Below are 54,954 nucleotides of genomic sequence, written 5' to 3'. Positions count from 1 at the left end.
CCCCCCGGCCCGCCCGCCACCGGTGAAGCCGATCACGGTGTCGACCGCTTCGTCCTTGCGGATGATGTCGACCACCTGCCGCAACTTGGCCGCCATCGCTTGCGACGAGATGCTCTGGTCGGCACGCAGGCCGCCGTTGAGTTGCCCGCTGTCCTGCTGCGGAAAGAACCCCTTGGGTGCCGCACTGAACAGGTAGACGTTGAGGCCGATGACCGCCAGCAGGATGAGCATGACCAGCGCCTTGCTGTCGAGCGCCCAGTCGAGGCTGGCTTCATAGCGGCGCAGCACCCAGTCGTAGCTGCCGGCAGCCATGCGGCCGACGCGTCCCGGCGGCTTGTCGTTCGCATGCTCGCCACCGGGCTTGAGCAGCCACGCGCACATCATCGGCGTGGTGGTCAGCGAGATGACCAGCGAGATCATCACGGCGGCCGACAACGTGACCGCGAACTCGCGAAACAGGCGCCCGGTTTGCCCGCCCATAAACAGCAACGGAATGAACACCGCCACCAGCGACACGCTGATCGACAACACCGTGAACCCGACCTCTTTGGCGCCGAGCAGCGCCGCCTTCATGCGCGACATGCCGGCATCGATGTGTCGGCTGGTGTTCTCCAGCACCACGATGGCATCGTCGACCACGAACCCGGTCGCCACTGTCAGCGCCATCAGGCTGAAATTGTTGAGGCTGAAGCCCAGCAGGTACATCACGCCGAATGTCCCCAACAGCGCCACCACGGTCGCTACTGCGGGCACGATGGTCGCGCGCACGCTGCGCAAGAACAAGCTGACGACCAGCACCACCAGCAACACCGAGATGATCAGCGTCACCTCGACTTCATGCAGCGAGCTGCGGATCGAATTGGTGCTGTCGGATGCCACCTGCAACTGCACGTCGGGCGGCAATTGCGCCTGCAGTTCCGGCAGCAGTGCTCGCACGCTGTCGACGGTCGCGATGATGTTGGCCGAAGGCTGGCGCGTGATGAGCACGATGATCGCCGGTTCGCCGTTGAAGAGGCCGAGCGTGCGGGTGTCTTCCACGCCGTCATTGACTTCGGCGACGTCTTGCAGCCGTACCGCTGCGCCGTTGCGCCAGGCCACGACCATCGGTGCGTAGTCGCTGGCTTTAAGGGCCGGTGTCTGCGTGTAGATCTGCAGCTTGCGGCCGTCGCCCTGCACTGCCCCCTTGGGCCGATTGGCGTTGGCAGCCTGAATGGCAGCGCGAACGTCTTCGGTACTCACGCCATAGCGGTTCAGCGCGAAGGGCAGCAACTCGATGCGCACTGCCGGCAACGAGCCGCCGCCGATTTCGACATCGCCCACACCATCGACTTGCGACAACCGCTGGCTCACGATGTTCGACACCGCGTCGTAGATCTGGCCCGGCGTCTTGGTCTTGGAGGTGAGCGCCAGGATGATGACCGGAGATGCCGCCGGGTTGGCCTTGCGGTACGTCGGATTGCTGCGCAGCGTGGCCGGCAAGTCGACGCGGCTGGCGTTGATGGCGGCCTGCACCTCGCGCGCGGCGCCGTCGATGTTGCGGCTCAGGTCGAACTGCAGCGTGACCCGCGCCGAGCCGACCGAACTGGTCGACGTCATTTCGTTGACGCCGGCAATGGTGCCCAGGTGCCGTTCGAGCGGCGTCGCGACGCTGGTCGCCATGGTCTCCGGGCTGGCGCCGGGGATGGAAGCGCGCACCGAGATCACCGGATAGTCGACCTGCGGCAGCGGCGACACCGGCAGCACGAAGAAGGCCGCGATGCCGGCCAGCGCGACACCGACGGTCAGCAACACCGTGCCGATAGGTCGACGAACGAACGGCCGCGACAGGTTCACGCGGGCGCTCCGTCTTCATCGAGATCGGCTTCGGGCTTGCGGCGACGGCTTTCACCACCGAGCCGATCGAACGCCAGATAGATGACCGGCGTGGTGAAGAGCGTGAGCAGCTGGCTGACGATCAGTCCGCCGAAGATGGCGAGGCCGAGCGGCCGGCGCAACTCCGCGCCCTCGCCGAAGCTCAGCATCAGCGGCACGGCAGCGAACAAGGCCGCCAGCGTCGTCATCAGGATCGGTCGAAAGCGCAACAGCGCCGCCTGGTGAATCGCCTCTTGCGCCGACTTACCCTGCGTGCGCTCGGCATCGATCGCGAAGTCGATCATCATGATCGCGTTCTTCTTCACGATGCCGATCAGCAGGATGATGCCGATGATGCCGATCACGCCCAGGTCGTTGCCGGTGATCATCAACGCCAGCAGCGCGCCGACACCGGCCGATGGCAGCGTCGACAAGATCGTGAGCGGATGCACGTAGCTTTCGTACAGCACGCCCAGCACGATGTAGACGCACACCACCGCCGCCAGGATGAGCCAGAGCTGATTCGACAGCGAGCGTTCGTAAGCGCCCGACGCGCCGAGGAAGGTCATGGTCACGCTGGCCGGCAGGCCAATCTCCTTGGCTGCGGCGCGAATCGCATCGACCGAGGCGCCGAGCGACACACCCGGCGCGGTGTCGAAGTTGAGCGTGCTGGCCGGGTACTGCGCCACGTGCGTGATCTGCAGCGGCGCCTGCTGCTCGGTGATGCTGGCGATCGCCGACAAAGGTGTCGCTACGCCCGAGCCGGCGATGAGGTTCAGGTCGCCGAGCTTTTGCGGCGTGTTCACCAGGCCGGGCTGCGATTCAAGGATCACGCGGTACTGGTTGGTCTCGGTGAAGATGGTCGAGACGATGCGCTGGCCGAAGGCGCTGTAGAGCGCATCGTCGACCGAACTTGCGGTAATGGACAGCCGCGCGGCGGTGTCGCGGTTCACGTTGACGAAAGCGGCCAGGCCCTGCGCGCCGGCATCGCTGCTGACGTTGCGTACCTGCTTGACCGTCTGCAGCCGGTCCACCAGCCGGGTCATCCACTGCGTGATGATGGCGCTGTCGACACCTTCGAGCGACGCGCGAAATTCGGTCGGCCCGGTCTCGGCATCGATGGTCAGGTCCTGCGTCGGCTGCAGGTACAGCGTGACGCCGGCGACGGCCTGCGCCCGGTCGCGCAACCGGTCCATCAGCGCCTGCTGTTTGCCATGGCTGGCGCGCAGGTTGATGAGCATGCTGCCGTTATTGAGCATCGTGTTGTTGGCCGCATCGACACCGACGAACGAACTCAGGCTTTCGACATCCGGATCTTCGAGAATCGCCTTGGCAGCGGCTTGCTGCAGTTGCGACATGCGATCGAACGACACGTCTTGCGACGCCTGGATGCGGCCCTGCAACTGCCCCGTGTCCTGCGTCGGAAAGAGGCCTTTGGGAATGCTCAGGTACAGCGCCACCGTGATGACCATCGTGAGCAGCGCGACCACGAGCGTCAGCGCCTGGTGCGCGAACACCCAGTGCAGCGAACGGTCGTAGCGGACCATCACGCCGGAGAAGAAGTTTTGAAGGCGCGCAGCGAACCCCGTCTTGCTCGGGGTGTTCGGGTTGCTCGGTTCCGCCTTGTGCGGCTTGAGCCAGCGCGCCGACATCATCGGCACCAGCGTGAGCGATACCACGGCGGAGATCAGGATCGTGATCGCCAGCGTGACTGCGAACTCGCGGAAAAGCCGCCCCACCACATCACCCATGAAGAGCAGCGGAATCAGCACGGCGATGAGCGACACCGTCAGCGAAATGATCGTGAAGCCGATCTGCGCTGCGCCCTTGAAGGCCGCTTGCAACGGCCGCTCGCCCTCTTCGATGTAGCGCGAGATGTTCTCGATCATCACGATGGCGTCGTCGACCACGAAGCCGGTCGCGATGGTCAACGCCATCAGGCTCAGGTTGTTCAGGCTGTAGCCAAGCAGGTACATCAGCCCGAAGGTGCCGATGAGCGAGATAGGCACCGCGATGCTGGCGATGACGGTGGCGCGCAGGCTGCCGAGGAACGCGAAGATGACCAGCACCACCAGCACGACGGCCAGGACGAGTTCCATCTCGACGTGCTGGACCGATCCGCGAATGCCCGAGGTGCGATCGCTCAGCACTTCGATCTTCAGGCCGCTCGGCAAGCCAGCCTGCAGATCGGGCAACTGCTTCTTGATGGCGTCGACCGTGGCGATGACGTTGGCACCCGGCTGACGCTGCACATTCAGGATGATGGCTGGGTGCAATTTCCCGTTGGTGCCGGCCCAAGCGCTGAGCTGCGTGTTCTCGGCGCCGCTGACCACTTGGGCCACGTCGATCATGCGAATCGGCGCGCCGTTCTTGTACGTGACGATCAGGTTCTTGTAGTCGTCGACGGTCAGCAACTGGTCGTTCGAATTGATCGTGTAGGCGCGCTTGGGCCCGTCGAAGCTGCCCTTGGCACCGTTCGAATTGGCCGCGCTGATGGCGGTGCGCAGCGTATCGAGCCCGATGCCGTTGGCCGCCAGCGCCTGCGTGTTGGCCTGGATGCGAACGGCAGGACGTTGTCCGCCGCTGAGCGACACCAGACCGACGCCCGAAACCTGACTGATCTTCTGCGCGAGTCGCGTGTTGACGAGGTTCTGCACCTCGGTCAGCGGCAACGTTTCCGATGTGATGGCGAGCGTCAGCACGGGCGCATCGGCGGGATTCACCTTGGCGTACACCGGCGGTGCCGGCAGGTCGGCCGGCAGCAGCGAGCCGCCGGCGTTGATGGCGGCTTGCACCTCTTGCTCCGCCACATCGAGCGTTTGCCCGAGCGAAAATTGCAGCGTGATGATCGACACGCCCGCGGCGCTGGTCGAACTCATGCGGTCGAGCCCCGCCATCTGGCCGAACTGCCGTTCGAGCGGCGCGGTGACCGTGTTGCTCATCACCTCCGGGCTGCCGCCGGGGTACAGCGTCTGCACCTGGATGGTCGGGTAGTCGACCTGCGGCAACGCCGACAACGGCAGGAAGCGGAACGACACCAACCCGGCCAGCACGATGGCCACCATCAGCAGCGAGGTCGCTACCGGCCGCAGGATGAACGGGCGCGACGGACTCATTGCGCCGGCCGGCGTTCCGACAGGCGCTGCCAGCGTTCGAGCGCGGCCGGCTCGCCGCGGTCGATGGCTTCGAGCAGGCGCTTGCGACGCTCGAGCTGTTCGGGGTTGTCCTTGACCGCATCGAGCAGGCGCTGGCGTTCCTCGGCGGTGGGCGGCTTGATGGCAGTGGTGGCGGTCGTGCCGCCGGAGGCCATCGGAGTGGCCGTCGAACCGGCGGGTGGTGCAACAGGAGCGGCCGAAGTGCCTTGCCGCCGGCCACTGGCGGCCCCCGATGCCGCACCCGCCGGCCGATCGACCGTGGTCTGTACGCGCGCGCCGTCCTTCAACCGGTCGCCGCCTTCGGTCACGACCTCTTCGCCGGACTTCAGGCCCGACATGATCGCCACGTTGTCGACGCTCGATTCGCCGCGCGTCACCGGACGCTGGCTCACCGTCTTGTCTTCGTTGATGACGTAGACGTAGTCGCCATTCGGCCCATGCCGCAGCGCCGTCACCGGCACGACGACGGCGGCGCTGATGGTGCGCATCAGCAGCCGCACGTTGACGAACTGGTTAGGGAACAAGGCCGAGTCGGCATTGGCAAAGCGCGCCTTCGACTTGACCGTGCCGGTGTTCGTATCGACCGAGTTGTCGAGCGTCGAGAACATGCCTGTCGCGAGTTGCTTGATGCGGGTGCGGTCGAGCGCAGTGGCCGGCAATTGCGCGCCAGCCGCGAGCCGTTGCTGGATCTCTGGCACGCAGTCCTGCGGCACCGAAAACGCCACGTCGATGGGCGACAGTTGCGTAATGACCGCGACCCCGGCCGTGCTGCCGGTCGATACGTAATTACCGGCATCCACCGGTCGCAAACCGACCCGGCCGCTCACCGGCGCGACGATGCGCGCGTAGTTCAGGTTGAGCTTGGCGGTGCTTTCGTTGGCGCGGTCGATGGTGACGGTGCCTTCGAGCTGCTTGACCAATGCGGCCTGCGTGTCGACGTCTTGCCGTGCGATCGAGTCCTGCCCGAGCAGCGTGCGGTATCGCTCCAACGTGACTTTTGCTGCCGACAACTGGGCTTCATCGCGCTGCCTGGCGCCAGCCGCCTGCGACAGCGCGATCTGGAACGGCGCCGGATCGATGGTGGCGAGCACGTCGCCCTTCTTGACCATCTGGCCCTCCTTGAAGAGCACCGCGGTCAGCACGCCCGCGACCTGCGGCTGCACCGTGACGTTGGCCAGCGGCTGCACGGTGCCGAGCGCGTCGAGCTGGATCGGAATGTCAGCCTGGCGCGCAACCGCGAAACCGACCGTGTTTTGCGCCCCTGCGCCGCCTGGGCCGCCCGGACCTCTCGCGCCGGCACCGCCCGGTCCACCGGGGCCACCTGGACCGCGCCCGCCCGCACCCGGCGCACCGGCTGCCGGCTCCTTCGAGCGCTGGACCAGGTACCAGGCGCCACCGCCCAAAGCCACCAGCAAAAGAATCGCGAGCACGGCACCCACCCAGCGACGGCGACGGACCGGCGGATGGGTGGGCGACACGGAGGCGGGAAGAGGCTCGGGGGGAGTGTGTGGATCCATCGGGATTCGGTCAGCGTGAATGGGCTCAGAGGAGGCACCCGGAGTACAGCGCAGGATGGTATCGCCCCGCCTTGACTTGCCGTAAAGGTTCGGTAAAGCCCATGCGGCGTGTCAGCCACTTCGTTCCATCCGCGCGCTTTGCGCCGCTCTTTTGCATCCGGCGCCGCTCTTTTGCGTTCTGTCGCATACCGCTCGCCGTGGGGGCGACGAATGACGAGAGTCACCCCATCGTTTTTTCTGGAGAAAACCATGCTGCTGCAAATCGTCACTCACACCCCACGTTGGGTTTTCGGCCTCTTCGTGCTGCTGGTCTGGCTCGGCTGCAAGCAGCTGATGTCGGGCCGCGTGAGCCTCGTCAAGGTCACGGTCATGCCGGTCGCCATGACGGGCCTCGCGGTCTACGGCGTGGCGTCGGCCTTCGGCGCATCGAACACAGCTGGCCCGGCTGCGCTGCTCGCCTGGGCCGCCGCAGCAGCAGTGCTGCTCGCCGTATCGATCCGCCAGCCGCTGCACGCCAACACCCGCTACAACGCCGAGGCCCGTGCGTTCGACGTGGCCGGCAGCGCCGTTCCGCTGATGCTCATGATGGGCATCTTCTTCACCAAGTACGTCGTCGGCGTCAGCCTGTCGATGCACCCGGAGCTGGCCCATCAGACGCCTGTGGCGGTCGGTATCAGCGCGGTGTATGGCACCTTCACCGGCATCTTCGTCGGCCGCGCCGCCCGCTTGTGGAAGCTGGCGATCCGCACCGACCGCGGAGTGGCCAGCGCCGCCTGATCTGTCGAATCCAGCCCACTGCCCCTTCACCCATTCAGCCATCCACCCACTCAGATCGAGGAGACACACCATGTCTGCTGCCGCCCACTTCAACGACGCCACCCGAGCCACCGCGGCCGGCCGCATCGACCAGCTCGCACGACGCCGCGCCAAGGCCAAGATGGGCTGGTTCGCCCACGCGACGATCTTCACCATCGTCAACCTCGGGCTCATCACGCTGTCGCTCCTCACCGGTCGTTTTTGGGCGCTCTATCCGCTGCTCGGGTGGGGTGTGGGACTGGCCATGCATGGCGTCTCGGTCTGGGCCTTGCCGCACGGCGGCGCCTTGATGGAACGCATGGTCGATAAAGAACGCGCCCGGCTGTCGGGCACGCCGCGCGGCGACCTGTGGTGAGTCTGGGCCTTCTTCGTCCAGAATCTGCCGCCATGAACATTCAATGGCGCGACCTCCTGCGCCACTATCTCCAGGTGGTGGCGTTTTGCAGCGTCATCGCCGTGCTGACCACCGCGATCTGGCCGCGCAAGAGCTATCTGGTTCAGCTCGGATACTCGCTTGCGGTCGGCACCGTCACCTGGGCGGTCATCGATTTCGGGCGCTATGTTTTCGACGAGCGCAATTGCCATCGCGACAGCGCAGGAGGGCACGGCTGGCCCAAAGGCTGGCGCGGCGCGCTGCTGGCGGCGGTCGGCGTTGCCTGCGGCTTCTTTATTGGAGAGCCGCTGGGCAACCTGTTGCTTGGCGACGGCGTCGTGCCGTCTGCACAAGACAGCCGCATCAGCCTCGTCATCACGCTGGTCGCGGGTGCCGTCGGCACCTTCTACTTCTTCACGCGCGGCAAGGCGGCAGCGTTGATCGCAGAGAGAAACGCTGCAGAGCGCGATGCGAGCGAGGCCAAGCTAAAGCTGCTCGAAACGCAGCTCGAGCCGCACATGCTCTTCAACACGCTGGCCAATTTGCGCGTGCTCATCACGCTCGACCCGCCGCGTGCGGTGCAGATGCTCGACCACCTCAACGGCTATCTGCGGGTGACCTTGAGCGGCTCGCGTTCGGTGGCCCATCCGCTGTCGGCCGAGTTCGACCGGCTGCGCGATTATCTGGAGCTGATGTCGATTCGCATGGGCCCGCGCCTTCGCTACACGCTGGAGCTGCCCGACGATTTACGCGACGTGCCGGTGCCGCCGCTGTTGCTGCAGCCGCTGGTCGAAAACAGCATCCGGCATGGGCTGGAGCCGCAGGTAGAGGGCGGCGAGATCGTCGTGCGCGCACGTCGCGAAAGCAAGGCCAGCGCCGGCAAGCTGCAGATCGCCATCGAGGTGCGCGACACCGGTGTTGGGCTGGGCGCGGCGCCGCCATCGGAAGGCGGCGGCTTCGGGCTCGCGCAAGTGCGCGAGCGGCTCGCGACGGTGTACGGCGCGCGGGGCCGACTCGAGATGGCTGCGGCTGCAGACGGTGGTACGCGTGCGGTGGTGACGTTTCCGATTTAGCGGCGACAGGTTGCGAAGCTGCGTTTTTTATTACCGCGGTAATGTGATAGTCTGCCCAGCATGATTCATGCCCATACCAAACTCACCTCGCAAGGCCAGGTTTCCGTCCCGGCCGCGGTCAGGCGCGCCTTGGGCCTGACGCCCGGCACCGTGCTCGAATGGGTCGAAGAGAAGGGCCGCATCGTCGTGAAGCGCGCTACTCGCCACGATTCCCAGGCGGTTCACGACGCGTTGTTTCCTGAAGGTGCCACACCCGTCCAGGCGAAGTCGCTGGAAGATTTGAAGCAAGGCATCCGCCAGCGCATGAAACGCCGCCATGCGGGCGGTTGATACCAATGTGCTCGTGCGGCTCCTTGTGCGAGACGACGCTCGGCAGGTGAAGCTTGCGGAGGTGTTTGTCGACGGCAACGCATGGATATCGCAGCTAGTGCTGGCTGAGACGATGTGGGTGCTGGAATCGGTTTACGACCGAACCCCTGTGCAACTCGCGGCGGCTCTTGAAATTTTGCTGGAACACAAAACGTTGACCCTGCAAGATGCCGATACGGTCGCCGCAGCTTTGCAGAATTTCAAGCGCAAACCAGCTTTGGGCTTCTCCGATTGCCTGGTGCTGGAGATTGCCAGAAAGGCGGGGCACACGCCGCTGGGCACTTTCGACAAAGGGCTTGCCAAGCTCGCGGGCGCGCAACAACTTTGAAGGTTTGACATGACTGCGTCAGGACGTTGAAGCCATGCAGAATCCCACAGCCCTCATCGCCGAAGACGAACCCCTGCTGGCCCAGGCACTGCGCGCTGAGCTAACCGCCGCATGGCCCGAGCTCGACGTGGTCGCCATCGTCGGCGACGGCCGCAGCGCCGTGAAAGAAGCGCTTCGCTTGCTGCCAAAAATCCTGTTCTTCGACATCCGCATGCCCGGCCTCGACGGCCTCGGCGCCGCGGCTGAACTGGCGGACACGTGGCCGACCGACGAAGTACCGATGCCGCAGCTCGTGTTCGTCACGGCCTACGACGAGTACGCGACACGCGCGTTCGAGGCGCAGGCCATCGACTACGTGTTGAAGCCGGTTCAGGGCGATCGGCTGCGCAAGACGGTAGCGCGACTGAAGCAGGCGGTGGCGATGTCGACGGCAACGCATAGCCCGGCCGAATCCGTCGCGCCGCAGCAAACTGCCGCACTCGAACAGACCTTGGCGCAATGGCGTCAGTTGCTCGCTGCCGCAGGCGCCAGCGCTGCCGGGCCGGCGGGGTTGCTCTCACCCAGTACGCTGCCGGGCACGTTACAGGGCGCGTTCGCAGGATCGACTGCCCCATCGGCCGTCGCCCCGCTCAAATTCATCGCCGCGAGCGACGCGGGTGGCGCCACCGTTCGCATGGTGCCGATGGACGAAGTGCTGTACTTCGAGGCGGCCGACAAATACGTTCGCGTGCTCACTGCGGCGCACGAATATCTGATCCGCACGCCGCTGAAGCAGTTGATGCCGCAACTCGATGCCAACATGTTCTGGCAGGTGCATCGGGCGGTCGTCGTGCGCAGCGATGCCGTCGACTCGGTGCACCGCGACGAAGCCGGCAAGCTGCATCTGCTGTTGCGCGGTCGGCCGGAGAACATCGCGGTCAGCCGCCTCTACGCCCACCTGTTTCGCGCGATGTAAGCCCGTGCGGGGCCGACCGTTCGGCCTGCTCGGCTCCATTCGAGCAACAAAAAAGCCGACCCTCTTTCGAAAGTCGGCTTTGGTGTGAATCAGCCTTGGATCAATAACCGCGGTAGTAACCGTGGCCGTGACCATGGCCATGACCGCGGTAGTAGCCCGGCGCCGGGCCGTAGTACACCGGGGGCGCGTTGTAATAAACCGGTGCCGGACGGTAATAGACCGGCGCTGGCTCGTAATACCGCGGCGGCGCGTTGTAGTAGACCGGCGCGGGGGCTGCATACATCGGTGCCGGCGCGTAGTACCCGGGAGCAACGCCAATCGCCAGACCCGGCAGGTTGATGCCAACCGAAACGCCAGCATTTGCCGCGGAGCCTGCGAACAGTGCGCCCGCTGCGACAGCCGCAGCAGCAGCGAACTTGAAGAAGGTAGAACGGTTGAGGTTCATGGTGGACTCCTGTTGATGGACACATTCAAGATGAACGGCCGAGAAGTGTATTCAACGCGCCTCGTGCAAAGCCGGTGTACTCGATCATGTGAAGAATGTTGCCAAGTGTTTCTTGCGCATACCCCCCTTTAAAATGCCGAGATGACTCCTCCGACCCCTGAAGACGGTGGCAAAAAACCGTCGTCGGCGCCCGCAAAAGCGCCTACAAAAACGGCTGCAACCGCTCCCGTCGCACCCAGTAATTTCCTGCGCCACGTGATCGAGAACGACCTCGAAAACGGCACCTATGCACAACGCCAGTGGGGTGGATCGCCTGGCGACGCCGCCCATCACATGGCGGGCATGCATGACCCGGCCAAAGTGCGCATGCGCTTCCCACCCGAGCCCAACGGCTACCTGCATCTGGGCCACGCCAAGAGCATCTGGCTCAACTTCGAGATGGCGAAGGAATACGGCGGCGTGTGCCACCTGCGCTTCGACGACACCAACCCTGAAAAAGAAGAGCAGGAGTATGTCGACTCGATCCGTAATGCGGTCGAATGGCTCGGCTATGAAACCTTGTTGGCCGACGGACAGGCGGGGCCGGGCTTATCGAATGCAGCCGGCGCGCCCGGCACGATGCAGCCGCACGAGTACTTTGCCAGTAACTACTTCGACTTCATGTACCGGGCAGCCGAGTACCTGATCGAAGCCGGATTCGCCTACGTCGACGAGCAAACGCCCGATCAAATGCGCGCAAGCCGAGGCGACTTCAACACGCCCGGCACCGACAGCCCGTTTCGCACTCGCACGCCCGCGGAGAACCTTGCGCGCTTTCGCGAGATGCGCGACGGCAAGCTCGACGACGGCGCGGCCATCCTGCGCGCCAAGATCGACATGGCGAGCCCGAACATCAACATGCGCGACCCCGCGCTGTACCGCATTCGTCGCGCCACGCACCACAACACCGGCGACAAATGGTGCATCTACCCGATGTACACCTTCGCGCATCCCATCGAAGACGCGCTGGAGCAGATCACCCATTCCATCTGCACATTGGAATTCGAAGACCAGCGTCCGTTCTACGACTGGCTGCTCGACCGCCTCGCCGAAGGCGGGCTCATCGCCAGCCCGCACCCGCGCCAATACGAATTCGCGCGCCTCAACGTCACCCACGTCATCACCAGCAAACGCAAGCTGCGCCAACTGGTCGAAGAAGGCCACGTCGACGGTTGGGACGACCCGCGCATGCCTACGCTCGCCGGCCTGCGCCGCCGCGGCTACACGCCCGAAGCGCTGCGCCTATTCTGCGAACGAAGCGGCGTGACCAAGTCCGGCGGCTGGATCGACTACGCGAGCCTGGAGGCCGCCCTGCGCGACACGCTCGACCCCATCGCTTCGCGCGCCATGGCGGTGCTGGATCCGGTCAAGTTGGTCATCACCAATTGGGGCGAATTGATGGGCGGCCCGACCAAAGATGAAAGCGTTCTGGACGACTGCACCGCGCCCAACAACCCGCACAAGCCCGACGACGGCCTGCGCCACTTCAAGATCGGCCGCGAGGTGTGGATCGAACGCACGGACTACGAAGACGTCCAGCCCAAAGGCTTCTTCCGCCTGTTCCCCGGCAACAAGGTGCGGCTGAAATACGGCCACACGATCGAATGCGTCGGCGGCACGCGCGATGCGAGCGGCAAGTTGCTCGAAGTGCAAGCGCTGCTGGTGCCCGACACCAAGAGCGGCACGCCGGGCGCCGATGCGGTGAAGGTGAAGGGCAACATCACATGGGTGGCAGTGGCAGACGCGCTGCCAGCGGAGGTGCGTTTGTATGAGCGGCTGTTCGCGGCAGAGAAGCCGGGGAGCGGGGAGTTGATGGACGAACTGAACAAGAACAGTTTGGTGACTGCCGCTGCATTCGTCGAGCCTTCATTGGCCGGGGCTGCGGAAGGCGGGGCGGGGTTTCAGTTCGAGCGGCACGGGTACTTCGTGGTGGATGCGAAGGCGGCGGCTGAGGGTGGGCGCGTTTTCAATCGGGCTGCGGGGATGCGGGACGGGTGGGCTAGATAGTTCGTCCTGCGGTGGAGGTGTCAGGATTTTTGTGTTCGAGGCGGGTTGGATTGATTCGCTCTCGGGTAATTCTCTAATGCCTTCAGGCCCCTGTCAGGCCGCTGGAGGCACCCCGGCCCTGCTGGCCACGTGAGACTGCGTCCTTCCAGCTGGCGTAGTCCAGCGAGTTGCAGGTCAGGTGCACGATGCATGGTTGCACGCGCGGTCTGATCCCTGTCGTCAAACTATGCCTCGAACTCAAATTCAGGACGAGCTCCAAAGCGCAAAAGCGTGAGCCGCTCCACAATCGATTCCCTTTCCACAAAGCGCCACCATGATGAAACTCTACTATCACCCCTCGCCGAACCCCGCCAAAGTAGCGCTGTTCCTTGAGGAAGCCGGTCTCGAGTACGAACTTGTGCCTGTTGACACTCGCAAGGGCGACCAGCACCTGCCGGCTTTTACCGCGATCAACCCGAACGCCAAGACTCCGGCGCTTGTCGACGGGGATGCGGTTGTCTTCGACAGCAACGCCATTCTTCTCTACCTCGCCGAAAAGACCGGCCAGTTTCTTCCCGAGAACACGCCGGCTGCGCGCGCGGAAATGCTCTCGTGGCTGATGTTCGTGGCCACCGGCATCGGTCCCTACTCGGGACAGGCCGTGCACTTCAAGCACTTCGCACCCGAGCCCAAAGTCTACGCGTTGAACCGCTACGATTTCGAGGCGTGGCGTCATTGGAAGATCGTGGACGCGCGTCTCGCTGATCGTCACTGGATGCTCGGCGACCGCTACACGGTGGTGGACATGGCCGTATGGGGCTGGGCGCGCGCCGTGCCGTTCGTGCTCGGCGCCGAAGCGTGGCAGGAGCTCCCCAACGTGAAGCGCCTTCTCGATGAAGTCAACGCGCGTCCAGCAGCGCAGCGCGCCGAGGCATTGAAGGCCAAGCACGCCTACAAGGCCGAAATGGACGAAGGCGCCAAACAGGCGATGTTTCCGCAGAACGCTCGCCTCGCCACGGAAGGGGCGGCGTGACCGTTTTGCCGTACCGGCGCGCACTGATCGTTGGCGCCGGTCCCGGTCTCGGCGCCAGCCTGGCGCGAGCCTTTGCAGGCGAGTGCGGAATGCGCGTCGCGGTCGCAGCGCGCCGACGCGAGCCACTCGAAGCGATTGCCTCCGAGACCGGCGCAGCGCCGATCGTGGCCGATGCAAGTGACGGAGCCGCCGTCGACGCGCTGTTCGATGCGGCCGAACTGGCGCTTGGTGGCGCGCCCGACGTCGTCGTTTACAACGCGAGCCAGCGCGTTCGGGGATCGTTCGTCGACGTCGATGCCGAAGCGGTCGCGCGCGCGGTCGACGTCACAGCGATCGCCGCCTTTCGCGTCGCCCAGCAAGCCGTGCGCCGGATGTTGCCGGATCGACACGGGGCGGTGTTATTCACCGGTGCTTCTGCTGGGATCAAGGGGTTCGCGCAATCGGCCGCGTTCGCGATGGGCAAGTTTGCGTTGCGTGGCCTCGCGCAGAGCATGGCGCGGGAGCTGGCGCCACAGGGCATCCACATCGCTCATGTCGTCGTCGACGGCGCAATCCGTCCCGTCGGTGTACCGAACAACGGCCAAGACTCGCTCCTCGACCCCGACGCGATTGCTGCCACCTACGTGCACCTGCTTGCGCAACCGCGCAGCGTCTGGTCCTGGGAGATCGAGGTGCGTCCTTGGGTCGAGCACTTCTGAGCGGCGTGCCGCGCTCAGACGACGATAACCGGATACGGCCACCTGGTGCCGCCGCAGCGGCATAAGCGGTTCGACGGCCGATGCTGTTTTAGTTGCCTCTCGCGCACGCGTCATGCGCGCCACAGAATGATTTCGCTTACAAGTCCGCGCGTGCGCCGCCGAGACTTGAATCAAGCAGTCCGCCGCGTCAACAGCAGCAGCCCGCCCATCAAGGTGAACAACCCACCACACACGCGATTGGCCCAGCGCAGCGGCCCGCTCCGGCGCAGCAGTGGGGCCAAGCGCGACACGCTGAGCGCACAGGTCGTGAGCACCGTGAACTCCAAGACCATGAAGGTCAGCGCGAGGATCGCGAACTGCGGCGCCATCGGCGCAGACAGGTTCAAAAATTGCGGGAAAAACGCCGCGAAGAACAGCACGGCCTTGGGGTTGCTCGCGCCGACCAGCAAGCCCTGCAGGTAGAACGACCGGCGCGGCACGCTGGTGGCGTCGCTGCCATCGACCTCCTAACGTCGAAAACCTCATTTCCCCTGAATCAAAACATCCCAAGGCGCAGGTTTCGGGAACACCTCTTCCAGAAATCCCACAAACGCCATCACATTCGGATTTCCCCGCCGACTTTCTGGCCAGAGCGCGGTGATATCGAACTTGTCGCTCAATATGAACTGCGTGAGCACCGGCACCAGTTCACCGCGCCCGACATAGGGCGCAGCGATATACGTGGGCGAGATGCCGACACCGCCGCCCGCAGCAAGGATCGCCGCAACAGCATCACTGACGTCAACCACGATCCCAGCGTCGGGCAATATTTCCAGCACGCGTTTGCCAACATGAAACGGCCAGCGCAATGTCTGCCCCGAGCTTTGATAGCGGAAGTTCACGCACTCGTGCGCCGCCAGGTCTTCGGGATGTTGCGGGGTGCCGTGCTTGGCCAGATACGCCGGCGAGGCGAAGGCGCACAGCCGATGCGGAGCGAGTCGACGCGAGATGAGGCGGCTGTCCACCACGTGCCCGACGCGGACGGCCACGTCGATGCCCTCCTCGATCAGGTCGGTGACGCGATCGCCCAATCGCAAGTCGACCGACAGCTTGGGATAGCGCTCGCGAAATCGCGGCAACGCAGGCGCCAGCAGGTTGACGCCGATCGGCAGCGGCGCAGTGACCTTGATGGTGCCGGACGGCTCGCCGCGCGCTGCCACCGCCGCCTGCTCGATCTCTTCGACGGCTTGTAGCAGGCGAAGCGCCCGCTCGTGCATATCGCGCCCCTCGGAAGTGAACGTGAGCGCGCGCGTGGTGCGGGTGAATAGCGTTAACCCGAGGCTGGTTTCCAGCCGCTGAACGCTCTTGCTCACGGCCGATGGCGACACCGACAGCGCACGGGCCGCTGCGGTGAAGCTGCCGAGCGAGGCCGTGCTTGCGAATGCAATGAGTCCGGTGAGCCGGTCGAGATTTATTTGTTCCTTCATGGCATGAGTAAATCAACTTATAGCCTGGTTATCAACTGTTTGGTGAATCCTTAGTCTCTCCAGACACCGACACCAACCGGGTGCCGACCACAGGAATTCACAATGACCACCAGCCCTCCCACCATCTCTGATCTCACCAGCAACCCACTTTCCGAATCGTCTTCCGGCGCGCTCCAGGGGCAGACGGTCGTGCTGTTCGGCGGCACGTCCGGCATCGGATTGGCGGCTGCCATCCAGGCCAAGGCAGCGGGCGCCAAGGTCATCGTCATCGGCTCGAAAGCCGAGCGCGCGCAGCAGGCAGCCACGGCCAACGGCCTGGACGGCTGGCGCGCAGCTGATGTCACGCGCAGCGAAACCATCACCACCGCGCTGGTCGACATCGCGCAGGTCGACCACTTGGTGCTGCTGGCCGGCAGCTTCGTGGCGGGCAAGGTGCGGGAGGCCGAGGTCGACTACCTGCGCAGGGCGTTCGACGAGCGCATCTGGGCGGCAGTGCATACGATCCGCGCGCTGGGCGACCGGCTGTCGAAGAACGGGTCGATCACCTTCATCTCCGGCGCGCTGTCGGACCGCCCGAACGCCTACGGCACCGCAGTGCTGGGCGCAGCGTCCGCCGCGATGGAGGCGCTGGCGCGCGGGCTGGCGCTGGAACTGGCGCCGACGCGGGTCAACACCTTGTCGCCCGGCATCACGGACACGCCCCTGCTCGGCCGGGCGTTCGGCGATGGGCTCGACGCGTTCGTGTCCGGCCTGAAGGAAAAGCTGCCCCTGCATCGCCTCGTCACCGCCGCAGAAGCCGGCGCCGCCGTGGTGTTTCTGATGACCAACGGTGGGATGAATGGGGAGACGCTGCACATCGATGGGGGGTCGCGGCTGGTGTGAGCGGTGTGCGTGCGCGTGGATCTGGTGACGCCGCGCGACTTGCCCGTCCAGTTCCGCGATCTGCTACGGGCTGAGGCCAAGCCGGTATAAGTTTGCCGCGCCACCAGCAGGAACCCGTCCGCCAACGAATACCCAATTTGGGCATAATACAACCCATTATGGGTACGATCACTCGGGTATCACCTTCTGCAAGCCTCGCGGACGCCTTGTTCCCCAAGGTGCGGCAGCGCGTCCTGGGTGTGCTGTTCGGCAATCCGACGCGCAGTTTCTACGCCAACGAGGTGATTACCCTCGCGCAATCCGGTAGCGGCGCCGTTCAACGCGAACTGGCAGGGCTGGCAGGAGCCGGGTTGCTCACCGTGTCGCGCCTGGGCAATCAGAAGCACTACCAGGCCAATGCCGATGCGCCGGTGTTCGCCGAATTGCGCGGGCTGGTGGTCAAAACCTCTGGTGTGACCGACGTGTTGCGTGCCGCCTTGCTGCCGCTGGCGTCGCAAATCCAGGTGGCGTTTGTATTCGGCTCGGTGGCGAGCCAACAGGACACTGCGCAGAGCGACATCGACGTGTTGGTGGTGAGCGCGAGCCTAGGCTACGGCGAGCTGTTCGGCGCCCTGGAGCCGGCCACCGTCACGCTCGGACGCACGGTGAATCCCACGCTCTACACCCCTGGCGATCTGGCTCAACGCAGCGCGCAAGACAACGCGTTTGTCGTGCGTGTGCTCGACCAGCCAAAGATCTGGTTGATCGGCAACGACGAGGTGCTGAATGACTGATCCGCTCGGCAACCTGTGCGGTCCCGGCAAGGCGCTGCGAGCCGAAGCGCCTGATGCTGCTGAGATCTCCGGTTTGCTTCGCAGCGGCCTGGCCCGGTTGAATGATGCAGGGAACACGAGTTTGTCACTCGAAAGCCGATTCGACCTTGCCTACAACGCCGCCCACGCGCTTTGCCTGGCCGCACTGCGCCGCAAGGGCTATCGCTCGGGCAATCGCTACGTCGTGTTCCAGGTGCTGCCGCATACGCTCGGCTTGGGACCCGAGGTGTGGCGGGTGCTCGACAAATGCCACAACACGCGCAACCTCGGCGAATACGAAGGGCTGCTCGAAGTCGATGAGCGCCTGGTGGATGGCCTGATACACGCGACCCGTGCGGTCGCGAAGGCGCTTCAGCTGGATCAGTCTTGAATCAAGCAGTCCGCCGCGTCAACAGCAGCAGCCCGCCCATCAAGGTGAACAATCCACCACACACGCGATTGGCCCAGCGTAGCGGCCCGCTCCGGCGCAGCAGTGGGGCCAAGCGCGACACGCTGAGCGCACAGGTCGTGAGCACCGTGAACTCCAAGACCATGAAGGTCAGCGCGAGGATCGCGAACTGCGGCGCCATCGGCGCAGACGGGTTCAAAAATTGCGGGAAAAACGCCGCGAAGAACAGCACGGCCTTGGGGTTGCTCGCGCCGACCAGCAAGCCCTGCAGGTAGAACGACCGGCGCGGCACGCTGGCCGCGCCCTTGTCGACGCTCAGCACCGACGCGTCGCTCCGGAAGGTCTTGATGCCGAGCCAGACGAGATAGGCCGCGCCGATGAGCTTGGCCGTCGTGAAGGCGGTTTCCGATGCGGCCAGCAGCGCGCCCAAGCCGGCTGCCGAGAGCAGCATGACCATCAGCACGGCTGTCACCGACCCTGCCACGGAAGTCATCGCGCGCCGCGTGCCATGGTTCAGCGCGTTGGTCATGCACATGAGCATGGTGGGGCCGGGGGTTGCGATGAGCAGCGCGACCGCTGCGACATACAGGAGGTAAGTGGAGAGCGTCATGGGCCAAAGTATGCGGGAGCCGGGTCGATGTCTGGCGCTGCGAACCGCTTCCGGCAATCCCGCAGCGTTACGCCCAGGTGACGCTAAAAAGTCCTGCGCATGCGCTCCTCGAGGGCTTTGCCACCGCCAGCGCACTCATCGCTCTGTTCCAACGGGCTTTCGACTTGACACCGACGCGGTTCGATACTTTGCGCCCGCCGCTGACAGCGCGGCGCGGTGACGACGATCAACATCGAACACCGTTGCTTAGCTCCACCAGTCCATGAAAGCCTTCCTCCGTCTCTACTCCGTCGTTCATGCGCTCATGGCGTTGCTCTTTGCCGGCGCCAGCATCGCGCTCATGGTCATCGCAGCGCACAACGGCTGGATGGCCATGACCGGCGGCGTCGACACGACTGCGGGCGAAGCGGTGATCGAGGCGATCGGCCTGCTGGCCGCTGCGGTGGTGGCGCTTCAGATTTCGCAGACCATCACGGAGGAAGAGGTCATTCGCGACGCGCACATCGGCGCACCGACACGCGTGCGGCGCTTCCTCTCGCGCTTCATGGTGGTGATCGTGGTCGCCATCGCAGTCGAGGCACTGGTCGCCACCTTCAAGTCGCGCGAGAAGCCCGAGCTCATGCTCCACGCCGCCGCGATGTTCTGTGCGGTGGGGATCGTGCTGGCTGGCTGGGGCGTGTTCATTCGGCTCAATCGCTATGCTGAAGAATTGGAGCCGGAAGCGATGGCGGAGGCGAAGAAAGAGGACGCGAAGCTCGAGTAGCCCTCGCGAAGCCAATGGTGTCCTGGCTTGCCGTCTATCGGATCTCCGCAATGCCCGTCCCGGCCGTGATGTAGGCGCCCTGCTCCACCTTGAGCGCGATGCGACCCGCGCGATGTGCAGCCACCTGCATCTCCATCTTCATGGCCTCCATCGACGCGATGGGGTCGCCTGCAGCGACGGTGTCTCCATCGGCGACTTTCCAAGATTGAAGCGTGCCGGTGATCGGCGCGGCGACCGTTGCGGGGTCGATCTCTATGGCGATGGCGAGCGCTTTTGCTGCCGAAGTCCCGCCGCCAGAAGAACCCGACTGCAATCCACGGAGCAACTCGGCCGGCAACCCGAGCGCCATGCGGCGCCCATCGATCTCGATGGCGGTACGAGTCAACGGCGCGGCAGACACGCCAGGCTCGGAGCGCACTGCCGCAGCGAGCGTGTTCGCAAAGTCCGTTTCGATCCAGCGCGTGTGCACCTTGAATTCGTCCGCCGAGGTGAAGTCCCCGTGCGCCATGACCGCGCGGTGGAACGGCAGGACCGATGCCACGCCTTCGATGCGAAATTCCTTCAGCGCCCGACGTGCGCGCGCAATGGCTTGCGCGCGCGTGGCGCCGGTGACGATGAGCTTGGCCATCAACGAATCGAAGGTGCCGGGCACCATCGATCCCGACACCACGCCGGTGTCGACGCGCACGCCCGGACCTGAAGGCGCATCGAACACACGCACCGTACCCGGCGCCGGCAGGAAGCCACGACCGACGTCCTCCGCGTTGATACGAAACTCGAAGGCATGGCCGCGCGGCACAGGCGTTTCGGTGATCGACAACGGCAGGCCATCGGCCACGCGCAATTGCTCGACCACGAGATCGATGCCCGACGTCTCTTCAGTGACCGGGTGCTCGACCTGCAGCCGCGTGTTCACTTCGAGGAACGAGATCGTGCCCGACGGACTCAGCAAAAACTCAACCGTGCCAGCGCCAACATAGCCCGCCTTCGCACAGATGTCCCGTGCCGACGCATGGATGCGCTCGCGTTGCGCATCGGTGAGGAACGGCGCGGGCGCCTCCTCGACCAGCTTCTGGTTGCGGCGTTGCAGCGAGCAATCGCGCGTGCCGAGCACCACGACGCGACCGTGCGTGTCGGCGATGACTTGCGCCTCGATATGGCGCGGGCGATCGAGGAACTGCTCGACGAAACACTCGCCACGACCGAAGGCGGTGATGGCTTCGCGCACCGCGGATTCGAAGCAATCGGCGACCTCGTCCATGCGCCATGCCACCTTGAGCCCACGACCGCCGCCACCGAAAGCGGCCTTGATCGCGATCGGCAAGCCATGCTGCTCGGCAAAGGCGACGACCTCCTGCGCGTTGTTCACCGGGCCCGGCGTTCCGGCGACCAGCGGTGCGCCGACTTCGAGCGCGATCTTGCGTGCCTGCACCTTGTCGCCGAGCGCGTCGATGGCTTCCGGCGGTGGGCCGACCCAGATCAGCCCCGCGCCGATCACGGCGCGTGCGAAGCCCGCGTTCTCCGACAGAAAGCCGTAACCGGGATGTACCGCGTCCGCACCCGACCGTGCCGCCACGGCCAGCAGCTTCTCGATGTGCAGATAGGTGTCGGCGGGCCGCTGGCCGTCGAGTCCGTAGGCTTCATCGGCCATGCGCGTATGCAGCGCGTCGAGGTCGGCGTCGGCATAGACCGCCACCGATTTCGCACCGTAGTCGGCACAGGCGCGCACGATGCGCACGGCGATTTCGCCACGGTTGGCAATGAGGACTTTTTTCATGGCGTGATGTCGAATTCGAAAGGCTGGATCGGGTTGAAGCGCACGCGGGCGCCAATGGGGATTTGCCCAGCGCGGTCGAGGTGATGGGTCGCGACAGCACCGATGACCGGATAGCCACCGGTGAGCGGATGGTCGGCCAGGAACAGCACAGGCTGTCCGCTCGGCGGCACCTGGATGGCGCCGAGCGCAGTGCCTTCGCTCGGGAGTTCGGCCGGGTTCGAACGCGTCAGCGACTGCGCGCCCGCAAGCCGCAAGCCGACGCGGTTGGACTGCGGTGTGACGGTCCAGGTCTGGCTTGCCAGCAGCGCGACCGCCTCGGGCGTGAACCAGTCGGTGCGCGGACCCATCACCACGTCGAGCGTGACGACCTCGTGTGTCGTAGGCAGGTCGTGCGGCGGCTGCTCGGGGGCACCGACGATGGCGCCGACCGTCGAGCGGTGGATCGGCAGCGTGTCGCCTGCGGCGACAGGTGCAGGGCCGACGTTGGCCAGCGTGTCGGTGGACCGACTGCCGAGCACCGGCGCGGCCGTGAAGCCGCCGCGCACTGCAAGGTAGCTGCGAATGCCTGCGCGCGGTTCGCCGAGCACGACGCTGTCGCCATCCGAAAGTGCGATGGCCTGGTAACCCGAAGCTGCGAGCCGCAGACCGCTCGCGGTCGTTACTTCGATTGGTGCCTCGGCGCCGGTGAACGCCACGACAGCGTCGCCATGGCACACCGCATGAAAGCCGCCGTAGACGATCTCCACGCAAGCCGCATCGCTGGGATTGCCGACGAGTCGGTTCGCCGCGCGCAAGGCGCCCTGGTCCATCGCACCCGAGGCCGACACGCCCTGCCCGGCCTGGCCGTGACGGCCCAGGTCCTGGAAGAGTGCCTGCAGGCCGGTGCTGCGGATTTCGAGTGACGAACCTTCGTGTGCTGCGCCCGGCGCTGCTGGCGATGCCGTTGATGTTGTTGTGGCTGTCGATGGCCCGGCAACCAGGGCTGGCGGCGCCAGCGCAACGGCAGCCCGTTGCGTCACATCGACGAAGCGAACGCGAAAGCCTGGCTGCAACAACGCTGGCACGTCGCGCGACAGATCCCACATCGGTGTTGCCGTCACGCCGATGATCTGCCAGCCACCGGGGCTGGCCTGCGGATAGACACCGCTGAACTGCCCCGCGAGCCCAACCGCGCCGGCCGGGATGCGCGTGCGCGGCGTGGTGCGGCGCGGCACGTCGAGGCCAGGATCACCGCCGCTCAGATAAGCGAAGCCGGGTGCGAAGCCGGTGAACGCCACCGTGTACTCGCTGCCGGTATGGCGCCGGATGACCTCCTCCCGCGTGATACCGAGCATCTGCGCGACCTCGTCGAGATCCTCGCCGCTGTAGCTGACCGGAATCTGGATCAACGTCGACGTCCGCTCGACGGTCGCGTCCAGGCTGCGTGCGCCGATCGCAGCGACCAGCGCCGCGCGCGACACCATCGACGGGCGATAGCGAACCAGCAACGTGCGCGCCGCCGGCACCAGCTCTTCGATGCCACGGAGGGGCTCGGAGTGCAGCGAGGCCAGCAGGGCCAGCGTCTGCGGCAGATCGTCGAGCTCGACCAGCAGCGCATCCAGGTTGACGGGCAGAAAACGCATCGTCGATCGCTTGATCGACGCCTTCATCGATCGGCCTCGACGAATGACCGGATCACCACGCCGGAGCGCTCCAGCAGCGCCCTCACTTCGCGCGCCATCTCCACCGCGCCGGGACTGTCGCCGTGCACGCAGACCGAGTCCGCCTCGATGCGCACGGTACTGCCGTCGATGGCCGTCACGACGCCTTCGGTCGCCAGCGTCAACATGCGTGCCGCAACCTCGTGCGGATCGTGCAGCACCGCGCCTTTTTCACGCCGCGACACCAGTGCGCCGTCCGGCATGTACGCGCGATCGGCGAAGGCCTCGGCGATGGTGCGCAAGCCGCTGGCACGGGCCCATCCGATCAACGGCGAGCCGGCCAGCGCGACGAGACAGAGCGATGAATCGATCGCGCGGATGGCCGCGATCACGTCGCGCGCCTGCCGTTCGTCGTGCGCGATGGTGTTGTACAGCGCGCCGTGCGGCTTGACGTAGCGCACCGTCGTGCCGGCCGCTGTCGCCATGCCCTTCAGCGCACCGATCTGGTAGATCACATCGGCCTGCAGGTCGGCGCTCGCCACGTCCATGTTGCGGCGGCCGAAGCCGGCGAGATCCGGGTACGCCACATGCGCGCCGACCGCCACGCCTCGCTCCTTCGCGCGTTTCAGCGTCTGCAGGATGCCGGCCGCATCGCCTGCATGAAAACCGCATGCCACGTTGGCACTGCTCACGATGCCGAGCATCGCATCGTCGTCGCCCATGCGCCAGGCACCGAGGCTTTCGCCGAGGTCGCTGTTCAGGTCCATCTGCATACCGAACTCAGCGGAACATGAGGAAGTACAACAGGAAGACGTTGCACGCCAGCAGCGTGAGCGCCGTGGGTACCTGCGCGCGAATCACCGCGTTCTTGTCCGGCAACTCCAGCAGCGCGGCGGGCACGATGTTGAAGTTGGCGGCCATCGGCGTGAGCAAGGTGCCGCAATAGCCCGAGAGCATGCCGATCGCGGCCATTACCGCCGGGTTGCCGTGGTAGACGCCGACCAGGATCGGCACGCCGACGCCGCCTGCCATCACGGGGAAGGCCGCGAAGCCGTTGCCCATGATCACCGTGAAGAGCGCCATACCGATCACGTAGACCGCCACCGCGAAGAAGCGCACGTCCATGTTGATGTAGGTGGTGGTGATGTGCGCGACGGCCTTGCCTACACCAGCGTCGGCGAACACGAGCCCCAGCATGCCCAGCATCTGCGGCAGCACCAGCGCCCAGCCGAGCGCATCGGTCAGGCGGCGCGATTCACGGATGCCCTGCATGGGCGTTTCGTGTGTGAGCTTGCAGGCCAAAGCCAACGCGACGATGCAACCGACACCCAGGCTCACCAGCGTGGTGTTCTTCGGGTCGAGCAGTGGCACGCCGCCAAAGATCAGGTGGCTCGCGGAGAGCGTGCCGATCATGGTGACCACGGGAATCGCCAACGCCGGAATGAAGAGCTTGTTGCCGAGGCGTTTGGCGCTCTCCAGATATTGCGCTGGCGTGCGCGCCGCGTGATGGCCGATGCCCACACCGCCGAAGGCCGCGATCAGCGCCATGACGATGACGCCGACGCCGACCCACACCGGCGGAATGAAATCGCCGATGAGGAACACCAGCGCATAGAGCGCCCAGAAGAACGCGCTGGAGTAGCGCTTGGAATGATGCTTGTCCATCAGCGTCATCACGGCCGTGATGGCCAGGATGATGCCGACGAGGTCGTAGAGGTGGGTGATGGTGAGCGTCATGATCAGGCTCCCTTCACCGCGGCAGTGGCAGTGGCCGCGAGACTGGCCGTGACGTTGTCAGGGCCGACGTCCGATGGCGTCTGCCCACTCATCTCCTTGTTCAGCCACTTGTCGAGCCGCCGCAGGCGCCAGGCGTGGATCACGAAGGCGCACACGGCGGTCGGGATGCCCCACAGCGCCACATGGATCGGCTCGATTTCGATGCCCAATTCGCGCAGGATGGTGGTCATCAGCACGATGGCGCCAAAGGCCACGAAGATGTCTTCGCCGAAGAACAGGCCAACGTTGTCCGTCGCCGCCGAGAAGGCTCGCAACTTGTGGCGGACGCGATCGGGCAGCGCACCGAAACGGGCTTCGGCTGCACCTTCGGCCATCGGCGCGAGCAACGGCCGCACCATTTGCGGATGGCCGCCGAGGCTGGTGAGGCCGACGGCTGCGGTCAGCTGACGCGCCGCCAGGTAGACGATCAACAAGCGGCCCGAGGTGGCCGACTTGATGCTGCTGATCCAGCGCTGCGCGTGCTGCCGCAGCCCGTGCCGCTCGAGCAAACCGATGACCGCGAGCGGCAGCAGGATGATCAGCGGCAGGTTACGCGTCTTGATGAACCCGGTGCCGATGGTGGCGAGGATCTTGTCGACCGGAAAGTTCGCGGCAAAGGCGGTGACGATAGCCGTGACGATCACGACCAGCATCGGGTTGAAGCGCAGGATGAACCCCACGATGATGACGGCGACCCCGAGCAGGGGCCAGAGATTGATAGCAGTGGGCACGGCGGATACTCCTGAAAGTGATCGTGGGTGACTCAAGCACCCGGATGTTTGAATGAGTCAGTAGCTATTTATTGTTCAACAATTACAGAAGAATCGTTCGCAAGTTACGTGCCAATTCCTAGGGAATAACCCGACACTCGTTGAGCAATTGAACGCAGATGTGGCAACTCATCTGCTAAAACGCGGGGAATATGAGCCTGCCCGCTTCACCTTCCCCCGCGGTCCGGACGCTGAGCGAGCGCATGGCTGAAGAGCTCCGTCAGCGGATCACCCGCGGCGAGTTTTCACCCGGCCAGCGGCTCTCGGAGCAGACGTTGAGCGACAGTCTCGGCATTTCGCGCAACACGTTGCGCGAGGTGTTTCGCATGCTGACCAAGGACGGCCTGGTCAAGCACTCTCCGAACCGCGGCGTGTTCGTGGCGATTCCGAGCATTGCGTCGATCATCGACATCTATCGGGTGCGGCGCCTTATCGAATGCCAGGCGCTGGGCCAGGCCTACCCTCGGCATCCGGCCAAGAAGAAGATGCGCGACGCCGTCGAAACCGCGCTGCGCTGCCGCGCCGACAGCGACTGGCTCGGCGCGGGTACCGCCAACATGGCATTCCACATGGCCATCGTGGAGTTGGCCGACAGCGAGCGCCTCAACTTGCTCTTCGCGCAAGTGCTGGCCGAGTTGCGGCTGGCCTTCGGTTTGCTGCAAGACCCGGAGTTCCTGCACGCGCCGTATGTCGACATGAACATTAATATCCTCGAACTGGCCGAGAGCGGCGAATTCGCCCGCGCCGCTGCAGCGCTCAACGACTACCTGGTGCACTCCGAACGCATCGTGCTCGCGGTGTATGCGCGGCACATCAGCGATTCCGGCTGGGGCATTTGAGGCCGCGGCTATGCTGCCGCTCAATGTCTCCGCCTGTGTCGATGCCCCGCCTCATCTGCTTCAACAAGCCCTACGGCGTCCTCAGCCAATTCACCGCTGAAGGTCGCTGGCGAGGCCTGAAAGACTTCATCGACATCCCCGGCGTCTATGTGGCGGGCCGGCTCGATGCCGACAGCGAAGGGCTGTTGCTGCTCACCGACGACGGCCAGTTGCAGGCGCGCATCGCCGATCCGCGTTTCAAGATGGAGAAGACCTATTGGGTGCAGGTCGAAGGCGTGCCGACGGAGGCCACGCTGGCATCACTGCGCGCGGGTGTGCATTTGAACGACGGCATCACCCGCCCGGCCCGTGCGCGCCTGCTCGACCCGGCACCCGACGTGTGGGACCGGCAACCGCCGATCCGCGTCCGACAGGCGATTCCGACCGCATGGATCGAGCTGGCGATCAGCGAGGGCCGCAACCGGCAGGTGCGGCGCATGACGGCGGCCGTGGGCTTGCCGACACTGCGGCTGATTCGCGCCGCGATCGGGCCGTACACGCTCGACGGTCTTGCACCGGGAAGCATGAAGACGGCCACTGTCGCTGTGTGAGCGTCCGAGCGCGAGTGGCTCAGCGCTCGCCCAGGAACGCACCGTCGACCGGCTTTTTCATCCACTTGATGATGTCGCTGCCCAGCGTGTACGCCACGCTTCCGACCATGCTGCAGGTCGAGCGCGGCACGCCGAAGTAGATGAACATCTGACGCCGCGCGGTGAACTGCGTGGGTGCCATGCCCGGACGTTCGAGCGTGCCGTGGATGTCGACAATCTTGGGGCCGCCATAGATGCCGCCCGCGTTCGCCAGCAAGTCGGTGATTTCAATCTTCAACACCGGTGCCGCCTCGGCGCCTGCGGTCGCTGCAGGCAACAGATACAAAAGCGGTTCTTCGAGCTGGTCTTGCACGTTCTGGCGCAGCAATGCGGGCACGTCGCAGTTGTCGTCCGACTTCAAGATTTTTACGCCCTTGGGTGTGCTGCCATAGGTGATGCGCGGCATGACGATGCTGTTGCTCGCAGTGGCCGATGGTGGCGGCGGCTCCGGCGCGACCGGTCCGCGTGTGCCGCAAGCGCCGAGCAAACCGGCCGTGGCCAGTGCAGCAGCCAGCACGGTAAGCGCACGCGCAGCGCGGCCAACATTCTTCGAATGGATCAATCTGAACTCCCTGATTTTGTAAGCCGCGTTCAAGACGAAGCGGCCCGATTGTCATGGCGCCAAGCTGCCCGTTCGACGTCGCAGCCTTCGCTTGGCCGCGTGCAGTGTGACTTTGATGGCGGTTCGGTAACGCATGCGCTGGGCATCCTCCGGACACGAGGCGGTGGCTAGACTGGCGGCATGCCTTCACATCACACTTTTGTACTGCATCGGCGCTCGGCCATGCTCGGCGCGCTGGGGCTGGTTGCCCTGCCTGCCATTGCGGCGGTTACGGTCGGTAGTGCCGTCGCGGCGACGAAGATGCCTCATTCGCCCTCGCAAACCACACCATCGGCTGCAGATGTCTGGCCCAGCGCATCGCAGGTGCCGGGTGGCGTCGCGCGTCTGTCGCTCGGCCCGGCCGCCACGCGACCTCGGGCGACGACGACCAGCGACGTGCCCTTGCTGGTGCTAGGCGATCCGATCGAATGGACGGCGATGGTCGGCATTCCGTTGGCCGCTTTACCCGGCGAAGGTCGCATCACGGTGCAAGTCAAAGACGATGCAGCGACGCGCGACATCCTCTACGCCATCGCGCCCAAGCAATATCGCGAGCAACGCCTCAATGTTGCCCCCGGCACGGTCGATCTCTCGCCCGCCGACCAGGCCCGCTACGAGCGCGAACGCGATCATCTGGCAATCGTCATGGCGACCTTCACCGAGCCCTTGCCGCAAGCGCAGTCGCTGCACATGCGCGTGCCGGTGCCGGGGCGTCGCTCCAGTTCGTTCGGACTGCGCCGCGTCTTCAACGGGCAGTCGCGCAATCCTCACAGCGGCATGGACATCGCCGCGGGCACCGGCACGCCGGTGCTGACGCCGATGCCGGGTCGCGTCATCGACACTGGCGACTACTTCTTCAACGGCAATACGGTCTGGCTCGACCATGGCGGCGGTCTGCTCACGATGTATTGCCATCTCAGCGCGATCGACGTGAAGCCCGGTGACGTGCTGAAAACGAGCGAGCGCTTTGCAGCCGTCGGAGCAACCGGCCGCGTGACCGGGCCGCATCTGCATTGGTCGGTGATGCTCAACCGCGCGATGGTCGACCCGGCGCTGTTCGTGTTTTCGCCTGACGCCAAGCTTTAATCCGCATTTTCGTGAACTGGTTCGCGTGCGGTTTCGCTACGTTTTTGCTAGCGACTTCCAAGCGTGCGCATTGCGCTGTAAGCAGTTTTGCCTCATAAAGTCGGCGCGCCTCCCCATTTACGAAAGCACCGCCGGTCATGACAACGCAAATTACAGACGATCGCGCCAGCCCCGCCGCCCCGGTCATTCGTGCCCGCACGGGCAACGCGCTATTGGGAACCGGCCTGATGACGTTGGTTGCCGGCGTCGTGCTGCTGACCGTGATTCCGGCCCTGGTGCATGGCTCCATCGCCGAGCGCGTTGAACAGGCGCTGCGCCCGGCGGGCTGGGCCGCCTTGATTTTGGGTGCGGTGTTGTTGGGTTTGCACTACACGATGCGGCGCGGCAATGCGGCAGCAGAATGGGGTGGCTACAGCGAAGAGGCGCCGAAAGACGGTGGCGGCCGGTTGATGGACTCGTCATCGACATTCAAGCGAGAGCCCGTCCTCGAATTCGAGGAGACCTATCCTGCGCCCTCCCCATCCCTTTCGACGACCGAGGCGCTGTACGCGCTGCGCATGCCCGCCGCAACGCCATTCCAGCACCGTGAGCAGGCTTGGAGCCCACGGGTGCTGGCCACCATGCAATGGCAGCGCTTCGAGGCTTTGTCCGAAGCCTTCTTTGCGCAGGTCGGCTTTGCGACGCATGCCAAGTCGCACGGCGAGCAAGGCGGCGTCCACCTCTGGCTTCAATCGAAACGCATGGACGCGCCGCGCATCGTCCAGTGCAAGCATCGGCCCTCTAAGCCAGTCGGCCTGAAAGACCTGCGCGACTTCTTCGGCGTGATGAGGGCAAACCAGCTCAAGCACGGCAGCTACGTCACCAGCTCGACCTTCACGCCCGATGCGCTGGCCTTTGCCAAGGAGCACGGCATTCAGGCGCAAGACGGCGCGGCGCTGCTGAAGCTGATCGCCCTTCGCACGCCGGAGCAGCAGGCGGCGTTGCTCGCGGTGGCATACGGCGGCACGCCGGTTTGACCTAGGCGGATCAACGCGGCGGCGGCTCTGCTGTGATCCAGGCTATGAGCGCCAGCAGCGCGACCTGAATCGGCAGCCGCAAGATCAGCGCCCAGTACGGAATCGACTGAAACAAATCCGGCCGTTGCAGCATGTAGAAGTGCGCTGGCGTCACCGCAAGAGTCAGCAGAAAAAGCCCCATGCCGGCAGCACGACGCGTCGGTTGCCAGAGCAAGCCGGCGGCTCCAAGCAGTTCGAAGACGCCGCTGATCAACACCGCAGCGCGCCGCCATGGAATGTACGGCGGCACGATGCGCATCTCTGTGTCGGTCGCGACGAAGTGCGCGATGCCGCCAAGCGCAAACCAGAGAAAAACGAAGGCCACGCCGGCCCAGCGCGCGCGAGTCATTCGCTTCAGGTCAATCGCTTTAGGAAATCGGCTTGGTCAAGTACACCGCTTCACGCCCGATGATCGGCGCGCGCGTCGGCATGAACACAGTGCAGTTGTCGCAAGGCGAGCGGATTTCGATGGCATCGCCATCGGTCGCGATGAGCTCGCCTTTGGCAAAGGTCTCGAAGCCGATGAGCGGCCGCGTGAAAGCGAAATGGTCGGTCATGACCATGCGCGTTTCGAGCAGTTCGAAGCGCCGCTGCGCATCGAGCAAGGGCGCCGGTCCCGAACGCTCGACAACGCCGAAATACGCGAGGAACCGCGCGGTCACTTCAACCGCGACATCCGCCGTCTTTTGCATGAAATGCTGGCCGCATTCCGCGACCATCGCAGCGCCGGGCGCGTCCGCGCCGGCATGCAAGCCATGCTGGATCAACGGCGTGCCGGAGCCTAAGCCGTTGGGCATGACGAGGTGAACCGAGGGCAGTCCGATGGCGAGCGCGGTATCGGCGTTGCGGGCGAAGTCGGGATACACCCAGAACGGCACGACGTCCTGGCTGGTCGAATGGATGTCGAGGATGTGATCGGCAGCCGCGACCACCGGCCGCAGTGCGCGGGCCCGACGAAGCTCGGGGCTGTCTTCGGTGCCGCCCAGCAATTCGTCGGACCAGATGCGGTTGAGGTTATGGACGATCTGCCGGTTCTCGTACGGCTTCGACGGATCGAAAGCGTTGTAGGCCTCGACATGGGCAAAGCTGAGTGTGAGCGTGCCGATCTTCGGACGCACACCCGCGTCGAGCAGTTGCTTCACCGCGACCATGCCGCAAATCTCATTGCCATGCGTAAGCGCATTGACGAGCACGTGCGGGCCGGGCTTGCCCGATTCAAAACGGTGCACGTAGTCGACGCCCGTGTTGCCTTGGCGGTAGGCGGAGAGATCGCCCTGGGTCACTTCGATGGGCGGCTCGACCGATGGTTGTGTTGTGGTTGTCATGACGCGAAGTTTGCCCAAGTTCGCCGAAGTCCGCTGACACTCCGCACCGTCACGATTGCATGTAATGATTGCCTGTCATACGCAGAGTCCACCAGAGTCCAGGAGCACCCAGGAGAACCCATGACACACCATGCAACCATTCAAGGCCATGTGACCTATACCCCCGGCGACGGCGTGCCGTTGACGATTCCCGAGGGCCTGGTCGAAGTGGACCTGGCCGCCGACAGTGCAACCATCAGCTGGGACGCAGGCGACAACACCGCTGGCCTGACCGCCATTCCGCGCGACGAGTACGACCGCTACGTGCGCGAGGGAAAGATCAAGCTGAAAGAGTGACAAGCGTCAGCGCACTGCACCGGGCACGGGTGATCGGCCCTGCCCTTTTTCATAAAAATAACGGAGACAACCGAACATGAAAAAACACCGGCGTCTCGCTGCCGTTCAAAACTGGAAGTAGATGAACTCGCGGCGGCCAAACACGCCGAACAGCAAGATCACATAGGTCAGTGCCACGCCGAGCACGATCGACATGCGCGGCCCGACCAGCTGGTCGATGTCCTGGTAACGGTCTTTGCTCACGACCCATTCGACGATGAAGGTGAAAGGAATGAACAGGGCCGCCAGCAAGATCTCGAAGCTCGCGAAACCCAGTACCTTGAACGTGCCGTAGTCGAGTGCGGTGAGGTGCTGAAAGCCCTTGAGCACGGTCCACGCATCACCCAACGTGGACGCACGAAAAAAGACCCAGCCGACCAGCACCACGACCATGGTCGCAGCCCAGCCGAAAGCACCACGGGCAAAGCGCGCTGCGATGGTTGCGCCGCCGACGGTGTCTAGCCCCTTCCAGCGAACGATGCGTTCGACCACCAGCCCCATGCCGTGCATCAGGCCCCAGACCGCGAAGCACCACGACGCACCGTGCCAGATGCCGCTGATGACGAAAACGATGAGCACGTTGCGCAGCGTGTTCGAGTGCGTGCCGCGGCTGCCACCCAGCGGCTTGTAGAGATAGTCGCGGAACCAGGTCGAGAGCGAGATGTGCCAGCGGCCCCAGAACTCCGACAGCGAGCGGGAAAAATACGGCTGCCTGAAATTGATCATCAGCTCGAAGTCGAACAGCTTGGCAACGCCGCGCGCGATGCTCGAATAGCCTGAAAAATCGCAATAGATCTGGATGGCGAACAGCACCGTCGCCAACAGCGTGTAGCTACCCGAATAGTTGCCCGGGTCGCTGTAGATCGCATTGACGAACGGCGCTATCTGGTCGGCGACGCACATCTTCTTGAACAGGCCCCAGCCGATGAGCCACATCGCCGGCGAGACGTTCTCTGCCTTGAAATAGTGGCGCGCCTTGAACTGCCCAAGCATGTGGCTGGCACGCTCGATCGGTCCTGCCACCAGTTGCGGAAAGAACGCGACGTACTGTGCGTAGGTCAGCAAATTTCGCTCTGCCGGCGTGCGCTTGAAGTAGACGTCGAGCGTGTAGCCGACCGACTGGAACGTGTAGAAAGAAATACCCACCGGCAACACGAACTGCACCATGTTCCAGTGACCGCCAACGCCGGCGGAATGTGCCACCGCCTCTGCGTTTGCAACCAGGAACCTGCCGTACTTCAGCACGATGAGAATGCCGAAGTTGAGCACGAGCGCAGTCACCATCGCGAGCTTGCGCACATGCGGCTTGCCGCTGTTGGCCATGACCAGTGCAGTCGAAAAATCGACCAGTGTCGTGAACAGCAACAGCAGCACGAACTTCGGCTCCCAGCTCATGTAGAACACGTAGCTGGCGACCAGCAAAATCCATGGCCGGTAGCGAAACGGGCTCGAAAAATAGACGAGCAGGAAAATGCCGAAAAATCCGAAGAACTCGAAGGAATTGAACAGCATTACTTCAACTCCCCAGCGTCCTTGAGAAATGCGGCGAGACGCTTCGTGTAGGCCTCGGCACCGCCCGAATTCATATGGACCGGGTCGGAAAAGGACGGTGGCGGATACAGCCAGTAGTTGGGCCCGCGCTCCGCGATGTACGGCGACTGCGACACCACTTTGGCGGCGCCGCTGCCGCTGTTCTCAGCGGGTGCGTACTCACCGGTGCGCGCAGACCACGGAACAAGCACCACCTTGAATTCGTATTGTTTTGCAAGCGCCAGCAAGGCGGCGTAGTCGTCGCCCGAGGGGGCCAGTGCGCGCACCGGCGTCGCCTGTGCGTTGTCCGAGGCCAATGCAAAGTCATCTGGTAACTGCCCATTCGGATAGCGGCTCTGCCCGCTGATGAAGTACCAGCCCCGGTTTTTTTCCACCGAGTCGATCTCGCCCTTGATGCGCATCCACTCGGCCCCGACGCCGGTGTGAAGCGACTGAAAGACGAACAGCGTCAGGTCGCGGAAGAAGCGCCGAAACGGGATCAGCGTCATCAGGATGCGGTTGTCGTCCTTGAGCAGCGGCAATGCCTTGGCAGCGGCATCGGGAGGCGCCCAGGGCAGCTGCAGCAGCAGGTGCGTAGGCCGGTTGCCGCTCGCCAGGATCGATCGCAACACCGGCAGGAACTGCGACTCGCCCGGCAAGCCGAAGTTGTACGAGCGCACGTCGCTGGGGAAGGCGGCATCGAAGACGTCGGGCTTGAAGCTGCTGAGCGTCTTGCTGTTGCCCATCGCGATCACGCGGTACTTCTCCTGGCCCGAAAAAAGCGCTTGTTTGGAGAGCTTGTCGTACTTTTCTTCCAGAACCAGATCGGAGCCGGCCTGTACGTATCGCAGCTTCTGATGGGCGAAGTCGAGTGCCACCCAAACCAATGCGAACAAACCGATGAAAAGGAGAACGCCCCGGAGCAGCCGGCGCAACGACTGAGGACTGTCGGATGGCATTTTTGAGAAAACGATGATTGGATGACGAGTGTATCCAAAGGTAAACACTGCACAGGCGCGACCCTCTCGCTACCTGAGTTCGTTTGCTGTGGGTTGCGTGAATTAACTCCGCTTTAACCCTGCTTGCCGAGCTCGGCCGTATGAGCAAGGGTCGACGAATCCGATCCATCACATCCGAAAGCCTTGCTCATGAAGCCGACCTTGCCTTTGTCCTCTGCAATACGCGCCCGTCCCTTCAAGATCGCTGGTATCGGCCTTGCCGTGCTCCTGCTCGCCGTCGGCGCCGAGGCGCAGGCAAATGCGGCCAGCCCCGACTCCCGCATCACCCAGGTCAAGGTCTACCCCGGCAGCGCGACTGTCGAACGCGTGGCACGCGTCGTGGCCGGTAGCCGGACGATCACCTTCGCCTGCTTGCCCGCAACGCTCGACGTGCAGAGCCTGCAGGTGTCGGCGGATGCATCGGTGCGGCTGGGCGAGACGTCGGTGCTCACGGAACCGCGTGCGCTGTCGGCACGGTGCAGCGGCAACGCGCTGGATGCGCGCATCCGCGAACTTGAAGATCAGAAGGCGTCGCTACAAGCCGAAACCGACGCGCTCGGACTGGTCACGGGCTACCTCAAAGGCTTTGCCGGCACGGGTGACGGACCCGGTGTGGACGCCGCGAGCAAGCGTGTCGCGATGGATGCCAGGAACCTCGCATCCGTTGCCGACGCATTGCGTCGCACGGGCCAGGACGCCCTGCAAAAGCAGCACCTCATCGAACGCCGTCAATCCGATGTCGATCGCCAACTGAGCCCTCTCGTGGCCGAACGTGCCAGAACGCAGGGCGGTGAAGGCGCCAACGTCGTGGCTGTCACGGTCAACCTCGCCGCGGGCTCCGATGCAGACATCCGCCTCAGCTACCAGGTCGCCGGACCGGGCTGGACGCCCGCGTACCGCGCGCTGCTCGACACCACGACACGCAAGTTGCGCATCGAACGCCAGGCACTCGTGGCGCAATCGACCGGCGAAGACTGGCGCGGCGTCAAACTCGTGCTGTCGACCGGTCAACCGCGGCGCGAAACCAGTGGCCGGTTGCCTTCGCCGTGGCGCATCGGTGTCGAGCCGCCACCACGCGCCACGGCCAACGAATCAACGCGCTTTGCAGCCGGCGCCCCTGCCCCGGCGTCGCCGGCCATGATGGCGAAAAGGCAGTCGCTGCAAGATGCGCCACTTGCACCGCTCTTCGACGTGAGCGTGTTCGAGGGCAGCTTTGCGACCGAGTTCAACGTCGCACAACCTATCGACGTGCCATCCAACGGCCAGCGTGTCGCCATGGCGCTAGGGCAGCATGAAGACACCGCCAGGCTTGCCGCGCGCACGAGCCCGCGTGTCGATGCAAGCGCCTATCTTGTCGCGGACCTGGTTCGCCCTGCTGGCGTCTGGCCGGCAGGCCCGGTACAGCTCTATCGCGATGGGGCGTTCGTCGGCAATGGTCAGTGGCCGACGGCCAGCGACGCTCGACTCAACCTCTCCTTCGGACGTGACGAACTTGTGCGCGTTCAGGTAGAGCCCGAGCGCGACAGCCAAGGCAGCGGTGGCTTCGTCGGCACGCGCGCCGAGCGCAAGGTGCAGCGCGGCTACGTGATCGAGAACCGCCACAAGACGCCGATAGCAGTGCAGGTGCTCGAGGCGGCACCAGTGTCTGTCGACGAGCAAGTTCGCGTGGCTGCGACCTTCGCGCCGCAGCCATCGGACTTCGCCTGGAACAAGCAGCCCGGCATGGCGATGTGGACCGCCGACCTCGACGCGGGCAAGAGCTTGAGCGTGGCGGCGGACTACACCATCAGCTACCCGAAAGAAGCGCGGTTGCAGGAGCGTTGAAGGACGTCGTCGTCAGTCGCGACCCGTGCCGACAGGTTGCGGTAGGGTCCGACAGGGTCAGCTCGATTCGGCAGGCGCGTCGGCATCCGGTGCGCGTCCACCAGCGCCTCTCTTGCTGCCACGCGCCTCTTTTTTCATCTGGCGTTCGGCATCGAGTTGCTGCCCGGCCGCCAGCCATTGCGCGAACTCTTCGGGTGTTTCCAGCGTGATGCGACCGAAGTTGCCGGCACGGAATTCATGCATCACGATCTCCGACGCCTTCTGCAAATTGACGCGCCCTTTGCCCAAAATGGCGCCGCGTTTCCGCGCGATGGCTTCCAGCAAATCTTCATCCTTCATGGCCGCGATATCGTGCGCGGTCATGTCGAGCTTGAAGCGCGTCGCGACGGCCGCTGGATAGTGCGTCTTCAGGTAGGCCAGCAGTTCGAGCGCGACCTCTTCGTCGTCGAAGGCATTGCGGCCGATGGCGCCGCTGGCGGCCAGGTTGTAGCCGCTCTTGGCCACGATGATGCGCGGCCACAGCATGCCGGGCGTGTCGTACAGATAGAAATCGTCGGTCAGCGTGATGCGCTGTTCCAGCTTGGTGATGCCGGCTTCGTCGCCGGTCTTGGCCTTCTTGCTGCCGGTGAGCGTGTTGATGAGGGTCGACTTGCCGACGTTGGGAATGCCGCAGATCAGCACGCGCATCGGCTTGGCGAGACCACCGCGATTCGGCGCCAGTTCATGACATGCCTTGACCAGTTGCTGTGCCGGCGTGCTCTGGCTCGCATCGAGGCCGATCGCGCGCGTGGCCGGTTGCGCGTTGAAGTGCGCGAGCCATTGCGCCGTGCGTGCCGGGTCGGCCAGGTCCTGCTTGTTGAGAACCTTGAGCGTGGGCCGCGACGACGTGAGCTGCGACAGCATTGGGTTGGCGCTGGAAGCAGGCAAGCGCGCATCGAGCAACTCGATGACGACATCGGTGTCCTTGACACGTTCGGCAATGGCCTTTTGCGTCAAATGCATATGGCCGGGAAACCACTGAATGGCCATGGGGACTAACTTCTTTCTCGGTGCGCAGTGCGCCCGTTGCGTGAATCTGAAGTGACCAATTGTGATGTGCCCCGAGACCTACATTCGCCTTTCCGATTTTGGGAGCACAGTAGGGGTTCGCATATTCGCGTGCACTCAGAGAGACACAAACATGCAAATTCAGGTCAATACAAGCAATGGCGTCGAAAACAAGGAAACGCTGGAACGCTGGGCCGACGCCGAAATCAGGCAGCACCTCAGCCGTTTCGCAGAAGACGTGATGCGGGTCGAGATCCACCTGAGCGACGAGAACCATGGCAAGGCCGGGGCCGACGACAAGTGCTGCGTCATGGAGGCCCGTCTGGCCCACCACCAGCCACTGGCGGTCACACAGCATGGCCACACCATGGATGAGGCGTTCCGCGGCGCTACCGGCAAGCTCAAGCGCCTGCTCGACAGCACGTTGGGCCGCCTGAACAGCCACCGCGATCACGACTCCATCCGTAAGGACGACAGCCTGATACCGGATTAACTCAGCGTGCGCTCAACGCGCGGCGGCTAGCGCTTTGCCGACTTCGTTGCCGCCCTGTGCCGACCCGCTTTGCGGCACGATCTCGCCAGCGCGGTCGGTGACTTCGGCGAGGCGTGCTGCCAACTGCTCCGGCGCATCGCCACCAATGCCGATGAAGGCACCCGCGGTGAGCGTGATGTGGGCAGCTTCGAAGGTACCCGCACCGGCACACAAAATCGTCCGCGTCGGCGCATCCTGCGCCGCAAGCACCAACATCGCCGGCACCACCGCTTCAGGCTTGAGCGCATCCAGCACTTCTTTCGACATCAGGCCCTCTGTCATGCGCGTGGCCGCCGTCGGCGCCAGGCAGTTCACGCGGATGTCATTCTTTGCGCCTTCGATGCTCAGCGTCTGCATCAGGCCGACGAGCGCCATCTTGGCTGCGCCGTAGTTGCTTTGGCCGAAGTTGCCATAGAGGCCGGAAGACGAAGTCGTCATCACGATGCGGCCGTATTTCTGCGCGTTCATGATGGCCCACACCGCCTTGCTGCAATGCACTGCGCCCATCAGGTGAACGTCGACCACCAGCCTGAAATCCTCGAGTTCCATCTTGCTGAAGCTCTTGTCGCGCAGGATGCCGGCGTTGTTCACGAGGATGTCGACGCGGCCCCAGGCGTCCATCGCCTGCTGCACCATCGCCTGTACCGCCTCGAAATCGGTCACCGAGGCGCCATTGGCGATGGCCTCGCCACCCGCAGCCTTGATTTCGTCGACCACCCGCTGCGCCGCACTGGTCGATCCACCTGCCCCGTCGAGCGCACCGCCGAGGTCGTTGACGAGCACTTTGGCGCCGCGCTGCGCCAGCGCCAACGCGTGCTGACGACCAAGGCCGCCGCCCGCGCCCGTCACGATCGCGACGCGGCCCCCGAAGTCGATCTTGCCAGTCTTGTCTATGGTGTTGCTGATGTTGCTCATGCGTAGCGTTCCGTTGTCGATAACGGAAGCAGTTTTACCGCAAGAGATACCACTGCACGACGCACCGTCGTGACACGACACGACTTCTGCTCGGCTTAGGGCGAGCTAACGCCGCGTGGCGCCAAGCCGTTCGCAGTACTCGACCAACTCGTCGATCTCCGCGGACTTGTCGAAGAACGCATCGGCACCCAGGGCCTTGGCCCGCGCACGCATCGCTGGCGTCGCATAGTTCGTCAGCACCACGACCTTTTGGTCCAACGACCTGCCGCGGCAAGCTCCGACGACCTCCAGACCGTTTCCCTGCTCGAGAAACAGATCGATGATCGCGATGTCCCACTGGTCGTGATGCGACTTCAGCCAAGCAACCGCTTCGTCTTCACTGCTGGCATGGGCAACGACTTCGGCGTGAGCGATGTCTTCGAGAAACCCGACGAGGTTGTCCCGGATCACCGGGCTGTCTTCGACCAGGTAGGTCTTGAAAGTCATGGGATCGTCAGGTAGCGGCTGTGTGTGGAACGAATGCTGGAGCACGATTGCATCATGCGTGCGTCTCGCACCACGAAGGTGAGCCATGCAGGCCAATGCGAGTAGGTCGGCACCTACCACGCACCTTCATGGACTGTGCGGTTGTTCCGCTCAGGCCGTCATGGCCGTCCGCCCACGCAACCCCAGGCGCGCCGGCGAAACGTACTGCTCGCGATAGATTTCGAACGGCAAGGTGTCGGCTGCCTCTATGCGTTTTTGCTCCTCGATCGAAGTCTGCGTCATGCGCTCGAAGGTCGCTTGCTGCCCCGCTGTCCACGGCGAGGCGAGCAACGCAACGCGCGTCGATTCGGACTGCGCCCTGATGAAGCCGGTGAACGAATCGGCGTGCGATGCCTTCATCGCGGCCAGCACGCGTGCCGACGGCAGACTGCCGGAATTCCGCAGGGCATCGGCGGCCGCATGCACGGCGTCGCTATGCAACGTGTCGCCGTGCACCGCATCGAGCGCGGCTGCGATCGGCAGGCACTCCGCCACCAGCTCCGCGCCCCACTCCACCAAAGGCACTTCGCGGCCACCACGCTGCAGGGTGAGTCCTGGCTCGCGGCCGCGCGCTGCTGTCAGATGCTGGTTGTGCGCAAGCTCGGCAATTTCTTGCGGCGTGTCGTCGGGGCTGTTGCTCAAAAGGCAATGCAGCAGGAATACGTCGATGAAGCGCATGGTCTGCGCGTTGATGCCGACCGGCTCGAACGGATCGAGGTCCATAAGCCGCACCTCGACGTACTCGACGCCGCGCTCGCGCAACGCATGCAGCGGACGCTCGCCGGGGTAGATCACCCGTTTGGGCCGGATGGTGCCGTAGAACTCGTTCTCGATCTGCAGCAGGCTGGTCGCGAGCTGGTTGTAGTCGCCGCCCAGGTTCTGGATGCCGATGGCCTGGTAAGCCGGCCACGGACGCGTCAACGCGTCTTGCAGCGAGGCGCCATAACCGTCGAGGCTGTTGTAGCTCACCGCCAGCGAGGCCTGTGCATCGCTCTGGTAGCCGAGCCGGCCCATGCGCAACGACGTGCCGTGCGGCATGTGCACGCTGCCCTCGCCAAGCGGCTGAAGCTCGTGCGGCCGGCCGGCGACGAAGCTGCTGCACAGTGCCGGTGACGCGCCGAAAAGGTACAGAAGCAAGAACGCATGGCGCCTGAAGTTTCGGATCAGCCCGAAGTACTGGTCGCTACCGACACCCGGCAGAGACCAGTTGTAGTGAATGCCGGAAATAGTCTGCATGCGCCGGCCGTAGCGATGGCTCAGCCCCATGCGGTAGACGCTCTTGGCGCGCCCGACGTTCGAGGAGCCGTAACGCCCGATCGGAATCGTCTCGTCGGTCGGCAAGCCGCACGGCATGCTCGACACCCAAAGCCGCTCGTCGCCAGCGGCATCGAGCACGCGGTAAGTGAATTGGTGAACACGGGTCAGCTCGTCGAGCGCCGCGTCGACATCGCCATGCACGCCGGTGATGAGTTCGACCTGCGATTCGCTGAAATCCGTGGTGATGTGCGGGTGCGTGAGCGCAGAACCCAATGCCGACGGATGCGGCGTCAAAGCCAGCGCGCCGTCGGCCGCAGAACGCAAGCTTTCTTTCTCGATGCCGCGGCGCATGCCCTTCAGGCGCCCCGGCGAAAGCGAAGCCAAACGCTTCTGCAATATGCTGCTCATATAGTTATGCCCCTCAATCTTGGGGCTGGAAGGTAGCACGGTCAGGCCGTCGCTGCTGGCTGGGGGCCATGGCGTTTCAGGTAGAAAGTGCTGCTTGTCCGGGTAACAGGGTCATGAGGCGGCTCCCGTGTCTTCCTCGTCCCGCAGCACGCGCAGCAGGAATGCGTTGATATCGGCGATCTCCTCCATGCAGACCGAATGTTCCATCGGGTAGCTGTGCCACTCGACCTCGTATCCCATGGCGGTGAGTGCGTTCCGGGACTCGATGGCGCGCGCCATCGGCACCACACCGTCGCGCGTGCCATGGCCCATGAAAACGGGCGTGTCGTGGTTGGCGGCGTGTCGCTCAGCGGCGGTGGTCGAGGCGATCGGCAGGTAGCCAGACAGGCCGACGATGCCGGCCAGCCGCTCGCCGTGGCGCAGGCCGGTCATGAGCGCCATGGCACAGCCTTGCGAAAAGCCGGCGACGACGATGCGATCGGCCGGAATACCACGGGATTTTTCGTGCGCGATCAGCGCCTCGATGGCGATGCGCGAGCGCCGCAAGCCGGCTTCGTCTTCACGCGACCCGAGATCGGCCACGGCGATGTCGTACCACGCCGGCATGGCATAGCCGCCGTTGATAGTGACCGGGATGACCGGCGCGTTGGGAAAGACGAAGCGCACCGCACCGACGGCCGACAGGTCGAGCTCGTTGACGATCGACACGAAGTCGTTGCCGTCGGCGCCGAGTCCGTGCATGAGGATAACAGTGGCGACCGGATGGGGCGCGGTCTCGATTTCGACCGGGGGGCGTGGGGGGGCGGATGACATGGCGAGACGATATCGCATTCAGGCGCCGTCGGACGGCAGGTTCGCTGACGACGCGCACGGCCGATCCCGAGGATGATCGTCTCTCAACAGGACAACCCGTGAGCCATCCCCACATCGCAGCCGCACCCGACGATTCGCTGCTCGTCAAAGTCAAGTTCGCTGGCGTCGTGCTGGTCTGTCGCGATTGCGAAGAACGCAGCAACGGACCATCGAAGTTCAAAGCCAGGTCGGCACGCAAGGAGCTCAAGCGCGGCTTGGTGCAGTCGCCTGTGCGCCTGCGCATCGTGGAGTCGACCTGCCTCGGGCTGTGCCCGAAGAAAGCCATTGCGGCCACGGCAGTGGCGCCGGCGCACAAGTTGCTGGCGGCCGAGCTGTGCGACGAAGAAGACGCCCAAGCCTTTGCAGCCACCATCGCATCACACTTCGGGACATGACCCGTCCGCGCCTTTCGCCACAACCTCTCCCAGTCCTCTATTCATTTCGCCGCTGCCCGTACGCGATGCGGGCACGGCTCGCACTGCTGGCATGTGGTGAACGATGCGAGTTGCGCGAGGTTTTGCTGCGCGACAAGCCGGCCGATATGCTCGCCGCCTCACCCAAAGGCACCGTGCCGGTGCTGACACTCGACGACGGCACGGTGATCGACCAGAGCCTGGACATCATGCTGTGGACGCTCAGTCGCAACGACCCCGGCGGTTGGCTGCGGCCGTCTCACGGCACGCTCGACGATGCACTTGCGCTCATTGCCGAATGCGACGGGGATTTCAAGGCGCAACTCGATCGCTACAAATACCCGGCCCGCTACGACGCGGCGGAGGGCTTGGCCGATGGCGCGGCGCATCGCGATCGCACCATGCCGTTCCTTGACCACCTCGAAGACCGCCTTACTCGCGCACCTAATCTGGGGGGCGACAACGCGAGCCTGGCGGATGCGGCGCTCATGCCGTTCGTGCGGCAGTTCGCGGCGGTCGATCCGATATGGTTCGGTTCGCAGCCTCGCCCACGCCTTCGCGCATGGCTCAACGAATGGACCGGTTCCGCGCTGTTTATCCAGGCCATGCACCGCTATCCGCGCTGGACAGCCGGCACGACGGGCGAAGAGTTTCCACCGCGGTAACCATTCGGTGCCCGCACGCAGCCAAAACATCGACGGAGGCGTCTTGTGGCCCCCGTCCACCAAAGGCGACAAACAGGCAGTGCTTGGCCCCGAAAGGGAGGGGAAACCCGCAAGGCGACGCGGGTAATATCCGACCCCTCGAACCTTCGGCAGCCACATGCAATCTCCACTCAAAGTCGGTGTCATCGGTGTCGGTGCCATGGGCTTGGCGATGGCGACCAACCTGCATGGCAAAGGGTACGCAGTGCAAGCGCGTGACGTTGCCGACACGGCGATAGATGCTGCTGCCGCTGCCGGCATCGGCACCTGCAAATCGCCACGCGAACTTGCCGACTGGGCCGACCTGCTGGTCGTGGTCGTCGTCAACGCGAAGCAGATCGAAGAGGTGCTCTTCGGCGTCGACGGTGTCGTGAAATGCAGCCGCGGCGACAGTCACATCGATCGCGACAACGGCAACGGGAACGCACCGGTCGTGATGCTCTGTTCCACCGTATCTCCAATCGACAGCGCACAGTTCGGACACCGCCTCGCCGCCGTTGGCATCGCGACGCTCGACGCACCGATCTCCGGTGGCCCGGTGCGCGCAGCCAACGGCACGATGACCCTCATGCTGGCTGGCGACCAGCGCATCGTCAAGCGGCTCGACGGCGTACTGAACGACCTCGCATCGAAGGTCTTTTTCATTAGCGAAACGATCGGCGATGGCGCGAAGACCAAGCTGGTCAACAACATGCTCGCCGGCATCAACCTCACCGCGGGTGCCGAGGCATTGGCGCTGGGTCATCGGCTGGGGCTCGACCGCCAGCAGCTGTTCGACGTCATCTGCGCATCGAGCGGGGCCTCGTGGATTTTCGAAGACCGCATGGCGCGTGCCTTGCGCGACGACTATGCGCCGCGCGCACAGGCGCACATCCTGACCAAAGACGTCGGCCTCGCGGTCGACATGGCGGCAGGCGCAAGCATCGAGACGCCGCTGGGCGCTGCTGCATTGCAGATCTTCAAGGCGACGATCGCGGCCGGTTTGTCAGACGAAGACGACGCGGCCGTTATCAAGACGATAGACCCGGACTTCAACCGCGCAAAACAACGAGAGACGTCGCATGACTGAAGCCTCAGCATCTGCCGTCGAAGCGCGACCCGTCGCGGTTGTCACCGGGGCTGCCAGCGGCATCGGCGCTGCGACGATGGCTTTGTTGGTCAGCCGCGGCTGGCGCGTCGCGGGCATCGACATTGACGGCGCGACATTGAAGTCGACCGTTGATCGCATCAACGGCAAAACACCATCCGGCACCGACGTCTCCTCGATCGCGAGTGCCTTCGTCGCCGACGTTGCAGACGAGGCCGCCGTCGTCTCCGCCTTCAAGGAAATCGAATCGGCTTTCGGCACGATCCATGGCCTTGTCACCAGCGCGGGCATGGCCGACACGACGCCGTTCATGGATCTGACCGTCGACATCTTTCGCCGTGCCCACGACGTCAACGTCATCGGCACCTGGCTTTGCATGCGCGAAGCCGCGTTGCGCATGAAGCCGGGCGGTCGCATCTGCACTGTAGCCAGCGTGGCGGGCATTCGCGGCGGCGGCCTGTCGGGCACGGCAGCGTATGCAGCCTCCAAAGGGGCGGTGCTGGCGCTGACAAAGAACGCAGCACGCGCGCTGGGCGAACGCGGCATCAGCGTGAACACGGTCGCTCCCGGGGCAACAGAGACACCGATGATCGCGGCGCCGCTCGCCATCCCCGGCAACCGCCAGCGCCTCGAATCGATGAGCGTGCAGCAGCGCATCGCGAGCCCTGAGCAGATCGCCAACGCCATCGCGTTTTTGATCTCGCCCGAATCGTCGATCGTCACCGGCTCCACGCTGGTGGCCGACGGCGGCTTGCTGATGTATTGAGTGTCGAGTCCGCTTCAAGTGCCATCGTTTTTCACAAACCCATCAACAAAACCAGGAGACAAGCCATGACCATTTCCCGCCGTAAGTTTGTACAAGGGACCGCCGCAGCCAGCGGAATTGCGCTCGCCGCCACCCATCAAATCGCGAGCGCGCAGACCGCCGAGTTCCAGATGAAGTGGGCCAGCAACATCCCCGTCACGCACCCGACCAACGTGCGCGTGAAAGAAGCGCTCGACCTCATCCGCAAGGACACCAACGGCAAGGTCGACATCCAGTTGTTTCCCAACAACCAACTGGGCGGCGACACCGACATGCTTTCGCAGGTGCGCTCGGGTGCCATCGACTTCTTTCCGCTGTCGGGCCTGATCCTGCAGACTCTGGTGCCGGTGGCCGGCATCAACGGCGTGGCCTTCGCCTTCAAGGACTACGCCACCGTGTGGGCCGCGATGGACGGCGACCTCGGCGCGCATGTGCGTGCAGCCATCACCAAGGCCAACCTGTATGTCTTCGACAAGCCGCTGGACAACGGCTACCGCGACATCACCAGCTCGACGCGCCCTATCGTCGTGCCTGAAGACTTGAAAGGCTTCAAGATCCGCGTGCCTGTGAGCCCGCTGTGGACCTCGCTGTTCAAGGCTTTCGGTGCATCGCCGACCAGCATCAACTTCGCCGAGGTTTATTCCGCCCTGCAGACCAAGGTGGTCGAAGGACAGGAGAACCCGCTGGCCATCATCGAGATCGCCAAGCTGTACGAAGTGCAGAAGTATTGCTCGATGACCAACCACATGTGGGACGGCCAGTGGATTTTGTCCAATACCAAGAAGTGGGCCGCGCTGCCAGCCGACATCCAGGCCATCATCACCAAGCACATCACCGAGAAGGTTGTGGCACAGCGCGACGATCTGCGCCGGCTCAACAACAACGTCGAGGTCACGCTGAAGGCCAAGGGCATGACCTTCAACACGCCCGACGTCGAACCGTTCCGCGCAACGCTGAGCAAGGCCGGCTTCTACAAAGAGTGGAAGGGCAAGTTCGGCGACGAGGCCTGGGGCAAGCTCGAAAAATACGCCGGCAAGCTCGTCTGAAGTCGTTCCATGCACCTTGAAGACGAGGCAGGCGCGGCCCCGGTCGCGCTGCGCCGCTTTCCTCGACTGGACCGGGGACTCGCGCTCCTGACGGAAATTCCGGCGGCGGCGCTGGTCGTGCTCGAAGTGGTCATCCTGCTGGCGGGCGTGATATCGCGCTATGTGTTCAACCAGCCGCTCACCTGGTCGGACGAACTGGCATCGATCCTGTTCCTGTGGCTGGCGATGCTGGGTGCGGTGATCGCACTGCGGCGCGGCGAGCACATGCGCCTCAGCACTTTTGTCGGACGCATGTCCCCCGCGGTTCGACCGTGGGTCGAGTCGCTGGCCTTGATGCTGGTCATCGTCTTTCTCGTCATGTTCCTGCCGGCTGCGCTCGAGCACATGGAACAGCAGTGGCCGGTGGTCACGCCAGCGCTCGAAATCCCGGACGGCATGCGCGTCGCGGCTATTGCCTGCGGCGCTGTGCTGATGCTGCTGATCGCGATCATCAAGCTGATCGAAAAATGCACATGGCGGCAGGTCGCGCTGGTGGTCGGCACCACGCTCGTGGTCGCGCTGGTGTTGTGGCTCGCAAAGCCGCTGTTCAGGCAACTGGGCAACCTGAACCTCGTGATCTTTTTCGTGATCGGCGTCGGCGCAGCCGTGGTCATGGGAACGCCGATCGCGTTCGCCTTTGGCGCGGGCACGGTGAGCTATCTGGCGCTGGCGACCAACACGCCGATGTCGATCGTCGCCGGGCGCATCGACGAGGGCATGTCGTCGCTCATTCTTCTCTCCGTGCCACTGTTCGTCTTTCTCGGCGCGCTGATCGAAATGACCGGGCTGGCGCGCGCGATGATTGAATTTTTGTCGTCGCTGCTCGGGCATGTTCGCGGCGGACTGCAATACGTGTTGCTCGGCGCGATGTATCTGGTTTCGGGCATCTCCGGCTCCAAGGCGGCCGACATGGCGGCGGTCGCACCGGCCCTCTTCCCCGAAATGAAGAAGAGAGGCAGCAAGGACGGCGACCTCATCGCGCTGCTCTCGGCCTCGGGCGCCATGTCGGAGACCATACCGCCGAGTCTCGTGCTCATCACCATCGGGTCGGTGACTGGCGTTTCGATTGCTGCGCTGTTCACGGGCGGCCTGTTGCCTGCGCTGGTCGGCATGCTGGCCCTTTGCGTGGTGGTCGCGTGGCAGACGCGCGGCGAGGACATGCGCGGCGTGCAGCGCGCCAGCAGGCGACAGATCGGCCGTGCGCTGCTGATCGCACTCCCGGCCCTCGCATTGCCTTTCGTGATCCGTACGGTAGTGGTCGAAGGCGTCGCCACGGCCACCGAGGTGTCGACCGTCGGCGTGGTCTACACGCTGCTCGCCGGCCTGTTGATCTACCGCCAGTTCGACTGGCGGCGCGTCTATCCGATGCTGGTCGAAACGGCTTCGCTGTCCGGCGCGATCCTGCTCATCATCGGCTGCGCAACCGCGATGGCCTGGGCGCTGACGCAATCGGGCTTCTCGCACCAGCTGGTGGATGCGATGCAGAGCATGCCGGGCGGCAAAGCCGGCTTCATGGCGGCGTCGGTCGTAGCCTTTGTCATTCTGGGCAGCGTTCTCGAAGGCATTCCTGCCATCGTGCTGTTCGGGCCGCTGCTGTTTCCGGCGGCGCGTGCGCTCGGCGTGAACGAAGTGCACTACGCGATGGTGGTGGTGTTCGCGATGGGCCTCGGGCTGTTCGCGCCGCCTTTCGGCGTCGGTTTCTACGCTGCCTGCGCCATCGGTCGCGTGGCACCCGACGAGGCGTTCAACCGCGTGTGGCCGCACCTTGCGGCGCTGCTGGTGGCGCTGATCGTCATCGCCGCGGTGCCCTGGATTTCGATCGGCTTCCTCTGAGCTTTCTGTAGCGTTCAGCCACCGGACGCGAGTTCCCGGCAGCGCTTCAGATTGCTATCGAAGCGCGGCGCAAGCCGCGGTTCGCACACGTCGCCGTTCGGAATGAGCCGGCACAGCCCGACCACCAGGAAGTCAGACACCGCTTCGGTACATGTCGCATAGCGAGTGAGCGCCGGGTTGTCCGTCGACTTGAAGCCCCACTGCTGCGAGAAGTCGAGCATGCGACCCATCGCGTCTTCGAAATAGTCGCGGTCGCGCTCGGACACGGCGCCTTCCATCTTGGGCAGCTCTTCATTCAAAAAGCCCATGGCTGCGCGTGGAAATTCGGCGGACGCTGCAGAACTCGACGGAGGCAACGGCTGGGCCCAGGCGAGCGGCGCAACCGAAGCGGCGAGCCAGAGCGCCGAGGCGGACAGCAGCCGCGGGAACACAAGGCGGACGGTCGATGATTTGATTCGCATGACGACGGATTTTGCTACGAGCACTCGCTACCATGCGCAACCGGCGCTCGACGCCGGATCAACGAAAAACATTGGAGACAAACCATGACATCTCTCACCCGGGTTCGCGCGGCCGCTGCGCTCGCAACCATGGCCGCACTCGCGACGCTGGCTGGCTGTACCGGCATGTCCACCACCACGCCGCAGCGACAACTCATGCTCGTCGCCAACGACGAAAAGCAGTCGTGGAACGATGCCGGCGCCGCGATCCTCGGCGCACCGGGCCGCGACACCGTGCAGGTGCTCGACATCGGCACCGACCCGCTGGCACCCATGTCACTGGTCTCGCTGCAGCTCGACAACACCGTGGTCGGCCCGCCCACCAACCTGGCGATCAACCCGACCGAGACGCTGGCGCTCATCGCCAACTCCGTCAACGTGGTGGAAGAGAACGGCGTCAAGAAGCAGGTGCCCGACAATCGCCTCTTCGTCATCGACCTGACGACGAACCCGCCCAAGCTCATCGACACGCTCGCCATCGGCAAGCAGCCTTCGGGGCTGACGATCAATCGCGCCGGCACGCTCGCACTGGTCGCCAACCGCGCCGACAACTCGGTGAGCGTGCTGCGCATCGCGGGCAAGCAGGTGACGCTGATCGACACCGTCGCGATGGGCGATTCGGTCGCGCACGTGCGCTTCACGCCCGATGGCCGGCGCGCGCTGGCGGCCAAGTTTCCAAGCCACAAGATCGCGCTGCTCGATGTCGCGGGTGAAAAGGTCAGCTACAACAAGGTCGACCTCGCGGCCGGTCTGTGGCCGTACAACGTCGACGTGACGCCTGACGGCAAGATCGCACTCACTGCGGACAACGGCAACTCCGGCGCGTCCGACGGCCAGATAGACACGGTGAGCGTGATCGACATGGAAGCCCAACCACCGCGCGTGATCGACAAGGTGGTGGTCGGCGATGGCCCCGAGGGGCTTGCCATCAGCCCGACCGGCCGGCACGCGGTGGCGGTGATCCTGCGCGGCAGCAATGCATCGAAGAGCGCATATTTCTACAACCGCAACGGTTCGGTCGTGCTGCTCAAGATCGACGGCAAGAAGGTGACGCGCGGCAACGAGGTCGAAGTCCGCGGCCTGCCCGAGGCGGCCGTGTGGAGCGCAGACGGCAAGTACCTCTACGTCGGCAACTTCATCGATCAGGACATCAGCATCTTGCGCATGGACGGCGACACGCTGGTACCGACGGGCAGGTCGTTCGCACTGCAGGGCCATCCGGCCGCGATGAGGAGCAAGACCAACTGATGGCACGAAACAAGGCCGCGGAGCGCGCGCCGCGGATGGTCGAGCGCGGCATTTTGTGCGTGCTGATCGGGGCTGCGGTGCTGCTGGCGCCGCGCTTTTTGCCGCCGTCGAATCTCATGAATACCGTGGCCGGCGCTTCGGTGGTCGGCTGGTTCGCGGTTGTGCTGGGCGCGACACTCATCGTGGTTGACCTGATATCGCGCAGCCGACATCGCAAGTAAGCTCCCGTTCTCCAAAAATCAGTCCAACAGGAGACATCCGATGGAAAAAACCCTCCCAATATCGAAGCAACCGGCGCAACCGGCGCAGCCGGCGGGGCTCGCTTCAGCGAGCGAAGAATCCACGTACCACAAGGTCACGGTCCGCCTCGTCCCGTTTCTTTTTCTTTGCTACGTGGCGGCGTATCTCGACCGGGTGAATGTCGGCTTTGCCAAGCTCGGCATGTTGGCCGACCTGCAGTTCAGCGAGACGGTCTACGGCCTCGGCGCCGGCATATTCTTCATCGGCTATTTCATCTTCGAGATACCGAGCAATCTCATCCTGCATCGCGTCGGTGCCCGCATGTGGATCGCACGCATCATGATTTCGTGGGGCGTCATTTCGTCCGCGATGATGTTCGTGCAGACGCCCACGCAGTTCTACATCGCGCGCTTTTTGCTGGGCGTATCGGAAGCAGGCTTCTTCCCCGGCATCATTCTTTATCTCACCTACTGGTACCCGGCAGCGCGGCGCGGCCAGATCATCTCGATGTTCATGACGGCAGTGGCCGTCGCGGGCGTCATCGGCAGCCCGCTCTCTGGCTGGATCCTGCAGACCATGGGCGGCGTGAGCGGCCTTGCGGCCTGGCAGTGGCTCTTCTTGCTCGAAGGCATCCCGTCGGTGCTGATCGGCATCTGGGTCATCTTCTATCTCGACGACTCGATCGAGAAGAGCAAATGGCTCGACGCTGGTGAAAAGGCCATGCTGGCGCGTAACGTCGCAGCCGACAACATCGGCAAGGTCGCCACGTCGGCCGCCGAAGGGTTGAAGAATCCGAAGATCTGGCTCATGGCGCTGATCTACTTTTCGTTCGTGATGGGCCTCTACGGCGTCAGCTTCTGGCTGCCCAGCATCATCAAGGCGATGGGCGTGAAGAGTGCGCTCGACATCGGTTTGCTGACGGCCATCCCATGGATTGCCGGGGCTGTCTGCATGGTGCTGGTCGGACGTCGGTCTGACCGCACCGGCGAGCGCCGCTGGCACATCATCGTGCCGGCGTTCCTGGGCTGCATCGGCTTCATCCTGAGCGTGCAGTTGGCGTCGAACACCGTGCTTGCCATGGCATCGCTGACGCTGGCCACGGCCGGCATCCTGGCGACGCTGCCGCTGTTCTGGAGCTTGCCCACCGCCCTGCTCGGCGGCACGGCGGCAGCAGCGGGCATCGCGCTCATCAACTCCTTCGGCAACCTGGCGGGCTTTGTCAGCCCTTACATGATCGGCTGGATCAAGGACATGACGAAGAGCACCGACAACGGCATGTACATGCTGGCCGGCGCAATGCTGATCGGTGGTTTGCTGGTTTGGTTTGGCGTGTCCGCGCGCGAGGTCGAAAGAAAATAGCCCGGGCTTTCAGCCCTTGCGTCGAACCCGCTTGAAGAGTTCGACGCCCGCCAGCACGATGGCGCCAGCAACGAGGCCGATGCCGGCGTTCACCAGCATCGAGCCGATCGTGCCCAGCACGCCCGCAGTGGCAGCCCAGGCCTCGACCGCATGGCCGAACGCCGGTACGCCGTGCACCAAAATGCCGCCGCCGACCAAAAACATCGCGACGGTACCTGCGACGGACAAGGCCTTCATGAGCCACGGCGCTGCGACCAGAATGCCGCGTCCCAGGGCCTGCGCACCGGAACCCGGGCGCTGCGTCAGGTAAAGCCCCGCATCGTCGAGCTTGACGATGCCGGCGACCAGGCCGTACACGCCGATGGTCATGATCAGCGCGATGCCCACGAGCACCGTCAACTGCGTGACGAAAGGCTGACCCTGCACCGTGCCGAGAGTGATCGCGATGATTTCTGCAGACAGGATGAAGTCGGTGCGAACGGCGCCCTTGATCTTGTCTTTCTCCACCGCCACGACATCGACGGACGTGTCCGCGACGGCCTTCTCGTGGCGCGATGTGTCGGCAGCGTGTTCGTCCTTGTGCAGGAACTTGTGGGCGAGCTTTTCGCAGCCCTCGAAGCACAGGAAAGCCCCGCCCACCATCAGCAGCGGCGTGACCAGCCATGGCAACCAGGTGCCGATCGCCAATGCCGCCGGCACCAGGATCGCCTTGTTGATTAACGAGCCCTTGCACACGGCCCACACCACCGGCAATTCGCGATCGGCCTTCACGCCGGACACCTGCTGCGCATTGAGCGCGAGGTCATCGCCCAGCACGCCAGCCGTTTTTTTGGCGGCGACTTTGGTCAGTAGCGAAACGTCGTCGAGCACCGATGCGATGTCGTCGATCAGCAGGAAAAGACTGGTGGCCATGGCGCGCCTTAAAAGCTGCTCAATGCAATGCCGGCCACCGCTGCCAACGACGCGCCGAAGATGGTCAGTCCGAGAGCCCGTCGGCGCGTGGTCAGAACCCACAGCGTGACGCCCGAGAGCGACAAGAAGATCAGGCTGCCAGCCAGCGTGTCGATCAGCAGAATCCATGCGATCGGCATGCCGCTGCCCTTGTGCATGCTGGTCAACGTCGCGACGATGCCATTGCGCGTGGTGTTGATGCCGATCGACCGATTGCCCTGCCAATAGTCGGCCTGAGTGGTCTCGTTCGGGCCGCCAAAATTGAAGACCCAGTGCGCGGGCTGAGTCAGCGCGGGTGCCGACTTGTCGCTCTTGTCGGCCCACGGCACCGGGCGAGCGTCCTCGATGCGGCTGGAGCTGGGCGGCCCGTCGGTGCGCAGCGCGGTCACGAGCCAGGCGCTCATTGCCTCGGGCGTGTCGGGCACCGGATCGGGAAGCGCCAATTGCGCACGTGAGCGCTCCTGCGCCTGCGGCAGCTTCAGCACGTTGCGGTGATTCAGGAAGATGCCGCTGAACCCCATCAACAGGCCCAGCACGGCACCCCACAGGCCGAACCAGCCATGCGTTCGACGAATCCAGCGAACGACGTCGGCCCGGCGCTGGTGGTCTGCAGCAGCGGCGGTGGCGGCCATCAGACGACCGGGCGCTTCAACCGAATTTCTTCGATCTTTACCGCGCCGAGCGCGGTGGTCTTGAGCGTTTTCATCTCGCGCTTGAAGCCGGCGAGTTCGTGGAAGCGCATTGCACGTTCGTTGCGGACCGGCACCCATATCGTGACGACCGTGCAGCCCTCTTCTTCCAGGCCGTCGCGGGCCGCATCCCACAGCATGACGCCAACGCCTTCGTCCCAATGGCCGGGCTTGACGTAGATCGACCAGATCTCACCGGTGGTCGAAGGCGTCTTGGCGTCGCGTGAGCGGTCGTAGCCGACGAAGCCGACGATTTCTTCGCCATCGTCGGTCGTGCTCACCGCGACCTGCACTTGCGGCTCGCTGAACTCGATGGCTTCACGCCACTTGGCTTCGCGTGTGGTGGGCGCCAGGGCGCGCAACTGGTCTTCCGGCAGGATGCCTTCGTAGGCGGCCTTGGCGGACAGGGCATGGACTTCGGCGATGGCTTTGGCATCGGCCATGACGGCGGGACGAACTTCGTAATCGGACATGGATCGGGGCAGTGACTGGTAGACCCGCTATTGTCGCCGCGCCGCTAAACTCCTCAGTCGCATCCGCATTACCAGGAGAGTCAGATGGCTAAAAGTCAGCAGCGCAGCAGCAAGGAAACCAAGAAACCGAAGAAGGACACCTCGCCTCCCAAGCCACCGGCAGTGGGCGGCGAACCCGTGCGCGCAACCGTCACCACCGCGGTGATTCCGCGCGGCAAGCTCAAGAACAAGTGACCGACGAGGCGGCACCGCCGGAGTCGCTGCCTGCGGAAGCGGCGGTGCCCGTCAAGAAGTCAGCGCAGCCGCACAACCCGCTGCACGGGTTGACGCTCGAGGCCATCGTGACCGCACTGGCCGACTACTACGGCTGGGAAAGCTTGGGGCAGCAGGTTCCAGTGCGTTGCTTCACCGTCGACCCGAGCGTCGGGTCGAGTCTCAAGTTTCTGCGCAAGACACCGTGGGCGCGCGACAAGGTCGAAAGCCTCTATCTCTTCATGTTGCGCGACCAGAAGCGCGAGCAAAAGCTCGAGCAGGAGCGCTCCCGGCCGCCCGGCTGAGGCTTGCTAGATGAAGGTGCGCATCGAGCCTGACGGGTTCGGCTTCGACGCCGATGGCGAGTCGACGCTGCTTCAGTCGGCCGATGCGGCCGGCATCGAGTTGCCGAGTTCATGCCGCAACGGCACCTGCCGGACCTGCATCTGCAAACTGCTGGCGGGCCGGGTGCGCTACCGGATCGAATGGCCTGGCGTCAGTGTCGAAGAAAAAGCCGAGGGCTGGATCTTGCCTTGCGTGGCGGAGCCGCTGAGCGACGTCAGCCTCGACGTGCCGTTTGCGGTGCTGGCCGTTTCGCCTCGCTGAATCGCTGCCCTGTTCAGTTCTTCGGCTCGACTTCTTCCGGCACGACCGGCGAGGCGTTTGTCGACGCGATGCGGTCGCGCTGCGCCAGCGACGGGAACAACCGGAACCACGTCAGCGCCACGAGCACCGTACCGACGCCGCCCGCCACCACCGAACCGACCGGCCCGAGCAGGGCAGCAGTTGCCCCCGACTCGAACTCGCCGAGCTGATTGCTGGCGCCGATGAAGATCGAATTGACCGCACTCACGCGGCCGCGCATGGCATCTGGCGTATCGAGTTGGACCAGCGTCTGGCGGATCACGACATTGACCATGTCGGCGCCGCCCGAAACGGCCAGCGCGATCAGCGACACGACGAAGCTCTTCGAGATGCCGAACACGATCATGCAGATGCCGAAGAGCCCGACCACCAGCAGCAACGTGCGCCCGACATGCCGCTCGATCGGCCGGCGCGTGAGCATGATCGACATCACCAGCGCACCCACCGCCGGCGCGCCGCGCAGTAGCCCGAGGCCCCACGGGCCGGTGTGCAGGATGTCGCGCGCGTAGATGGGCAGCAGTGCCACGGCACCGCCCAGCAGCACCGCGAACAGGTCGAGCGACACGGCACCGAGCACGCTCTTGCGCTTCCAGATGAAGTCGACGCCCGCCAGGACCGTGGCAACCGTGGTCGGTTCGCGCGGCGCCGGCGTGTAGGCATAGCGCAGCCGCACGACCAGCAAGCAGCCGACGACGAAGCAAAGCACGCTGGCGCCATAGACAGCGCCGACGCCGAGGATGAACAGCAGACCGCCAAGCGCAGGCCCGCCGATGATCGCGCCCTGCATGCCGGCCGAGCTGAAGGCCATCGCACGCGACAGCATCGTCGGTGGCACCAAAAGCGGCGTGAGCGCCTGCTGTGCCGGCATCTGGAACGCACGCACGGCGCCGAGCACCAGCGACAGGCCCAACAGCAACCCACGTGAATCGTGATGCGACTGATGCGCCGTCAACAGCGCCAGCGCCACCAGCCCCTGCACGGCGAAGCATGCCGCCACGATGCGCCCGCGGTGATGCCGGTCGACCACGTGGCCCGCGTAGAGCGCCAGTACCAGCGCCGGCACGAATTGATAGAGCCCGACCAGGCCCAAGTCCCAGGCGCTGGCGGTGAGGTCGTACATGTGCCAGCCGATGGCGACCAGCAGCATCTGCGACGCCGCCGTACCGAAAAGTCGCGCGACCCACATGCGCATGAACGGGCGCTGGCGCGTGAGATCGGAAAAACCGGGAGGAGAAGTCGCTGCCAAGCCTTGCGCAGGGGCGGAAGCAGGGGCGGAAGCGGTACCGGGCATGACAGCCGAGGATAGCCGAGGCGATTGAGGCTGGCGTGAGGCGGGCGGGCATGCGGGTG

59 protein-coding genes are annotated in these 54,954 nt (G+C 64.4%); 32 read left to right on the top strand and 27 right to left on the bottom strand.

Going from position 1 to position 54,954, the window contains the following annotated elements; translation table 11 throughout:
- From QN413_RS22645 to QN413_RS22635, 3 genes are all read right to left on the bottom strand, one after another.
- Positions 1–1,833, bottom strand: a 1,833-nt coding sequence (locus QN413_RS22645; protein ID WP_323498851.1) for an efflux RND transporter permease subunit, incomplete at its 3' end; no start/stop codon positions are given.
- Positions 1,830–4,967, bottom strand: coding sequence for an efflux RND transporter permease subunit (locus tag QN413_RS22640; RefSeq protein ID WP_323498850.1), 3,138 nt, complete (start codon positions 4,965–4,967; stop codon positions 1,830–1,832). The genes QN413_RS22640 and QN413_RS22645, both read right to left, overlap by 4 nt.
- Positions 4,964–6,523 (bottom strand): efflux RND transporter periplasmic adaptor subunit, encoded by a 1,560-nt coding sequence (locus QN413_RS22635; protein ID WP_323498849.1) that lies wholly within the window; start codon positions 6,521–6,523, stop codon positions 4,964–4,966. The genes QN413_RS22640 and QN413_RS22635 overlap by 4 nt, the downstream gene beginning before the upstream one ends.
- Before the next feature lie 249 nt (positions 6,524–6,772).
- Between QN413_RS22635 and QN413_RS22630 the strand changes: the two genes are divergently transcribed.
- From QN413_RS22630 to QN413_RS22605, 6 genes are all read left to right on the top strand, one after another.
- Positions 6,773–7,300 carry a DUF6622 family protein gene (locus QN413_RS22630; RefSeq protein ID WP_323498848.1) on the top strand — a complete coding sequence of 176 codons (528 nt, stop codon included), beginning with the start codon at positions 6,773–6,775 and terminating at the stop codon, positions 7,298–7,300.
- A 70-nt stretch (positions 7,301–7,370) separates the two neighbouring features.
- Positions 7,371–7,694 (top strand): 2TM domain-containing protein, encoded by a 324-nt coding sequence (locus QN413_RS22625; RefSeq protein ID WP_323498847.1) that lies wholly within the window; start codon positions 7,371–7,373, stop codon positions 7,692–7,694.
- 32 nt (positions 7,695–7,726) lie between these two features.
- Positions 7,727–8,785 (top strand): sensor histidine kinase, encoded by a 1,059-nt coding sequence (locus QN413_RS22620; RefSeq protein ID WP_323498846.1) that lies wholly within the window; start codon positions 7,727–7,729, stop codon positions 8,783–8,785.
- Between the two features lie 60 nt (positions 8,786–8,845).
- A complete protein-coding gene (locus tag QN413_RS22615; RefSeq protein ID WP_323498845.1) occupies positions 8,846–9,115 on the top strand; it encodes an AbrB/MazE/SpoVT family DNA-binding domain-containing protein in 270 nt (89 codons plus the stop codon).
- On the top strand, positions 9,102–9,482 hold the full coding sequence (locus QN413_RS22610; RefSeq protein ID WP_323498844.1) for a type II toxin-antitoxin system VapC family toxin: 381 nt from the start codon (positions 9,102–9,104) through the stop codon (positions 9,480–9,482). Before QN413_RS22615 ends, QN413_RS22610 begins: the two co-directional genes overlap by 14 nt.
- A 34-nt stretch (positions 9,483–9,516) precedes the next feature.
- Complete coding sequence (locus QN413_RS22605) at positions 9,517–10,437, top strand: LytTR family DNA-binding domain-containing protein (protein ID WP_323498841.1); 921 nt, start codon at positions 9,517–9,519, stop codon at positions 10,435–10,437.
- A 100-nt stretch (positions 10,438–10,537) separates the two neighbouring features.
- On the opposite strand, the gene QN413_RS22600 is transcribed toward QN413_RS22605, so the two are convergent.
- Complete coding sequence (locus QN413_RS22600; protein ID WP_323498840.1) at positions 10,538–10,882, bottom strand: hypothetical protein; 345 nt, start codon at positions 10,880–10,882, stop codon at positions 10,538–10,540.
- Between the two features lie 141 nt (positions 10,883–11,023).
- Here QN413_RS22600 and glnS point away from each other — a divergent pair, with 141 nt between their 5' ends.
- The 3 genes from glnS (at position 11,024) to QN413_RS22585 (ending at position 14,638) form a co-directional block, all read left to right on the top strand.
- Positions 11,024–12,928, top strand: a complete 1,905-nt coding sequence (glnS, locus tag QN413_RS22595; protein WP_323498839.1) for a glutamine--tRNA ligase — start codon at positions 11,024–11,026, stop codon at positions 12,926–12,928.
- 313 nt (positions 12,929–13,241) lie between these two features.
- On the top strand, positions 13,242–13,940 hold the full coding sequence (locus tag QN413_RS22590) for a glutathione S-transferase family protein (protein WP_323498838.1): 699 nt from the start codon (positions 13,242–13,244) through the stop codon (positions 13,938–13,940).
- The gene (locus tag QN413_RS22585; RefSeq protein ID WP_323498837.1) at positions 13,937–14,638 is read left to right on the top strand and encodes an SDR family NAD(P)-dependent oxidoreductase; all 702 of its coding nucleotides are present in this window, start codon (positions 13,937–13,939) and stop codon (positions 14,636–14,638) included. The genes QN413_RS22590 and QN413_RS22585 overlap by 4 nt, the downstream gene beginning before the upstream one ends.
- A gap of 170 nt (positions 14,639–14,808) precedes the next feature.
- Here QN413_RS22585 and QN413_RS22580 read toward each other — a convergent pair whose 3' ends face one another.
- Entirely contained in the window at positions 14,809–15,117 is a 309-nt protein-coding gene (locus tag QN413_RS22580) for a LysE family translocator (protein ID WP_323498835.1), read from the bottom strand.
- A 42-nt stretch (positions 15,118–15,159) separates the two neighbouring features.
- The gene (locus QN413_RS22575) at positions 15,160–16,104 is read right to left on the bottom strand and encodes a LysR family transcriptional regulator (protein ID WP_323498834.1); all 945 of its coding nucleotides are present in this window, start codon (positions 16,102–16,104) and stop codon (positions 15,160–15,162) included.
- Positions 16,105–16,206: 102 nt separating this feature from the next.
- Between QN413_RS22575 and QN413_RS22570 the strand changes: the two genes are divergently transcribed.
- The 3 genes from QN413_RS22570 (at position 16,207) to QN413_RS22560 (ending at position 18,168) form a co-directional block, all read left to right on the top strand.
- A complete protein-coding gene (locus QN413_RS22570; RefSeq protein ID WP_323498833.1) occupies positions 16,207–16,986 on the top strand; it encodes an SDR family oxidoreductase in 780 nt (259 codons plus the stop codon).
- A 158-nt stretch (positions 16,987–17,144) separates the two neighbouring features.
- Entirely contained in the window at positions 17,145–17,759 is a 615-nt protein-coding gene (locus QN413_RS22565; protein ID WP_323498832.1) for a nucleotidyltransferase domain-containing protein, read from the top strand.
- Positions 17,752–18,168, top strand: a complete 417-nt coding sequence (locus tag QN413_RS22560; protein ID WP_323498831.1) for a hypothetical protein — start codon at positions 17,752–17,754, stop codon at positions 18,166–18,168. The genes QN413_RS22565 and QN413_RS22560 overlap by 8 nt, the downstream gene beginning before the upstream one ends.
- Before the next feature lies 1 nt (position 18,169).
- Here QN413_RS22560 and QN413_RS22555 read toward each other — a convergent pair whose 3' ends face one another.
- Entirely contained in the window at positions 18,170–18,796 is a 627-nt protein-coding gene (locus QN413_RS22555; protein WP_323498830.1) for a LysE family translocator, read from the bottom strand.
- Positions 18,797–19,058: 262 nt separating this feature from the next.
- Here QN413_RS22555 and QN413_RS22550 point away from each other — a divergent pair, with 262 nt between their 5' ends.
- Positions 19,059–19,559 carry a hypothetical protein gene (locus QN413_RS22550; protein WP_323498829.1) on the top strand — a complete coding sequence of 167 codons (501 nt, stop codon included), beginning with the start codon at positions 19,059–19,061 and terminating at the stop codon, positions 19,557–19,559.
- A gap of 34 nt (positions 19,560–19,593) precedes the next feature.
- Here QN413_RS22550 and QN413_RS22545 read toward each other — a convergent pair whose 3' ends face one another.
- From QN413_RS22545 to QN413_RS22525, 5 genes are read right to left on the bottom strand one after another with little or no spacing between them, the layout of a single operon-like run.
- Positions 19,594–21,336 (bottom strand): acetyl/propionyl/methylcrotonyl-CoA carboxylase subunit alpha, encoded by a 1,743-nt coding sequence (locus QN413_RS22545; RefSeq protein ID WP_323498828.1) that lies wholly within the window; start codon positions 21,334–21,336, stop codon positions 19,594–19,596.
- The gene (locus tag QN413_RS22540; protein WP_323498853.1) at positions 21,333–22,958 is read right to left on the bottom strand and encodes an urea amidolyase family protein; all 1,626 of its coding nucleotides are present in this window, start codon (positions 22,956–22,958) and stop codon (positions 21,333–21,335) included. Before QN413_RS22540 ends, QN413_RS22545 begins: the two co-directional genes overlap by 4 nt.
- Before the next feature lie 23 nt (positions 22,959–22,981).
- Positions 22,982–23,749, bottom strand: a complete 768-nt coding sequence (locus QN413_RS22535; protein WP_323498827.1) for a 5-oxoprolinase subunit PxpA — start codon at positions 23,747–23,749, stop codon at positions 22,982–22,984.
- 7 nt (positions 23,750–23,756) lie between these two features.
- Positions 23,757–24,713, bottom strand: a complete 957-nt coding sequence (locus tag QN413_RS22530; protein WP_187051243.1) for a DUF979 domain-containing protein — start codon at positions 24,711–24,713, stop codon at positions 23,757–23,759.
- 2 nt (positions 24,714–24,715) lie between these two features.
- Positions 24,716–25,483 carry a DUF969 domain-containing protein gene (locus QN413_RS22525; protein ID WP_323498826.1) on the bottom strand — a complete coding sequence of 256 codons (768 nt, stop codon included), beginning with the start codon at positions 25,481–25,483 and terminating at the stop codon, positions 24,716–24,718.
- Positions 25,484–25,725: 242 nt separating this feature from the next.
- Here QN413_RS22525 and QN413_RS22520 point away from each other — a divergent pair, with 242 nt between their 5' ends.
- Both QN413_RS22520 and QN413_RS22515 read left to right on the top strand, forming a co-directional pair.
- Positions 25,726–26,361 carry a GntR family transcriptional regulator gene (locus QN413_RS22520; protein ID WP_416352225.1) on the top strand — a complete coding sequence of 212 codons (636 nt, stop codon included), beginning with the start codon at positions 25,726–25,728 and terminating at the stop codon, positions 26,359–26,361.
- Positions 26,362–26,402: 41 nt separating this feature from the next.
- Complete coding sequence (locus QN413_RS22515) at positions 26,403–26,951, top strand: pseudouridine synthase (RefSeq protein ID WP_323498824.1); 549 nt, start codon at positions 26,403–26,405, stop codon at positions 26,949–26,951.
- A 19-nt stretch (positions 26,952–26,970) separates the two neighbouring features.
- On the opposite strand, the gene QN413_RS22510 is transcribed toward QN413_RS22515, so the two are convergent.
- A complete protein-coding gene (locus tag QN413_RS22510) occupies positions 26,971–27,552 on the bottom strand; it encodes a hypothetical protein (protein WP_323498823.1) in 582 nt (193 codons plus the stop codon).
- A gap of 180 nt (positions 27,553–27,732) precedes the next feature.
- Here QN413_RS22510 and QN413_RS22505 point away from each other — a divergent pair, with 180 nt between their 5' ends.
- Together QN413_RS22505 and QN413_RS22500 are read left to right on the top strand one after the other, a co-directional pair.
- Positions 27,733–28,677 (top strand): peptidoglycan DD-metalloendopeptidase family protein, encoded by a 945-nt coding sequence (locus QN413_RS22505; RefSeq protein WP_323498822.1) that lies wholly within the window; start codon positions 27,733–27,735, stop codon positions 28,675–28,677.
- A gap of 137 nt (positions 28,678–28,814) precedes the next feature.
- Positions 28,815–29,693 carry a restriction endonuclease gene (locus QN413_RS22500; RefSeq protein ID WP_323498820.1) on the top strand — a complete coding sequence of 293 codons (879 nt, stop codon included), beginning with the start codon at positions 28,815–28,817 and terminating at the stop codon, positions 29,691–29,693.
- A gap of 10 nt (positions 29,694–29,703) precedes the next feature.
- On the opposite strand, the gene QN413_RS22495 is transcribed toward QN413_RS22500, so the two are convergent.
- On the bottom strand, positions 29,704–30,081 hold the full coding sequence (locus QN413_RS22495) for a hypothetical protein (protein WP_323498819.1): 378 nt from the start codon (positions 30,079–30,081) through the stop codon (positions 29,704–29,706).
- Positions 30,082–30,100: 19 nt separating this feature from the next.
- Positions 30,101–31,057 carry a succinylglutamate desuccinylase/aspartoacylase domain-containing protein gene (locus QN413_RS22490; RefSeq protein ID WP_323498818.1) on the bottom strand — a complete coding sequence of 319 codons (957 nt, stop codon included), beginning with the start codon at positions 31,055–31,057 and terminating at the stop codon, positions 30,101–30,103.
- 120 nt (positions 31,058–31,177) lie between these two features.
- Between QN413_RS22490 and QN413_RS22485 the strand changes: the two genes are divergently transcribed.
- The gene (locus QN413_RS22485; RefSeq protein WP_187051235.1) at positions 31,178–31,393 is read left to right on the top strand and encodes a hypothetical protein; all 216 of its coding nucleotides are present in this window, start codon (positions 31,178–31,180) and stop codon (positions 31,391–31,393) included.
- A 105-nt stretch (positions 31,394–31,498) separates the two neighbouring features.
- Here QN413_RS22485 and QN413_RS22480 read toward each other — a convergent pair whose 3' ends face one another.
- Together QN413_RS22480 and QN413_RS22475 are read right to left on the bottom strand one after the other, a co-directional pair.
- Complete coding sequence (locus tag QN413_RS22480) at positions 31,499–32,944, bottom strand: MBOAT family O-acyltransferase (protein WP_323498817.1); 1,446 nt, start codon at positions 32,942–32,944, stop codon at positions 31,499–31,501.
- Entirely contained in the window at positions 32,944–33,921 is a 978-nt protein-coding gene (locus QN413_RS22475; RefSeq protein WP_323498816.1) for a hypothetical protein, read from the bottom strand. Before QN413_RS22475 ends, QN413_RS22480 begins: the two co-directional genes overlap by 1 nt.
- 189 nt (positions 33,922–34,110) lie before the next feature.
- On the opposite strand from QN413_RS22475, the gene QN413_RS22470 reads away from it, so the two are divergent.
- Entirely contained in the window at positions 34,111–35,784 is a 1,674-nt protein-coding gene (locus tag QN413_RS22470; RefSeq protein ID WP_323498815.1) for a mucoidy inhibitor MuiA family protein, read from the top strand.
- A 57-nt stretch (positions 35,785–35,841) separates the two neighbouring features.
- On the opposite strand, the gene ylqF is transcribed toward QN413_RS22470, so the two are convergent.
- Positions 35,842–36,813 carry a ribosome biogenesis GTPase YlqF gene (gene ylqF / locus QN413_RS22465; protein ID WP_323498814.1) on the bottom strand — a complete coding sequence of 324 codons (972 nt, stop codon included), beginning with the start codon at positions 36,811–36,813 and terminating at the stop codon, positions 35,842–35,844.
- Between the two features lie 151 nt (positions 36,814–36,964).
- Here ylqF and QN413_RS22460 point away from each other — a divergent pair, with 151 nt between their 5' ends.
- The gene (locus QN413_RS22460; RefSeq protein WP_323498813.1) at positions 36,965–37,324 is read left to right on the top strand and encodes an HPF/RaiA family ribosome-associated protein; all 360 of its coding nucleotides are present in this window, start codon (positions 36,965–36,967) and stop codon (positions 37,322–37,324) included.
- A gap of 12 nt (positions 37,325–37,336) precedes the next feature.
- Here QN413_RS22460 and QN413_RS22455 read toward each other — a convergent pair whose 3' ends face one another.
- The 4 genes from QN413_RS22455 to QN413_RS22440 form a co-directional block, all read right to left on the bottom strand.
- Complete coding sequence (locus QN413_RS22455; RefSeq protein WP_323498812.1) at positions 37,337–38,278, bottom strand: SDR family NAD(P)-dependent oxidoreductase; 942 nt, start codon at positions 38,276–38,278, stop codon at positions 37,337–37,339.
- Positions 38,279–38,383: 105 nt separating this feature from the next.
- Complete coding sequence (locus tag QN413_RS22450; protein WP_323498811.1) at positions 38,384–38,764, bottom strand: response regulator transcription factor; 381 nt, start codon at positions 38,762–38,764, stop codon at positions 38,384–38,386.
- 150 nt (positions 38,765–38,914) lie between these two features.
- Positions 38,915–40,468 carry a glutamate--cysteine ligase gene (gshA, locus tag QN413_RS22445; protein ID WP_323498810.1) on the bottom strand — a complete coding sequence of 518 codons (1,554 nt, stop codon included), beginning with the start codon at positions 40,466–40,468 and terminating at the stop codon, positions 38,915–38,917.
- 111 nt (positions 40,469–40,579) lie between these two features.
- Positions 40,580–41,281, bottom strand: a complete 702-nt coding sequence (locus QN413_RS22440; protein WP_323498809.1) for an alpha/beta hydrolase — start codon at positions 41,279–41,281, stop codon at positions 40,580–40,582.
- A 98-nt stretch (positions 41,282–41,379) separates the two neighbouring features.
- Here QN413_RS22440 and QN413_RS22435 point away from each other — a divergent pair, with 98 nt between their 5' ends.
- From QN413_RS22435 to QN413_RS22410, 6 genes are all read left to right on the top strand, one after another.
- Positions 41,380–41,715: a hypothetical protein gene (locus QN413_RS22435; RefSeq protein WP_323498808.1), complete on the top strand. Its 336-nt coding sequence runs from the start codon at positions 41,380–41,382 to the stop codon at positions 41,713–41,715.
- Complete coding sequence (locus QN413_RS22430) at positions 41,712–42,398, top strand: glutathione S-transferase (protein WP_323498807.1); 687 nt, start codon at positions 41,712–41,714, stop codon at positions 42,396–42,398. Before QN413_RS22435 ends, QN413_RS22430 begins: the two co-directional genes overlap by 4 nt.
- A 157-nt stretch (positions 42,399–42,555) precedes the next feature.
- A complete protein-coding gene (locus QN413_RS22425; RefSeq protein ID WP_323498806.1) occupies positions 42,556–43,506 on the top strand; it encodes an NAD(P)-dependent oxidoreductase in 951 nt (316 codons plus the stop codon).
- Entirely contained in the window at positions 43,499–44,290 is a 792-nt protein-coding gene (locus tag QN413_RS22420) for an SDR family oxidoreductase (RefSeq protein ID WP_323498805.1), read from the top strand. Before QN413_RS22425 ends, QN413_RS22420 begins: the two co-directional genes overlap by 8 nt.
- A gap of 65 nt (positions 44,291–44,355) precedes the next feature.
- Positions 44,356–45,375 (top strand): TRAP transporter substrate-binding protein, encoded by a 1,020-nt coding sequence (locus QN413_RS22415; RefSeq protein WP_323498804.1) that lies wholly within the window; start codon positions 44,356–44,358, stop codon positions 45,373–45,375.
- Between the two features lie 9 nt (positions 45,376–45,384).
- Complete coding sequence (locus QN413_RS22410; protein ID WP_323498803.1) at positions 45,385–47,247, top strand: TRAP transporter large permease subunit; 1,863 nt, start codon at positions 45,385–45,387, stop codon at positions 47,245–47,247.
- A gap of 14 nt (positions 47,248–47,261) precedes the next feature.
- Here the strand turns inward: QN413_RS22410 and QN413_RS22405 are convergent, their stop codons facing one another.
- Positions 47,262–47,708, bottom strand: a complete 447-nt coding sequence (locus tag QN413_RS22405) for a hypothetical protein (RefSeq protein ID WP_187051220.1) — start codon at positions 47,706–47,708, stop codon at positions 47,262–47,264.
- A gap of 84 nt (positions 47,709–47,792) precedes the next feature.
- Here QN413_RS22405 and QN413_RS22400 point away from each other — a divergent pair, with 84 nt between their 5' ends.
- The 3 genes from QN413_RS22400 to QN413_RS22390 are packed head-to-tail and all read left to right on the top strand — an operon-like array spanning position 47,793 to position 50,594.
- Complete coding sequence (locus tag QN413_RS22400; protein ID WP_323498802.1) at positions 47,793–48,995, top strand: YncE family protein; 1,203 nt, start codon at positions 47,793–47,795, stop codon at positions 48,993–48,995.
- Complete coding sequence (locus QN413_RS22395) at positions 48,995–49,216, top strand: hypothetical protein (protein ID WP_323498801.1); 222 nt, start codon at positions 48,995–48,997, stop codon at positions 49,214–49,216. Before QN413_RS22400 ends, QN413_RS22395 begins: the two co-directional genes overlap by 1 nt.
- A 40-nt stretch (positions 49,217–49,256) precedes the next feature.
- The gene (locus tag QN413_RS22390; protein WP_323498800.1) at positions 49,257–50,594 is read left to right on the top strand and encodes an MFS transporter; all 1,338 of its coding nucleotides are present in this window, start codon (positions 49,257–49,259) and stop codon (positions 50,592–50,594) included.
- Between the two features lie 9 nt (positions 50,595–50,603).
- On the opposite strand, the gene QN413_RS22385 is transcribed toward QN413_RS22390, so the two are convergent.
- Genes QN413_RS22385 through QN413_RS22375 form a run of 3 tightly spaced genes read right to left on the bottom strand, consistent with a single transcriptional unit; the run spans position 50,604 to position 52,707 of the window.
- A complete protein-coding gene (locus QN413_RS22385; protein ID WP_323498799.1) occupies positions 50,604–51,506 on the bottom strand; it encodes a DUF808 domain-containing protein in 903 nt (300 codons plus the stop codon).
- Positions 51,507–51,514: 8 nt separating this feature from the next.
- The gene (locus QN413_RS22380) at positions 51,515–52,177 is read right to left on the bottom strand and encodes a PepSY-associated TM helix domain-containing protein (RefSeq protein WP_323498798.1); all 663 of its coding nucleotides are present in this window, start codon (positions 52,175–52,177) and stop codon (positions 51,515–51,517) included.
- Positions 52,177–52,707 carry a GNAT family N-acetyltransferase gene (locus QN413_RS22375; RefSeq protein WP_323498797.1) on the bottom strand — a complete coding sequence of 177 codons (531 nt, stop codon included), beginning with the start codon at positions 52,705–52,707 and terminating at the stop codon, positions 52,177–52,179. Before QN413_RS22375 ends, QN413_RS22380 begins: the two co-directional genes overlap by 1 nt.
- 84 nt (positions 52,708–52,791) lie before the next feature.
- Here QN413_RS22375 and QN413_RS22370 point away from each other — a divergent pair, with 84 nt between their 5' ends.
- Genes QN413_RS22370 through QN413_RS22360 form a run of 3 tightly spaced genes read left to right on the top strand, consistent with a single transcriptional unit; the run spans position 52,792 to position 53,565 of the window.
- Positions 52,792–52,941, top strand: coding sequence for a hypothetical protein (locus QN413_RS22370; protein ID WP_187051213.1), 150 nt, complete (start codon positions 52,792–52,794; stop codon positions 52,939–52,941).
- Positions 52,938–53,264 carry a VF530 family DNA-binding protein gene (locus tag QN413_RS22365; protein WP_416352224.1) on the top strand — a complete coding sequence of 109 codons (327 nt, stop codon included), beginning with the start codon at positions 52,938–52,940 and terminating at the stop codon, positions 53,262–53,264. The genes QN413_RS22370 and QN413_RS22365 overlap by 4 nt, the downstream gene beginning before the upstream one ends.
- Positions 53,265–53,274: 10 nt before the next feature.
- A complete protein-coding gene (locus tag QN413_RS22360) occupies positions 53,275–53,565 on the top strand; it encodes a 2Fe-2S iron-sulfur cluster-binding protein (RefSeq protein WP_323498796.1) in 291 nt (96 codons plus the stop codon).
- Positions 53,566–53,578: 13 nt separating this feature from the next.
- Here QN413_RS22360 and QN413_RS22355 read toward each other — a convergent pair whose 3' ends face one another.
- Entirely contained in the window at positions 53,579–54,895 is a 1,317-nt protein-coding gene (locus QN413_RS22355; RefSeq protein WP_323498794.1) for an MFS transporter, read from the bottom strand.
- Positions 54,896–54,954: the final 59 nt, after the last annotated feature.

The sequence above is a fragment of the Variovorax sp. LG9.2 genome, from assembly GCF_035018885.1.
Classification (GTDB): Bacteria; Pseudomonadota; Gammaproteobacteria; order Burkholderiales; family Burkholderiaceae_C; genus Variovorax.
The sequence above is the reverse complement of the archived record's forward strand: the minus strand, read 5'-3'. Positions and strand labels throughout refer to the sequence as shown.

Coding starts and splice junctions, on each gene's coding strand:
- QN413_RS22640 (WP_323498850.1), bottom strand. CDS start 4,967: ATGAGTCCGTCGCGCCCGTTCATCCTGCGGCCGGTAGCGACCTCGCTG.
- QN413_RS22635 (WP_323498849.1), bottom strand. CDS start 6,523: ATGGATCCACACACTCCCCCCGAGCCTCTTCCCGCCTCCGTGTCGCCC.
- QN413_RS22630 (WP_323498848.1), top strand. CDS start 6,773: ATGCTGCTGCAAATCGTCACTCACACCCCACGTTGGGTTTTCGGCCTC.
- QN413_RS22625 (WP_323498847.1), top strand. CDS start 7,371: ATGTCTGCTGCCGCCCACTTCAACGACGCCACCCGAGCCACCGCGGCC.
- QN413_RS22620 (WP_323498846.1), top strand. CDS start 7,727: ATGAACATTCAATGGCGCGACCTCCTGCGCCACTATCTCCAGGTGGTG.
- QN413_RS22615 (WP_323498845.1), top strand. CDS start 8,846: ATGATTCATGCCCATACCAAACTCACCTCGCAAGGCCAGGTTTCCGTC.
- QN413_RS22610 (WP_323498844.1), top strand. CDS start 9,102: ATGCGGGCGGTTGATACCAATGTGCTCGTGCGGCTCCTTGTGCGAGAC.
- QN413_RS22605 (WP_323498841.1), top strand. CDS start 9,517: ATGCAGAATCCCACAGCCCTCATCGCCGAAGACGAACCCCTGCTGGCC.
- QN413_RS22600 (WP_323498840.1), bottom strand. CDS start 10,882: ATGAACCTCAACCGTTCTACCTTCTTCAAGTTCGCTGCTGCTGCGGCT.
- glnS (WP_323498839.1), top strand. CDS start 11,024: ATGACTCCTCCGACCCCTGAAGACGGTGGCAAAAAACCGTCGTCGGCG.
- QN413_RS22590 (WP_323498838.1), top strand. CDS start 13,242: ATGATGAAACTCTACTATCACCCCTCGCCGAACCCCGCCAAAGTAGCG.
- QN413_RS22575 (WP_323498834.1), bottom strand. CDS start 16,104: ATGAAGGAACAAATAAATCTCGACCGGCTCACCGGACTCATTGCATTC.
- QN413_RS22570 (WP_323498833.1), top strand. CDS start 16,207: ATGACCACCAGCCCTCCCACCATCTCTGATCTCACCAGCAACCCACTT.
- QN413_RS22565 (WP_323498832.1), top strand. CDS start 17,145: ATGGGTACGATCACTCGGGTATCACCTTCTGCAAGCCTCGCGGACGCC.
- QN413_RS22560 (WP_323498831.1), top strand. CDS start 17,752: ATGACTGATCCGCTCGGCAACCTGTGCGGTCCCGGCAAGGCGCTGCGA.
- QN413_RS22555 (WP_323498830.1), bottom strand. CDS start 18,796: ATGACGCTCTCCACTTACCTCCTGTATGTCGCAGCGGTCGCGCTGCTC.
- QN413_RS22550 (WP_323498829.1), top strand. CDS start 19,059: ATGAAAGCCTTCCTCCGTCTCTACTCCGTCGTTCATGCGCTCATGGCG.
- QN413_RS22545 (WP_323498828.1), bottom strand. CDS start 21,336: ATGAAAAAAGTCCTCATTGCCAACCGTGGCGAAATCGCCGTGCGCATC.
- QN413_RS22540 (WP_323498853.1), bottom strand. CDS start 22,958: ATGCGTTTTCTGCCCGTCAACCTGGATGCGCTGCTGGTCGAGCTCGAC.
- QN413_RS22535 (WP_323498827.1), bottom strand. CDS start 23,749: ATGCAGATGGACCTGAACAGCGACCTCGGCGAAAGCCTCGGTGCCTGG.
- QN413_RS22530 (WP_187051243.1), bottom strand. CDS start 24,713: ATGACGCTCACCATCACCCACCTCTACGACCTCGTCGGCATCATCCTG.
- QN413_RS22520 (WP_416352225.1), top strand. CDS start 25,726: ATGGCTGAAGAGCTCCGTCAGCGGATCACCCGCGGCGAGTTTTCACCC.
- QN413_RS22515 (WP_323498824.1), top strand. CDS start 26,403: ATGCCCCGCCTCATCTGCTTCAACAAGCCCTACGGCGTCCTCAGCCAA.
- QN413_RS22505 (WP_323498822.1), top strand. CDS start 27,733: ATGCCTTCACATCACACTTTTGTACTGCATCGGCGCTCGGCCATGCTC.
- QN413_RS22500 (WP_323498820.1), top strand. CDS start 28,815: ATGACAACGCAAATTACAGACGATCGCGCCAGCCCCGCCGCCCCGGTC.
- QN413_RS22495 (WP_323498819.1), bottom strand. CDS start 30,081: ATGACTCGCGCGCGCTGGGCCGGCGTGGCCTTCGTTTTTCTCTGGTTT.
- QN413_RS22490 (WP_323498818.1), bottom strand. CDS start 31,057: ATGACAACCACAACACAACCATCGGTCGAGCCGCCCATCGAAGTGACC.
- QN413_RS22485 (WP_187051235.1), top strand. CDS start 31,178: ATGACACACCATGCAACCATTCAAGGCCATGTGACCTATACCCCCGGC.
- QN413_RS22480 (WP_323498817.1), bottom strand. CDS start 32,944: ATGCTGTTCAATTCCTTCGAGTTCTTCGGATTTTTCGGCATTTTCCTG.
- QN413_RS22475 (WP_323498816.1), bottom strand. CDS start 33,921: ATGCCATCCGACAGTCCTCAGTCGTTGCGCCGGCTGCTCCGGGGCGTT.
- QN413_RS22470 (WP_323498815.1), top strand. CDS start 34,111: ATGAAGCCGACCTTGCCTTTGTCCTCTGCAATACGCGCCCGTCCCTTC.
- ylqF (WP_323498814.1), bottom strand. CDS start 36,813: ATGGCCATTCAGTGGTTTCCCGGCCATATGCATTTGACGCAAAAGGCC.
- QN413_RS22460 (WP_323498813.1), top strand. CDS start 36,965: ATGCAAATTCAGGTCAATACAAGCAATGGCGTCGAAAACAAGGAAACG.
- QN413_RS22455 (WP_323498812.1), bottom strand. CDS start 38,278: ATGAGCAACATCAGCAACACCATAGACAAGACTGGCAAGATCGACTTC.
- QN413_RS22450 (WP_323498811.1), bottom strand. CDS start 38,764: ATGACTTTCAAGACCTACCTGGTCGAAGACAGCCCGGTGATCCGGGAC.
- gshA (WP_323498810.1), bottom strand. CDS start 40,468: ATGAGCAGCATATTGCAGAAGCGTTTGGCTTCGCTTTCGCCGGGGCGC.
- QN413_RS22440 (WP_323498809.1), bottom strand. CDS start 41,281: ATGTCATCCGCCCCCCCACGCCCCCCGGTCGAAATCGAGACCGCGCCC.
- QN413_RS22430 (WP_323498807.1), top strand. CDS start 41,712: ATGACCCGTCCGCGCCTTTCGCCACAACCTCTCCCAGTCCTCTATTCA.
- QN413_RS22425 (WP_323498806.1), top strand. CDS start 42,556: ATGCAATCTCCACTCAAAGTCGGTGTCATCGGTGTCGGTGCCATGGGC.
- QN413_RS22420 (WP_323498805.1), top strand. CDS start 43,499: ATGACTGAAGCCTCAGCATCTGCCGTCGAAGCGCGACCCGTCGCGGTT.
- QN413_RS22415 (WP_323498804.1), top strand. CDS start 44,356: ATGACCATTTCCCGCCGTAAGTTTGTACAAGGGACCGCCGCAGCCAGC.
- QN413_RS22410 (WP_323498803.1), top strand. CDS start 45,385: ATGCACCTTGAAGACGAGGCAGGCGCGGCCCCGGTCGCGCTGCGCCGC.
- QN413_RS22405 (WP_187051220.1), bottom strand. CDS start 47,708: ATGCGAATCAAATCATCGACCGTCCGCCTTGTGTTCCCGCGGCTGCTG.
- QN413_RS22400 (WP_323498802.1), top strand. CDS start 47,793: ATGACATCTCTCACCCGGGTTCGCGCGGCCGCTGCGCTCGCAACCATG.
- QN413_RS22395 (WP_323498801.1), top strand. CDS start 48,995: ATGGCACGAAACAAGGCCGCGGAGCGCGCGCCGCGGATGGTCGAGCGC.
- QN413_RS22390 (WP_323498800.1), top strand. CDS start 49,257: ATGGAAAAAACCCTCCCAATATCGAAGCAACCGGCGCAACCGGCGCAG.
- QN413_RS22385 (WP_323498799.1), bottom strand. CDS start 51,506: ATGGCCACCAGTCTTTTCCTGCTGATCGACGACATCGCATCGGTGCTC.
- QN413_RS22380 (WP_323498798.1), bottom strand. CDS start 52,177: ATGGCCGCCACCGCCGCTGCTGCAGACCACCAGCGCCGGGCCGACGTC.
- QN413_RS22375 (WP_323498797.1), bottom strand. CDS start 52,707: ATGTCCGATTACGAAGTTCGTCCCGCCGTCATGGCCGATGCCAAAGCC.
- QN413_RS22370 (WP_187051213.1), top strand. CDS start 52,792: ATGGCTAAAAGTCAGCAGCGCAGCAGCAAGGAAACCAAGAAACCGAAG.
- QN413_RS22360 (WP_323498796.1), top strand. CDS start 53,275: ATGAAGGTGCGCATCGAGCCTGACGGGTTCGGCTTCGACGCCGATGGC.
- QN413_RS22355 (WP_323498794.1), bottom strand. CDS start 54,895: ATGCCCGGTACCGCTTCCGCCCCTGCTTCCGCCCCTGCGCAAGGCTTG.